Here is a 57,671-nt window from a genome sequence, read left to right on the forward strand (position 1 = left end):
TGCTCAAAACCTTTGAAAAAGTTCTAAATGAAGAACTTTCCCGGAAAATATATCGTAATGTTGGATGGCTGTTATTGGTAGTTGCTTTATTTGTGTCTGTAACAGCATTCAGCCAGACAGCAGGGCGTAAAGGACGTCCGGTGCAGACTATCCGGGGGATTGTTATAGATGGAGACTCGAAGTATCCGATACCGTATGCAACAGTAAGGCTGTCTGAAAAAGAGGGGGCGGGGACGATAACAGACAGTCTTGGGCGTTTTAGTATACCACAGGTTCCTGTCGGTCGGCATACCGTAGAAGCTGCGTTTATGGGATATGAACCGGGCATTTTCAGAGAAATACTGGTGACCTCCGCCAAGGAAATATATCTGGAAATACCTTTGAAAGAAAGCGTGAACGAATTAAACGAAGTGATTATTCGTGCGCGGACCAACAAAGAAGAAGCAATGAATAAGATGGCTACCACTGGAGCACGTATGTTGAGCGTAGAAGAAGCGAGCCGTTATGCAGGTGGGTTTGATGATCCCGCACGTTTGGTTTCCGCTTTTGCCGGGGTGGCTCCCAGCGTTTCTTCCAACGGTATTTCCATTCATGGCAATGCTCCTCATCTGTTGCAATGGAGACTGGAGGATGTCGAAATTCCTAATCCGAATCACTTTGCGGACATCGCTACATTGGGTGGAGGAATCCTTTCCTCTCTAAGTTCACAGGTGCTTGGGAACTCTGATTTTTTCACTGGAGCATTTCCAGCTGAATATGGAAATGCCGTATCCGGAGTATTTGACATGAAATTGCGTAACGGCAACAACCAAAAGAACGAAAATACTATTCAAGTGGGAATTATGGGGATCGACGTCGCTTCCGAAGGTCCTTTGAGCAAGAAACATAAAGCATCGTATATTTTCAATTACCGTTATTCCACGACCGGACTTCTGAATCTTGAAGGAGGGAAGATGGACTATCAGGACCTGAACTTCAAACTCAATTTTCCAACACAGAAAGCCGGAACTTTCTCTGTTTGGGGAACAAGTCTGATTGATAAGTTCACCAGTGATTTTGAAAAGAACACAGAGAAGTGGGATTATTGGGGCGACCGTAGTGAATCAAGAGACAAGCAATATATGGCAGCCGGAGGTGTCAGCCATCGTTATTTCTTTAACAATGACGCGTCATTGAAAACCACGATTGCGGCTACCTATTCACAACTCGACGGAGGAGCAACCTTGTTCAACCATTCGATGGAGTCTACTCCATATATGGATCTTGGTTCAAAATATACCAACCTGATATTTTCCACTACCTTTAATCGTAAATTCAGTAACCGTTTTACCAATAAGACAGGAGTCACCTATACCAATATGTTCTACAAAATGGATCTTTCCATTGCTCCTTATGAAGCCGAACCACTGGAAATCGTATCTCAAGGAAAAGGTAATACAAGTCTGATTTCAGCCTACAATAGTTCATCAGTGGGATTAACCGACCGTTGGACCCTTAATGCCGGAATCTATGGACAACTTCTGACGCTGAACAATAAATGGTCTGTAGAACCACGGGTTGGCCTGAAGTGGCAAGCTACTCCAAAAACAACCTTTGCGTTGGCTTATGGAATGTACAGTCGCATGGAAAAGATGGATGTATACTTTGTTAAAACGAAAAGTACGGGCAATGAATCCGTCAATAAAGACCTTGATTTTACAAAAGCACAGCACATCATGTTATCGTTCGGTTATAAGATTTCCGATCGCATGAATTTGAAGATAGAACCTTATATCCAGTTCCTGCATGATGTTCCTGTCATGGCGGATAGTTCTTATTCTGTGCTTAATCGTTCTGATTTTTATGTGGAAGATGCGTTGATCAATAAAGGAAGAGGACGCAATGTGGGAATAGACATTACCCTCGAACGTTTTTTGGAGAAAGGACTTTATTATATGATTTCGGGTTCTTGGTTTGATTCCCGTTACCGGGGTGGGGATGGTGTGTGGTATAATGCGAAGTTTAACCGTAATTATGTGATAAACGGACTCATCGGTAAAGAATGGATGTTGGGAAGAAATAAACAGAATATACTTAGCATCAACCTGAAATTAACCTTGCAAGGCGGTGATCGATATTCTCCGATTGACTTGGAGGCAACGATGAGTCATCCGGATAAAGAAGTGCAATATGACGAAACGAAAGCTTTCTCAAAACAATATTCTCCTATGCTGATCGGTAACTATACTGTCAGTTATCGTATCAACAAGCGAAAAGTATCACATGAATTTGCTGTGAAAGGACTTAACTTTACGGCTGCTAAAGAACATTACGGGCATGAATATAATGTGAAAACAGGAAAAATAGATGTCAGCGACAATTCTACGGTATTGACGAATGTGAGTTATAAACTTGAATTTTAGAGATACGGTATAGAGTCTAACCGGAAAAATGTTTTATCTTCGTCCCCAATAAAGCGTATGACAACTGAAACACTTGCAACAGGTAGTGAATCTACCTTTTTATATAGATTTCTCGTTAGTCCGGACCTGCGATGGATGCGGTATTTGGTACTTATCCTGGTGCTGGGGACGATCTCTTTCAATCAGGTCTTTATAATCTTTTTGGATTATAGGGATATATTGGGCGGATGGATTTACACATTTACCTTTCTTTACCTGCTCACTTATATAGCGGTTATTTACCTGAATCTTTTCCAACTCTTTCCAAAATATTTGCTGAAGAGACATTATCTGACCTATTTGTCATTACTTTCTGCTGCGATGATCGTAGCTCTGTTGATACAGATGTCAATAGAATACATGGCATATTCCTATTGGCCGGAACTCCATGCGCGAGGTTCTTATTTGTCGATGCATATGGTAGTGGACTATATTTCTTCTTTTATGTTATCTACGCTGTGTATGATAGGAGGCACGATGACAGTTCTTCTGAAGGAATGGATGATTAACAACCGGCGTGTTTCACAAATGGAGAAAGCTCATGTCGTTTCTGAAGTGGAGCGGTTAAAAGAACAGATCAGCCCTGAACTTCTTTTTAAAACATTGCACCAATCGGGAGAATTAACATTGAGTGAGCCGGGAAAAGCTTCAAAAATGTTAATGAAGTTAAGCCAACTTCTCCGCTATCAGTTGTATGACTGCAATAGGGCCAAAGTTTTGCTTAGTAGCGAAATTACATTTCTTACTAATTACCTGACATTGGAACAGACCTCCCGATCACAATTTAACTATGAATTTACTTCCGAAGGCGGAGTGAACAGAATCTTGGTGCCGCCTTTGCTTTTCATTCCTTTTGTGCAATACATAGTCAAAGCAATAGACGAGCAACAGATACAGCCCCCTGTTTCATTGAAAACTCATTTGAAAGCGGAAAAGGGTACAATTACATTCACCTGCGCTTGTTCTGAAGTAAATCTCTTGTCGTCCGATAAAGGGCTGGAAAGAATCAGACAAAGGTTGGATATTCTGTATGGAAGCCGTTACAGGTTGTCATTGGCTGTCGGCAGTATATGGCTGGAACTGAAAGGAGGTGAGTCGTGAGTATGAATACGAATCATGGTAATGACTTTTATAAAAATACCAATGACAACAGAAACATGAATGATAAAAGTGTCACTGCATTTCTATTGAGTCCCCGTTATCGGATATACAGGCATTTGCTGCTGCAATTGGTTGTTGTTTTGATAACAATCAATGTCCTTTGGTATGAGCCTTTACAAACGGTCTCCTTTGGGAGACGATTGAGCGGATGTCTGGCATATTTTGCCTCTATGAATATGGTGATATATATAAACCTGTATGTATTGGTTCCTTATTTCCTGTTGAAGAATCGTTGGGGTAGTTATGTGTTGATGGCAATCATTACAAATATAGCAGTCGTTACTTTTCTTTCAGTTACCCAAGGTTTGCTTTTTGAAGTGATTCTGCCCGGAAAAGATCCCAATGGCTTTGCCACTTTCATCAATGCTTTTTCAGGCATACTGACCATCGGCTTTGTCATGGCAGGCTCTGCGGCTATCTCATTGTTCACGCATTGGCTACGTTACAATCTACGTATTGACGAACTGGAATCCACTACTTTACAGTCGGAATTGAAGTTTCTTAAAAATCAGATTAATCCGCATTTTCTTTTTAATATGCTGAATAATGCCAATGTCCTGATAAAGAGAAATCCGGAAGAAGCATCCAAAGTGCTTTTCAAATTAGAAGATTTACTGCGCTATCAGATAAATGACAGCTCGCGAGAAAGAGTCTCGTTAGCATCGGATATCCGTTTCTTAAATGATTATCTGAATCTGGAAAAGATTCGTCGTGATAATTTTCAGTTTACGATGGAGGAACAAGAAGAGACAGATTCCATTTGGATTCAGCCATTATTGTTTATTCCTTTTGTGGAGAATGCGGTAAAGCATAGTTTTGACAGCGAGCATCCTTCGTATGTGCACGTTTTTTTTAAGGTTGATAATGATAGATTAGAGTTTCGATGCGAGAATTCCACGCCGGAAGTTGCCGTTAGTAAAGGGAAGGTCGGAGGAATAGGACTTGTGAATATTCAACGCAGATTGGGATTGTTGTATCCTGACAGGTATGAACTGAAACAGATAGAGAATGAAAATAAGTATACTGTAATTTTAGGTATAACATTATGAATTGTATTATTGTAGACGATGAACCATTGGCACGTGAAGCCATGAAGCTATTGATAGAAGAATCGAATAACCTCCAATTAATCGGGAGTTTTAATAGTGCGTCCACAGCTTCCGATTTCATGGAGCAACATGTGACTGATTTGGTCTTTCTTGACATTCAGATGCCAGGGATTACAGGAATTGAGTTTGCACGTACGATTTCAAAGAAAACGCTGGTTATTTTCACTACAGCCTACACTGAATATGCACTGGACAGTTATGAAGTAGATGCGATAGATTATTTGATTAAGCCTGTTGAAGCGGAACGTTTTCAGAAGGCTGTGGATAAAGCTTTGTCTTATCATTCCCTGTTATTGAAAGAAGAGAAGGAAGCCATCGAAACGGTGGTTACTGCCGACTATTTTTTTGTGAAAGCAGAACGCCGGTATTTCAAAGTCAACTTCTCCGATATTCTCTTCATTGAAGGATTGAAAGATTACGTCATTCTTCAACTTAGCGATCAGCGTATTATCACCCGTATGAGTTTGAAAGCCATATTCGATTTATTACCTAAATCTACTTTCTTGCGGGTGAATAAATCATATATTGTCAATACCGGTCACATCGAATCGTTCGACAATAATGATATATTCATAAAATCGTATGAAATAGCTATCGGTAATAGTTACCGCGACGACTTCTTTGAGGGGTTTGTGATGAAACAAAGAGTGTGAGATCGTGATGTAGTATTATTCAATGTTTCTGCATTTTTTCAATTTGAAATATACCAATTCCAGCAATAAGAAGATAAAGTGAAGTGCGAATATATGCAAATATGTTTGTTCTTATCATTTGGCATATATAAACAGCCCTCTATCCATCTTCAAAAGACGAATAGAGGGCAGTTCCCATGACGAGAAAAAAGTCGAAGTCTATTGCTTTGCTTCGTTATTTTGTTTCAGAAGAAATTCATCAATTGCTTTTTTAAGCTGGTCTTTAGGCATAGCTCCCTGCATGATTCTCGGTTCCTCTTTCATCGGAATCATCAATAGGGTAGGGATGCTGCGGATACCGAATGCCGCTGCCAGCTCTTGTTCTTTGTCCACATCGATCTGGTAGATATTTACTTTGCCGCTATATTCTTTGCTAAGTTCTTCCAGAATCGGGTGCATCACTTTGCAGGGACCGCACCAGGTAGCATAGAAATCTACGATGGCAGGACGGCTGCCTTCAAATTTCCAATCGTTCGGATTGGCTTCATAGTTATATACCTTCTTTAAAAAATCTGCTTTATTTAATGCTACTACTTCCATTTTATTGTCCTCCTTTGTTGGTTCATTGCTTTTTTTATTTTCTCCGCTGTTTCCCGCGCAAGCCGTGGCTGCCAGTGTCAAGATGAAGACACTTAATAAGCTTTTTATCCGTTTCATATATTATCTTTCTTTTTGTTTTTATCTGATGCAAAGATAGGCGATATAAGAGGACCATAAAATAGCAATTTGACAGAAACTCTTGGCAAAACTTCCCTCGGATAGTTATTGAACACTAAAATTTGTCTATTAATCTTTGGAAGATATAAAAATAAGCACTACTTTTGCCGCGATAAAATGAGTATTCACCCTTTAAAATTGATGGAAAGGGTATTAATTATGTTGGAGTTATAATATTTTCAAATTAGGACTAAGTTGTCTCGTCGGGAGGATGAGGCTTTGCAACTTATTATTTTTTATATTGAACTGATGGTTCTTACATTGACCGCAATTCTACTGACAAGCGGCAATGGTTGATTAGTCCTGCAATCACATTATTATTTTTTAAATTAATCACTTCAATGCAGTGGGAGGGTGTTTTATATCCATATCCTAAGCATTGGTATCACGTGTATTGCATCGTCGTCTGCCGGTGAGGCTGACAGGGAATGCTGTATGCGAATGAAAAAAGAGTATGGGAATACGATTAAAAGATTTAAGTAAACTGGGATACCGGGATAATGTTGCCCGTAGTCTGGTAGTGGACATTGTGAGCAAACATTGCAAATATAACACAAAAGAACAGATTGAAATGACATTGAGCGATATACTCGAGCATCCCGAATCTTACAAAAACAATGAAATATGGAATAAGCTGGCCGAACGCCTTTCGCCGACTATAATAGCGAAAGAGTTTATAGCTTATGATTTACTGGATGAGCCATTGATGTATAAAACCTATGGAGGTAAATTTATCGAGACGCTTGCCAAACAACAGATGAACCTGGCTATGCGCTTGCCTGTAACAGTGGCCGGAGCATTGATGCCTGATGCTCATGCCGGATACGGGTTGCCTATCGGTGGAGTGCTTGCTACGGATAATGCGGTGATACCGTATGCTGTAGGAGTTGATATCGGCTGCCGGATGAGTCTGACAGTATTCGATGCCGGAGCAGATTTTCTGAAACGGTATGCCTATCAGATGAAAGAAGCTTTGAAAGACTTCACCCATTTCGGTATGGATGGCGGATTGGGTTTTGAGCAGGAACATGAAGTGTTGGATAGGGAGGAATTCCGTCTGACGTCTTTATTGAGGGATTTGCATGGAAAGGCCGTCCGTCAACTGGGGAGTTCCGGTGGTGGCAATCATTTTGTAGAGTTCGGCGAGATCACTCTGCAAGAAAAAAACGTGCTGAATCTTCCGGAAGGAAGTTACTTGGCGTTGCTGTCACATTCCGGTTCACGAGGGTTGGGGGCTGCCATTGCAAAACATTACAGTCTGCTGGCACGTGAAGTGTGCAGGCTTCCCCGTGAAGCACAACATTTTGCCTGGTTGGATTTGAACACGGAAGAGGGGCAGGAGTATTGGATGAGTATGAATCTGGCAGGTGATTATGCCCGTGCCTGTCATGAACGGATTCATTTGAATTTGGCGAAAGCCTTAGGGTTGAAGCCTCTCGCTAATGTCAATAACCATCATAACTTTGCTTGGAAAGAGGAAATAATACCGGGGCGTATGGCAATCGTCCATCGTAAAGGGGCTACTCCGGCACAAAAGGGACAAGCGGGATTGATTCCCGGAAGTATGGCTACCCCGGGTTATCTGGTTTGTGGCAAAGGGGTGGAAGAAGCGTTGAATTCGGCCTCTCATGGAGCCGGCAGGGCAATGTCCCGCCAACAGGCAAAAGATAGTTTTACGCAATCGGCTTTGAAGAAGTTACTGTCGCAAGCAGGAGTAACTTTGATTGGTGGGAGCGTGGAAGAAATGCCGCTGGCATACAAGGACATTGACAGAGTGATGTATACGCAGGAGACACTGGTGGAAGTCCAAGGCAAATTTATGCCTCGCATTGTACGAATGAATAAGGAGTAATGCGATGAAAGAAAAAGTCTATTTACAAATTACTTCCGGCAGAGGACCTGCGGAATGTTGCCGGGTAGTGGCTTTAGTGCTCGAAAGAATCGTGAAACAAGCACAAGCGAGAGGCTTGAAAGTGGAAATGATAGAGCGGGAGGTAGGACCGGTGAACCGTACTTTGCTTTCGGCTGTCATTTCCCTTCAAGGGGCAGCCTGTGATGAAGTGGTGGATGAATGGGAAGGAACAGTGCAATGGATAGCTCAAAGTCCGTATCGCATTTATCATAAGCGGAAAAACTGGTTTGTTGGTGTTCATTCGTTTGTTTTGTCCGAGAGTCAGGAGGTTACGGAACATGATTTCCGTTATGAAACCTTGCGTGCTTCCGGACCTGGCGGACAACACGTCAACAAGACAGAATCGGCAGTTCGTGCGGTGCATATTCCTACGGGAATGAGTGTGGTAGCTTCCGACCAACGCTCGCAATGGCAGAACAAGAAATTGGCAACAGAACGTTTGTTAGTGAAACTTTCGTCCTGGACGATGGAACAAGCCATGATTCAGGCACAGGAAAACTGGGTCAGTCACAATCATCTTCAGCGGGGGAATCCGGTGAAGGTGATTCAGGAATCACTCGTTTAGTTGTGCAAAAAAGAATGAGTATTTAATTAAAAAAAAGAAGAAGATGATATCAGAGAAATATGGTCGTACCTATCACTATCCGTTCTCTCCCGGAACGACTAGTGATGACCGGATTAATCATACGTATTGGGAAGATATCCAACGGATTAAGACATTAGTGCATACTGAGAAGTTGGATGGAGAAAATAATTGTTTAAGTCAGTGGGGTGTCTTTGCCCGTTCGCATGCGGCTCCCACCACTTCACCCTGGACGAGGCAACTGCGCGAACGTTGGGAATTGATAAAGAATGATTTGGGCGATATAGAAATCTTCGGAGAAAATCTATATGCCATACATTCTATTGAATATCAGCGATTAGAAACGCATTTTTATATCTTTGCGGTTCGTTGCATGGATCAATGGTTGTCATGGGAGGAAGTGAAGTTTTATGCAGCTTTATTTGACTTGCCTACTGTTCCGGAGTTGAAGATAGAACCTGTTTCCGGTTTAACGCCGGAGCTTTTAAAACAGGAAATCATCGATATGTCACAAGACCCGTCTGTTTTCGGGTCATGTGATCCGTGGACGAAAGAGACTTGTACTCGTGAAGGAGTAGTCAGCCGCAATATCGAGGAATATCCGGTAAGCGAATTTGCGCATCATGTGTTTAAATATGTGCGAAAAGGACACGTCAAAACAGACGAGCATTGGACGCGTAATTGGAAACGTGCCCCGCTTGTCTGGGAATTAAGTAATGAAAAGGAGAATAATGATGAATTGGAAATTGATAGAAGATAAATCATGGTGCTCACTCGAACGACAGTTCGAGTGGGTACGGGAAATGAATGTCGTCCCGCAGGATACTCGTTATCATGCGGAGGGAAGTGTGGCCGAGCATACCCGTATGGTGTTGGAAGCATTGCAGCAGTCTTCTGCTTATCATACTCTCTCCACCTTGGAGAAAGAAATTATTTGGACATCTGCATTGTTGCATGATGTTGAAAAGCGTTCGACTTCCGTGGATGAAGGAGAGGGACGGGTATCTGCTAAAGGTCATGCCAGAAAAGGAGAGTACACTGCCCGTACTATTTTATACCGGGATTGTCCAGCTCCGTTCCATATCCGGGAACAGATTGCGTCTTTAGTCCGGTATCATGGATTGCCTGTTTGGCTGATGGAGAAGCCGGATTCTGTAAAGAAACTCTGTGAAGCTTCTTTACGGGTAGATACTTCATTGTTGAAGATGTTGGCTGACGCTGATGTCAGAGGGCGTATTTGTGAAGATAAGAATGAACTGTTGGAAGCTGTGGAACTGTTTGAGATTTTCTGCCGCGAACAAGATTGTTGGAGTAAACCGAGAGAGTTTGCCACAGATTGTGCACGCTTTCATTACTTCCATGCAGAAGACAGCTATATTGATTATATTCCTCACGAACAGTTTAAATGTGAAGTGACGATTTTGTCAGGACTTCCGGGAATGGGGAAAGACTATTATATCCAATCTGCTGGTATGGATATGCCGGTGGTGAGTTTGGACGCCATTCGTCGAAAGTACAAATTGAGTCCCACAGATAAGTCGGCGAATGGACGGGTAGTGCAAATGGCGAAGGAAGAAGCCAGGACGTATCTTCGTAAAGGACAGGATTTTGTTTGGAATGCTACTAACATAACTCGTCAGATGCGTGCCCAACTGATTGATTTGTTTGTTGATTATGGTGCGAAAGTGAAGATAGTCTATCTGGAACAGCCATATCACACTTGGCGTCAACAAAATAAAAGCAGGGAATATGCACTTCCTGAATCTGTATTGGATAAGATGTTGGATAAGCTGGAGGTTCCTCTACTGACGGAAGCACATGAAGTGATCTATCATGTGGTATAAGCAAAGGTTTCTATACTACGGCTTTTCAAGTCAATCGCTAACTAACTGTAATCCGCCTGTCCCATTGTTCTTCACCATCCACAACAGGCAGTAGGTGCATTAACATCCTACATGGGGGTACGAAACCGCCATATAGAAAAATGGGACAAGCATAAAGAAAGTTCAGTTCTCCTCCTTCACATCCTTCACGGATGGTAATCATCTGTTTGATAGGTGTTTTCTGTGAACAAATAAAGAAAAGTCTTTTCTTCACGCCCTTCACGCCTTCACAATCCCCACAGTTTGCACTTTCACAGCCCGTAACCTTCGCATCGGCATTGTCAATCTTAGCAAATTGAACAGCTTGCATCTAAGAAGCCGACTAGAGTTGTCCACCTGGTCGACTATTGTTGTCTAATCAGCCGACTATAGCCAGCCAGGCAGACAACTATAGTCGGCGATTAATAAATAGAAATAAAGTATACGATAAGACGGTAGTTTATCAGTAATAAGAAGGCTGATTCTTAATATTGGTAATGAATAAAATATATTCATAACTGTGCCAAAACGAACTAAATGTTTTAACATCTAATGGTTAAGCGGAAGCATTATCACGCTTTGTTAACAGTATTATTATCTTCTTCTATTTTCGGGTAATTAACTGAAAATATAAACAATAATTCCGGTAATCGCCACATATACCAACGCATACGGAATAGCCGCTTTCAGTATTTCCCCTTCTTTTCCCTGTTGGTTTCCCGCAGAAGTGGCGATAGCAATACTTTGCGGGGAGATAATCTTACCCCCTGTAGCACCTACTGTATTTGCAGCAGACAGCCAATCCGGACTAACATGAATTTGCCCTGCAACACTTGCTTGCAACTTTCCGAAAAGGATGTTGGAAGAGGTGTCGCTTCCGGTGATAAACGTTCCTAGGCAACCGATGACCGGAGCAAACAGCGGGTACAAACTTCCTGTAGCCGTAGCCAGTGCCGTGGCAATCACGGCAATCATTCCGGCACTATCCATGATTGTGGATAATCCCACAAGGCAGATCACTGTGATGAATGTTTTCTTTAATTGCTTCACTGTATTCCAAAGAACGATGAACAAGTCTTTTACTTTAGCCCCTTGAATCAATCCACCGATAAAAGTTCCGATGAAAAGCAATACTCCGGCATGAGTCAGCCAGGAAATGGTATAATTGACGGTGGAAGCATTGATGGGCAAACTGATTCGGGTTATCCAGTTATTCTCTAATGTATGACGCAATCCCGGGAAGAGGGGACTGGTTAGAATAATTAAAAATAGAATCAGTAAATAGATGCTCCATGCATTCAGTATATCTTTTGTTTTCAGATGGCTTTTTCGTGCTTTCTCTTCTTTAGAGGCAGTCAGTTTTCCATAAAGAACAATCACGATAATCGAAAGAATACTGCCGATAATGGCCGGAGACTCAGCACCCATATACTTGGCAGCCAGATATTGGCTGACTAAAGAGACTCCGCCTACTAATAAGGCAAGAAATATATTTTTGGGAAGCGATTTAAGTTTGGAGTCAGTAAGGAAAAGCAAAACCAGCGGAATCAGGAACATCAAAACGGATAACTGCAATACGACATTCGTGCTAAGATGCAATACATCCAGATTCGTTTCTTTGGCCAGCACCAATACCGGAGTCCCGATCGCTCCGAAAGCTGTGGCTACACTGTTGGCAATCAAACTTACGGTTGCCGAAAAGATAGGCTTAAATCCCAGACTGATAAGAATGGCTGCCGGAATAGCAACTGCTGTCCCGAAGCCGGCCATCGCTTCCAGTAGTCCCCCGAATCCCCAAGTCAGTAATAACACCTGAATACTTTTATCGGTAGAAATAGAAGCGAATTGCTGTTTGATAATCTCCATCTTTTCTGTTTTCAACAATACGTTATAACTGAAAATAGCCATCAGAATAATGATTAAGATAGGAGAGACGGCTTTTAACGCCCCATATAAAAAGGAGTAAAACAGATTGTCTACTGAAAAAGCGAAGCCGAAAATAGCAATTAGCATCGTCACGATCAGAGAAATGATACTACTTCTGTCACCCGGCATTTTAAAGAATGCCATTAGTATAATCAACAGTAACACCGGAATAATGGCAAGGATCAAGGTCATAATTATCAGATTTAAAAAGTGGAACGTCGTTTATTATTGATATAACAAACAAACGTCCCACTTTGGTCGGTTGGATAAAAAGATTTTTCTGTTTATTTCATCTTCACGCTAAGAATTTGTTGTAATTGTTTTAAGTTGGCCAGCGCAGCTTCGTTACCTAGCTTTGCTGCCTGCTCGAATGCAGCCATGGCACGGTTAATGTCCCCGTTAAGGAAATTGTAGACTCCGGTATTGTTGATGAATTCAGCAGTGCTGTGGTCGGCTTTTTCCATAAACTTTACTGCTGCATTCAAGTCTTTTTGTGATAATGCGACAGCTCCTGCATTCAGATTGGCTACAGCATCAGTCGGATACATACGTACGGCAATATCGAATACATTAACGAAATCCTTGCTGCCTTTCGGATAGCTGTTGGCTACCTGATACATTTCGTTCAGACTAAGGTATTTCGGATTTTCCCGGATAATGATGCGTCCTTGTTCAACATCGAAGTTGACAACGGTATAGTCGATTTTGCAATTCACTTTACGCAGTCCCGGATAAATCTCCTTCAGCATGGTACGGTAAGGAGTTCCGCCACCTACACGCATAATTTCCTGTTTACGTTTGGCGTCGTCAGTCGTATTCTTGATAATGTTCAGGAACGTTTCCTTATCCTTCATTGAAGAAGACTGAAGCGCTTTTACCAATCCATCCCAGTTCTCACCACCAAAAGTCACTTTATATAGTTTGGAAGATACTTTTTCATTCTTGACCAGATAATCTTTCAAAGCTTCCGCACGTTTTTTAGAAAGTTGCTCATTGAAGGCAAGGGGGCCTTCCGGTGAGGCGAAGCCTTCGATACTGATACCTTTTACGGTCAGGTTCCGGTCATTCTGTATTTTGTCAAACATGGCATGGATATTTACCAATTCGGCATGATTGTTCATGAAATCGGTAAGAATCACCGATTTGTTGACCGGGAAATCCAGATGAGCCTCATATTGTTCGCTGCGGTTTTTAACCACTTCTACGGTTGGCTGGATATAGGCAATGATAGGCGACATGGCACTTAAACGTTTGGCTTCGGTAGATACATCATTGGTAATCAGTTCCTGTGCGTTCATTTCCTGATAATTGCCGCATCCGCATAGATTCTCTACCAGCTGCAAGCTGGCATTAGCCATCCAGGATTTATAAGGAATTACCTGTGTATAATTGAAAGTTTCCCTTTTATTATAAGGAACGATGATAGCGGTTGGTTCTTGTTTGGTGATTGCCAATCCGCGGATATATGCTTTTTCGCGTCTTTTGCCATTGATGATGATTTCCTGAAGAGGAACGTTATGTTGCCCGTCTGTCAGCAGTGGGGTCAGACTTAAACTTCGTGCGGAACCTATCGTCAGGTTCTTCATATCGAAAGTCATGCCAACATAGAGAGAGTTACCTTGTTGCCATAAAGATACGTTTGAGAGAGTGAGCGCGTCATTCAGGAATTTTTGTGCATGAGCCGGTAGGATGGCGGCTGCGAAAGCTATAAATAGATAAATAAGTTTTCTTTTCATCATTGTAAGTTTTAGAGAGTTCGATTATTTGATGACATAAATGAAGCTAAGGCCGATTTTAGTCGGACCGAAATAATTGCGGGTGTTATGTCCCAGCTTTTCACATTTACAATCACGGGCATATTTATCATATTCCAGACGGGCATATCCCACTCCGATGGTTGCTTCCATGCTCCAGCGTCTGCTTATGATCCATTGGTATCCGTAGGAAATACCAGCTCCGTACAGATTGCCATCGTAACGGTCGTGCCCCATTCCGAATATATTCAGATTGCTGACATTCATTTCTCCGTAATGTCCGTGCAAACCGAAGAAACTTCCATTGAAACGCTCGCAGAGCCAGTAGCGCAATTCCGGCTGGACGAGCCAGTGTTTGATTTGACGGTCATCACCGAACTTCCATGGATTGTAGTTACCGGATATGTCGAGCGTCAGTTTCTTTGCCAGTCCAACTTCGATTCCTAAGTTGGGAGTGGAAGTTGCCCAATAGAGAGCATTGGTCTTGATGGCAAATTTGGGTAGATAGGTTTCATTCCGTTGTACCTGTGCATGGATGCTTGTACCGAACACGAGCAGGAAACCGGCTGCTAATAAGATTTTAATTGTTCTCATTTTGTTAGGGTATAGGTTTTATTAAAAATGATAAGCGATAAACAGAAAAGCGGGGAAGTTTGTTGTCGCAACTTGCAAAAAAAGCTTCATCAATGAATGGATAAAGATGTTTTAAGGCATAAATGCTAACAATTTCCGCACATGATGCGTTCATTATATAAAAGTACTCTTGTGTAATCAATATGACAATGATTTCATATATTACTGTTTATTTTTACACACACATACAACTTTAATAACTACAGCCTATGAAAGAGCTTATTAACAACCTGGAAGAACTGAACAGGAAAGCAGAAAAAGGCGGCGGAGACGCTCGCATTGAAAAACAACATTCTGTGGGCAAACTGACTGCCCGTGAACGCATCGATTTATTATTGGAGAAAGGTTCGTTTATCGAACTGGATAAGTTGGTAACCCACCGGTGTACCGATTTCGGTATGGAAAAGCAGAAATTTGCCGGAGACGGGGTAGTGACGGGATACGGTATGATTGGCAAGCGCCTGGTTTATGTCTTTGCACAGGATTTCACCGTATTTGGTGGAGCCCTTTCGGAAACGCACGCTAAGAAAATTTGTAAAGTGATGGACATGGCTATGCAGATGGGAGCGCCTATCATCGGACTGAATGACTCGGGCGGTGCACGAATTCAGGAAGGGGTACGTTCTTTGGCCGGATATGCCGAGATATTCCTGCGCAACTCTATGGCATCCGGAGTGATTCCGCAGATTAGCGCAATCATGGGACCTTGTGCCGGAGGTGCGGTTTATTCTCCTGCATTGACTGATTTTATCCTGATGGTGAAAAATTCCGGTTATATGTTTATTACAGGACCGGATGTGGTGAGAAGTGTAACACAGGAGGAAGTCACTAAAGAGGAGCTCGGCGGAGTAGGCGTGCACATGACAAAGTCCGGGGTAGCCCATCTTTCTGCGGAGAATGATATTGAGTGTATCAATTATATTCGTGAATTGATTTCCTATCTGCCGGGAAATAATATGGAAGAGCCTCCGTTTGTAGCTACAAACGATTCGCCGACCCGTCTGACTCCGGAACTGGCTAATTTGATTCCAACCAATCCGAATCAGCCGTATAATATAAAAGAAATGATTGAAGCCGTGGCTGATGATAATAGTTTCTTCGAACTTCAGGCAGAATATGCAGCGAATATTGTGACCGGCTATATCCGGCTGAATGGAAAAACAGTGGGGGTGGTGGCCAATCAGCCATTGGTACTTGCAGGTACACTGGATATTAACGCATCTGTCAAAGCTGCCCGTTTTGTCCGCTTCTGCGATGCTTTCAATATCCCCTTGTTGACATTGGTAGATGTGCCGGGATTCCTTCCGGGAATCGATCAGGAATATGGTGGAATTATCCGTAACGGGGCGAAATTACTTTATGCTTATTGTGAGGCCACAGTGCCGAAAGTTACGGTTATTACCCGCAAAGCATACGGTGGCGCTTATGATGTGATGAGCTCCAAGCATATCCGTGGAGATGTCAATCTTGCTTTCCCTACTGCCGAAATAGCGGTGATGGGGCCGGATGGAGCTGTAAATATCCTTTTCCATAAGGAAATAGATAAAGCCGGGAAACCTGACGAGAAACGGAAAGAACTTCAGGATGATTATCGCGGGAAGTTTGCCAATCCTTACCGGGCAGCGGAATTGGGATATGTGGATGAAGTGATTGATCCGACGGTAACTCGTTTGCGGTTGATTCGGAGTTTCGAGATGCTTGCCAACAAACGGCAATCGAATCCTCCTAAGAAACATTCTAATTTACCGTTGTAAGCCTGTTTGTGGATTGAATTCAGGCACGGATTTCACGGTTGCTATGGTAACCTTTATTCTAAAAACCGTGTAATCCGCGTAGTCCGTGCCTGATATTATTAAATTGCTCTTTTCAGTTTTTACTTCTAAAAAGAAAAAGATTATGATAAAGAAAATATTAGTAGCCAACCGCGGTGAAATAGCGATGCGAATCTTTCGTACTTGTCGGGTGATGAATATCGCAACGGTTGCTGTGTATACCCATGTAGACCGCGGAGCTTTGCATGTACGTTATGCGGAAGAAGCCTATTGCATCTCCGAATCGCCCGAAGATACTTCCTACCTGAAGCCGGAATTGATATTGTCCATTGCCAAAAAGACCGGAGCGGCTATTCATCCGGGATATGGTTTCCTGTCGGAGAATGCGGATTTTGCCCGCCGTTGTGAAGAAGAAGGAGTGATTTTTATCGGACCGAGTGCGGACATTATTTCCAAAATGGGAATCAAGACAGAAGCTCGTAAGATTATGCGTGAAGCAGGGTTACCCATTGTTCCCGGAACCGAGACACCCGTGCAGGGGATTGATGAAGTGAAGAAGGTGGCCAATGAAGTGGGTTATCCCATTATGCTGAAAGCACTTGCCGGAGGCGGAGGAAAAGGAATGCGCTTGGTACGTACGGAGGAGGAAGTGGAAACGGCTCTTCGTTTGTCGCAATCCGAAGCGGGGACCTCTTTTGGCAATGATGCGGTATATATTGAGAAATACATCGAGAACCCGCATCATATTGAAGTTCAGATCATGGGAGATAAATATGGAAATGTGGTCCATCTTTACGAACGTGAATGTTCTATTCAGCGTCGTAACCAAAAAGTGATTGAGGAAAGTCCTTCCCCTTTTGTGAAAGAAGAGACGAGAAAGAAAATGTTGAAGGTTGCTGTGGAAGCCTGTAAGAAAATAGGTTATTACAGTGCCGGGACATTGGAGTTTATGATGGATAAAGACCAAAATTTCTATTTCCTCGAGATGAATACTCGCTTGCAGGTAGAACATCCTGTGACGGAGGAGTGTACGGGAGTTGACCTGGTTCGGGATATGATAACAGTTGCCGCCGGAAATCCGTTACCTTATAAACAGGATGATATTCAGTTTAGCGGAGCTGCTATCGAATGTCGTATTTATGCGGAAGATCCGGAGAATAACTTTATGCCTTCTCCCGGGGTGATTACTGTTCGTGAAGCTCCCGAAGGGCGTAACCTGCGTCTTGACAGTGCCGCCTATGCCGGATTCGAAGTCTCTCTGCATTATGACCCGATGATTGCGAAACTCTGTTGTTGGGGACGTACCCGTACTTCTGCCATTTCCAATATGGCACGTGCTTTGCGCGAGTATAAGATTTTGGGAATTAAAACAACGATTCCTTTCCATCAACGTGTATTGAAGAATGCAGCTTTCCTGAAAGGCGAATATGATACAACGTTTATTGATACGCGCTTTGATAAGGAAGATCTGAAACGCCGTCAGAATACCGATCCGACAGTGGCTGTCATTGCTGCCGCAGTGAGACACTACGAACGGGAGAAGGAAGCGGCTTCCCGTGCTACAACACTTCCGGTGGTGGGCGAATCGCTCTGGAAGTATTATGGTAAATTGCAGATGACTGCTAATAATTATTGAATTGAAAATTAAAAAATAACGAAACAGGTTATGGGTACAACATTAGCTACATATTACGCCAAGCTTCAGGACATGCCGGACAGTGAATATAAGGTGGAAATACTGGAGGACGGACCAATCAAGAAGATTGCAGTCAATGGCAAAATATATGAGGTCGATTATAACATGGGTGGCGACTCTATCCATTCGATCATCATCGATCATCACTCGCATGGAGTGCAAATTTCTCCTTCTTCCAATAATTCATATACGATTATGAATAAAGGAGAACTTTATCAGATTGAATTGCAGGGAGAAATGGAGAAGATACATAATGCCCGCACAGCAGCTGAATCCGTAGGGCGTCAGGTGGTACAGGCACCGATGCCGGGAGTAATACTGAAGACGTATGTGAAGAAAGGAGACAGTGTGAAACGTGGCGATCCGCTTTGTGTATTGGTGGCAATGAAGATGGAGAATGAGATACGTTCGGTGACGGATGGAGTAGTCAAAGAAGTATTTGTGGAAGATGGCATGAAGGTGGGATTGAACGACCGGATCATGGTAATTGAATGATTCTCAAAAAAAAACTGGTTTTTGCGTATTTATCTTCAAAAAAATATTTACTTTTGGCAGATAAGTACGCATTTACTTTGATATATCATGAACAACGAACAAACCCAAGAAGTATTATTAGAACAGCTGGAAACGCTAAAGAAGGAAAATGAGCAGCTCAAAAAGGAGCTTTCTATTCTTAGGAATGAGAATTATACCAATCATCCCGTTAGTTTCAAAGAAAAATATGCTGTCAGGATTCTGGACTCTCTGCCGGATATGCTGACTGTCTTCAATCAGAAGGAAGTAGGCATTGAAGTTGTTTCCAGTGAAGAAACCAATCATGTTGGCATATCAAACAAAGATTTTAAGGGAATGTATATGCAGGAGATGGTGCCACCGGAAGCATATCAGAATATTCACTCCAATATGCGTCAAGCTGTCAGCACCGGAACTGTTTCAACCGCACATCATGAATTGGATTTTAATGGTGAACGTCATTATTACGAAAACCGTATTTTTCCGTTGGATGAGGAATATGTACTGATCATGTGCCGTGATATAACGGAGAAAGTAGCTACACAAAGGCAGTTGGAAGTTTTCAAGAGTGTACTCGATAAAGTGAGTGACAGTATTCTTGCTGTATCAGAAGATGGGACATTGGTTTATGCGAATAAGCAATTTATAGAAGAATACGGAGTTACCCAGCAAATGGGGACACAAAAAATATATGATTTGCCCGTCTCTATGACAACAGAAGAGGCTTGGGAAAAACGTCTTCAGGAAATACGTGATAATGATGGCAGTTTTGCTTATCGTGCTGCCTATGTGCGGAAAGGTGAAGACAAGGAGCGGGTGCATCAGGTGTCTACTTTCTTAATTCGTGAGAATGATCAGGAACTGACTTGGTTCTTTACGCAGGATATCACTGATGTTATAAAGAAACGAGATGAACTTCGAGAACTGAACCTGTTGTTGGATGGTATTTTAAATAATATTCCGGTCTATTTGTTTGTGAAAGACCCGGAAAATGATTTTAGGTATTTGTATTGGAACAAAGCATTTGCCGACCATTCGGGTATTCCGGCATCTAAAGCTATCGGGCATACGGATTATGAGATATTTCCGATGCATGGAGACGCGGAGAAATTCCGTAAAGATGATTTGGAATTACTTCAGACTCATAAGCGTATTGATATGCAGGAAACCTATTTTTCCGCAAACGGGGAAGCGCGTATCGTACAGACATTAAAGGCACTTGTTCCGATGGAAGGACGCAAACCATTGCTGATTGGTATCTCTTGGGATATTACTAATCTCCAGAATATTGAGCAGGAACTGATAAAGGCAAGGATTAAGGCGGAGCAATCCGACCAATTGAAAAGTGCTTTCCTTGCTAATATGAGCCATGAGATCCGGACACCACTGAATGCTATTGTAGGATTCTCTCAATTATTGCCTGTTGCTGAAACTGCTGAAGAGAAGAAACTTTATTCGGGTATTATCAATCAAAATTCGGATATTTTATTGCAACTGATCAATGATATTCTGGATTTATCGAAGATAGAAGCAGGGACATTGGAATATATCAAGCGTCCTATGAATCTGGGAGAAGTTTGCCGGACGATTTATGCTGTTCATAAAGAACGTGTGAAAGAAGGGGTAACTCTTGTTTTTGATAATGAGAAGGAAGATCTGCTCATGGAGGGAGATCAGAACCGTATCATGCAGGTGATAACGAATTTTCTGACTAATGCGAGTAAGTTTACCTATGAAGGAGAGATTCGTTTGGGTTTTGAGCGGACGGACAAAAATATTCGTGTGTATGTGGAGGATACGGGCATAGGAATAGAGCCGGAAAAGGTAGATCATATCTTTGAGCGTTTTGTCAAACTGAACTCTTTCGCTCAAGGCACAGGATTAGGGTTATCTATCTGTCAGATGATTATCGAAAAGATCGGTGGAGAAATAGGGGTGACTTCTGAACTGGGTAAAGGCTCTACATTCTATTTCACGATTCCTTATGAAGAAGCCGGAGAACTCGGCAAAATCTTTAAAATGTCAAAGACAGAATCTAAAGGAAATACTGTAAATCGTGTGCAACAAATCAAGAAGATTTTAGTGGCGGAAGATGTGGAAAGTAATTTTATCCTGCTGAAGAATCTGATCGGCAGGGAATATACACTGCTTTGGGCTAAGGATGGAGTGGAAGCCATCGAAATGTATAAGCAGTATCAGCCGGACTTAATTCTGATGGATATAAAAATGCCACGCATGGATGGATTGGAAGCAACGCATATCATTCGTTCTTATTCCAAAGAGATTCCTATTATTGCTTTGACGGCTTATGCTTTTGAAACGGATAAAGATTTGGCTTTGGAGATGGGATGCAATGATTTTGTGACTAAACCCATTGCGGAAAGAGCATTGAGAAAGGCTTTGGATAAATATTCGACTATCGTTTAATGAATAGATGCGACGACAGAAGAGAAAACGTAAGATCATAAAAACGATATAAAAAAGAAGTATGTGCAGAAGCCTCCTCGTAAGGGAACTTTTTGGTCGGACACTTTTTTATTTCCGGTTCTCTGAATATTCAATTATCTCAGAAGAAAAGCCCATAAAATTGGTGAATAATTGTGGAATGCTCTACCATTAGAAGCCTGCGGATTTATAATAGAAGCTAGCGGATTTATAGAGGGTGCCAGCGGATTTTTTAACTTTTTAACCAGCGGATTTTTAATCCGCTGGTCTTGCGTATTAGGATTTTTAATCCGCTTATCGTGTCCGATCGTTTAAAATCCTTTGTCTCTTTCGATTTAAATCGTACATTTATCTCCTCTAATCAAATTAGTATATCAATGGATACTGCGAATCGAGTTTTAGATGAATTATATTTTGTTACTTCTACCGTTGTCGATTGGATAGATATCTTTACCCGTCCTAAATACAAGCATATAATTCTGGAATCACTAGCCTATTGTCAGGAGAAAAAAGGCCTAAGAATTTATGCCTGGGTATTAATGAGTAACCATTTGCATATGATTGTCAGTTCCGGAACAGAAGCAACAGTTTCGGATATTCTTCGGGATTTTAAAAAGTTCACTAGCAAACGTATTATGGCAGAACTCGAAACAGATCCTCAAGAAAGTCGTCGCGAATGGATGTTGGATCGTTTTCGCTTTGCCGGAGCTAATGACAAAAAAATATCTAAATATCGTTTTTGGCAAGAAGGGAATCATCCCGAGTTAATTTATTTGCATGACTTCTTTCTGCAAAAATTGAATTATATTCATAATAATCCGGTGAAGCAGGAAATTGTTGCACGGCAGGAAGATTATTTATATAGTTCGGCGGTGAGTTATGCGGGTGATAAAGGACTGTTGGAGGTGATTGTAGTTTAGGAAGATAAGAGGTTAAGGCGGAGCGGATTATAAATCCTGATACGCAATCAATCGGATTACAAATCCGATTGAACAAATCCGATTGAACGATGATGAACGATTGAATGGCGTAAACTTTTTAAAGTAGGGGTAAATTTTAGTGCGGAAACCTGTAATATGGAGAAATGGATTGTAGAAACAAAAAACTAGCCCGGCAAATAGTGAGGCTAGTCTTTTGAAGTCATAAGTCTTTTATTCTGTTATTCTTTTATTTCTGGAACCAATATAAACTTCGTATTCGGGAAATACTTCTTCAGCCAGTTTTGAATGAAGTTCATCGTATCATTCTGAATCGTTTTATCTTTTACGGTAGGATACATATTATAAAGTACTGTATCCAATACAATATTGCGCTTTTGTATGGCTTCAAGGCTAAGTAAGGTATGATTGATGCTTCCCAATTTGCCGGAAGTAACAAAAATGAGCGGATAATTCTCTTGGGCAATGTAGTCTATTGTCAGAAGCTCTGCCGTTAATGGAACCATTAAACCGCCTGCGCCTTCGAGCAGAACAAAATCATAGCGTTCACTTAACTCTTCCGTAGCACGTTTGATTTTGTCGAAGTCGATGGGACGGTTATCCAGTTGGGAAGCGAGATGTGGAGAGGCAGGATAAGAGAAAATTTCCGGCATAGTCAGTCCTTTCTTGTCTTCTTCTGTAAAGGGGATTCTCATAATACGACGATGTAGATCAATATCCTCGGAATGACCGACGTTTCCTGTTTGGATAAATTTTTGAGTGATGGTACACTGTCCGTTCTTGTTCCATTCACGAGCTAGAAACCCGGTGGCGTAGCTCTTGCCGGCATCGGTGTCGATACCGCTTACGAAATATACATTCTGTTTCATACTTTTTTCTTTTTTGCGATGATATAAATAGGGTGATAGGTCAGGGACACTGAAGTGCCTTGGGTGAATTTTTGTGTGTAACGTTCACTGAATAACTGCAAGTCACGACGTGTCCGCAGTTGTTGGGAAGAGGTGCCGGATATTCCGGTTACTCCTGTCTGCTTCAAATGATAAAGTACTTTTAGTGGGTTATCAAACGAAAGAGGAATAAGTTCTTCTTCCGAATATAGTATGTCAAAGTGAGATGACAAGGCTGTTACAAGCTCTTCGCGTGAACGATAAGGGAGTCCGTTTCCTGTTAACTCTCGTATCTCTTTCATATTCTCTTGCCCGAAAGTACTGAAAGCGAAATAGCCTTGGTTATTCAGCAGGGCATTGCACCTTTTGAAAAAGTTTTCAGGAGATTCGAACCATTGCAGAGCCGAGCAGGAAGTAATTAATGTGTTTTCAGCGGGGAAAGAAACAGTTTCTGCATCTCCCGGAAGAAAGGAAACCTGTTCTTTTCTTAATATATCTTCACAACAGTACTTCATTTCCGGACAAAGGTCGTTTAGCAATAATTCTTCCGGCCGAAGAGCCTGAAGTAGCATACGGGAATAAATGCCTGTGCCGCATCCGAACTCAATCACTTTTGAACAGGGAAAAGAGACGTGTTCTGTAAGCAGGTGAATCATTTTATCTGCTATCTGCCGTTGTACGTTTGCTTCCTGAGGATAAGTAGCAATGGCTTTAGAAAAACGTTCGGCGATTAGTTGTTTATCCATAAATCGATAATTAGTTGATTTGCATGATTACATTATCAAAAAGGTCTTGTTGATAATGAGCGGCTTCTGCATATTCAAGGGAATCCGCTTTGTTTCTCCATGCCAGCCATTGGCTATCCGGCAGAAAGATACGGTCGTTCTTTCCTATAATGGCTCTTTGCCATGCAAAATCCGACGGTGGTAATGACAAGTATTGCTTTTGTATGGCAGCAAGCTCTTCTTTGAGCTCTTCAACGGGACGTTGGGGAGCTACTGTCTGAAAAGCCTTGTAATCGGCTGCTGAACCACACATTCTTCTTTGAAACTTTTGCAGGGATTGTTCATTCAGTCCTTGCAGGGTTCCTTCGAAAATGGTAGGAGTAATCCCTTTCGTCTCATGTATGGGATAAAGAGTGCCATTGATAGCAATACTTTGGGAGAAGGGCAGGGGGGGATATTGTTGCATTATCTGTGAGGCTGCCCATACTCCCATTGACCAGGCAATGAGGGTGATTTCGGAATATTCTTGCAAAATGCCGGCATCGAACTCTAATGAACGATAATCATAGCAAATCATCCAGTCCTTATCGGTTGGGTGAATTTGCAGGAAGGGAGTTTCATCCATTCCCCAGCCTGCGAAGAAAAGCAATAGATGTTTTTGATTATTCTTTATGATAAAATGCTGTTTCATTCGTTTATCAGTTTAATGAGTTGGTCGATTTCATGTTCAGTGATGTCAGCTGTCAGTGAGAAGCGGATGCGTGAAGTCCCTTCGGGAACCGTAGGCGGACGTACCGGCAATGAGTAGAATCCTTTGCGTTGAATTTCTTCTGCTTTCAATATGGTATCTTCACTTGCTCCGACAATCATAGGGACAATATGGCTTACCGAGGGGCAATTGTATCCTTTGTCGGCAAGCGCAGTCTTTAGTTTGTTACTGATTTGCAGTAAATGAGCTCTCTTCTGTTGGAGGGCGGGCAGGTGTTTTAATATCCACGAAGTCCATTGAATATTAATGGGAGGAAGAGCGGTTGTGAATATAAATGTGCGCATTTTGTTGATTAGATATTCACGGATAACTTGTCGGCAGACAATGTAAGCACCTGCTGAGGCTATCGCTTTCCCGAATGTTCCAACCAAAAGGTCTATATCGTTGATGCAGTCTTGTTCTTCAGCGCATCCCAATCCGTTGTCTCCCCGTACGCCGAAAGCATGGGCTTCGTCCACATAAAGAAGAATATTGGAATAGCTTTTTTTTAATTGGACAAGAGCACGAAGGTCGGCTTCATCGCCGTCCATGCTGAATATACTTTCGGTGACAATAATGATCTGCTCGTAAGCGTTATGATTTTCAGCAATCAGTCGTTGCAACTGAGAAATATCATTGTGGCGATACCGGATACATTTAGCCGATGATAATTTAATTCCGTCTATCAGGCTTGCATGTATCAGCTTGTCAGCAAGAATCAGTGTGTGAGTATTGCCAATGGCAGGAAGTATTCCTGTATTGGCATGATAGCCACTATTGAATATGAGTGCACTTTCCGTTCCGAACATTGTGGCTAGCTGCTGTTCCAGCTTCTGATAGTCACTAAAATTACCGGTCAATAACCGGGAAGAAGAGGAGGTAGGCAGGAATGTTTCGGGAGTGAGCGTCTTTAAGAATTCCTCTCTCAATGAAATGTCATTGGCCAGTCCGAGATAATCATTAGAAGATAGGTTCAACATTCGTTGTCCGTTCAGCAGAACATCTCGTCCTTCGTGAATTAGCGGCGGGAGAGAACGGTAATTCTTTCTCTCTTTCAAGGTTTGGAGTTCTTGGTTTATATACTCTAATGTCATGAATTATTGTTTTAAGTAATCAGTATTCGATATATGAATGGTTGAAAGCGTAATTGCTTGTCTATAAGATGCTTATTGTATGAATAACTATCCGGAAGTTTCTCACCGACCAAGGCATCCTTCCTCGGTGAGGAAAGTTCCGTTCCTCACCGAGGAACACCCTTTTGCTCACCGAGGAACAGATCCTTGTCTGAAAATCCGGTAATATTCTTCTTGTCTGTCATCTTTTTTGAATAACTCTGAGCAACCCGGAGGTCAGTTTACTCAATTGTTCCGGGGTGATGATGAAAGGTGGCATCAGATATACCAGTTTGCCAAAAGGACGTACCCAAATTCCTTCTTCTACAAATCGTTGTTGCATAGTTGCCATATTGACCGGATGTTTCATTTCTATCACTCCAATGGCCCCTAGTACTCTTACATCTGCCACTTGTGGAAGTTCTCGTGCAGATGACAATTCTTCATTTAATTGAGCTTCGATTCGCTTTACATTTTCTTGCCAACCGGATTCGAGTAACAATCGGACAGATGCATAAGCTACTGCACATGCGAGCGGATTACCCATAAACGTGGGGCCGTGCATGAAAGCTCCCGGTGCGTGATTGGAAATTGTATCGGCTATCTGGTTACTGGTCAGTACGGCGGAGAGGGTCATATATCCTCCGGTCAATGCCTTGCCGATACACATAATATCCGGTTCTACTCCGGCATGTTCCCAAGCAAAAAGTTTGCCTGTTCGTCCGAATCCCGTTGCTATTTCATCGAAAATAAGAAGAATATTATGTTTCCGGCAGAGCTTTTCTGCTTCGCGCAAGTACTGTGGATGATAAAACCACATACCACCTGCTCCCTGTACTATAGGTTCCAGAATAAGTGCAGCCAAGTCTTCCGAATGTTTTTCGATCACCTTTTGTAAAGGCAGTATATCTTCCGGATTCCACTCTCCATGAAACTGGGAAGCTGGAGACGGTACAAAATAACGAACGGGCAGTGCCGAACCGAACAAACTGTGCATTCCTGTTACCGGATCGCATACGGACATAGCATTCCATGTATCACCGTGATAGCCGGAGCGGATAGTGACAAAGTTGTTTTTCTCCGGTTTTCCTGCTGCATACCAATATTGTACAGCCATTTTCAGTGCTACTTCTACAGCTACCGAACCGGAATCTGCATAGAATATTTTCTGCATAGATGGAGGAACCAACGGTAGCAGTAATTTTCCCAATTCAATAGCGGGATCGTGTGTTAGTCCGCCGAACATGACATGAGACATTTTATCTAATTGTTCTTTTGCTGCCTGATTGAGTATTGGGTGATTGTATCCGTGTACAGCACACCACCAGGAGGACATTCCTTCTATGAGTGTCTGTCCGTTTTCGAGGGTAATGGTTGCACCGTCTGCCCGTTTCACTTTATAAACAGGAAGTGGGTGGGTGGTGGAAGTATACGGATGCCAAATGTGTTCGCGGTCAAACTGGGAATCTGCAAAATGATAACCTTCTTCCTGAATCATCTTTTTGTCTTCCGATACTTTGGAACCGAGAGTTGTCAGCAGATCACCCACGATAGCTGAATTAATTCCGATAGATAGTGCTTTGTGCATGGCTTCGGAAGATAGTTGTGAACGTCCTCCGGCAAATCTTAGAAAAGCTGTCGGATTAATAAATCGGAATATAGCAATGGTCTTAAGAATCTCTTCTTCGCTTAAAGGCTTTTCATTTTCTAAAGGTGTTCCGGGTATCGGACTTAATAGATTGATTGGTATGGACTGGACATTCAGTTCTTTTAAAGTGAATGCGAATTCAATCCGTTGCTCCATTGTTTCTCCCATACCGATGATACCTCCGCAGCAGATATCCATACCTACACGACGGGCTGCATCAAGAGTAGCTAGTTTTTGTTCTTGTGTATGCGTAGAGCAGAGTTTAGAAAAATAAGACGGAGCCGTTTCCAGGTTACAGTGGTAACGGGTGATTCCGGCTTCGTACAGGGAACGTAGCTCTTCCTCGTTAAGTAACCCCAGAGAAGCACAAAGTTGAATGGACGAGTGACGTCGAATTTGGCGAACGGTATCGTAAAGTTGGGTGATCTGTTTGGGAGATGGTTTTCGTCCGCTGGTAACGAGAGAGAAACGGTTGACGTCTTGGGCTTCATTGTATTTCGCCTGTCGAAGACATTCTTCAGCGGGAAGGAGATCGTAAATCTCGGCTTTAGTCTTGTAGTGAGAGGATTGTGCACACCATTTACAGTTTTCCGGGCATCGGCCGGACTTGGCGTTGATGATGGAACACATGTCGAATTCGTGCGAGGCACGTGCGACGGTAATCTCATGCGCGGCGGCATATAGCGCCTCACTGTCAGCCATGTTGGCTAGCCAAGCGGCTTGGTCGGGCGAAATATCAATGCCTGCCAACACTTGGTCTTTTATTTCCTGAAGTGTCATAAATGTATGATAAGGGATAGTAATTTTAGCATTCTGCTTACGAAGGGCAACGTCCACAACATTGATGTGCAGATGACCGATTTGGAATTCACGTCCCATACTCGCAAAAGCGGCATAGTTCTTTCTGCCCCAATAACGGAAGCGGGAAAGAAGGGTACGTGTGGTCTGTATGTGGCGTTGTTGCTTCATTGATTTTTTACTTTTGTTCGTTAGAACGTGGCAAATGTACAAAGATTCTTTGGATAAGCAAGCAAGTTTACGATTTCTGATATCCGTACTTTTATTTCTTTTTCCTGTATTCTTTACGCAAATTGAAATTGAATCCGGCATATATCTGAAGAGTGCCGAAGCCGTTATCTACAGAGAAATTATTTCTGTGGTAATTATAGTTTTTTCCAACGAAAGAAGTACCTACGAAGTATTTTCCGTTATTGTAAACAATCCCTGCACGCAATAGAAAATCCAGGTTAAATTTGCCGTACCATGCTTTTCCTTCGTGAGTTTCCGCATCTACATCAGAGGCTTTATAGGCAATGGCAGGGGTGAGAGACAGACATGCCAGGCAGTTGCGGGCAAAGACCCAGTTGTAGGCATATCCGAAACTGATATTGGCATTGGTATATTTTATATCTTTGACTTTCATACCGGGATTCATTGTCTGCTGTAGAAAATCAGGAAGTTCTGTATAGTCGAAGTCAAGATGATGCTTTGAAATAGAAAAACCTGCAATAAATGTACCCGCATTGCGTCGTTGGTTGGTGGACTGGCTGAAGGCAGCCGGGTAAGAGAATTTTCTATTATTGAAGATATAATATAAGTTCAGCCCTTTTATATCCACCTTTATTCCACTGAAATCCTCGGAATAGTTGGAGGGAATATCTTCAGAAAATCCTCTGATCTTATGTATCTTGTAATTGTTTCCGGTACGGCGGTAGAATATATCTACACCAAGTTTGGAACTATATAGACTAAGGTCAAACTCTGTGCCTCTATTCTTCCGGTTAGTTTTCCGATAGATATCATCCACATCTACAGACCATCCCAGGAAAATCCATCGCCAGCCGAAATACAGTCCTATTTTATTATGCGGGTTGGGAGAAAAACTAAGTTTTTGTGGTTGAGGCTGTTCGCTGGTGACAGAATAATATTCGAAGTTGCTGAAATGAGTAGCCATCAACGCATAATTATAACGGTTCGGGCTGATATAGAGCGTATCAAAATCACTGAAATTCAGAAATCTCTTGATCGCTCTTTTAAAGGGGCTGGGTTGGGTGACCGTTGCGGAATCTATTCTTGTGCTGTCATTTATAGAAAGGGTTTTCTCTCCACTTTGTGCCTGCAAGGACAGTGAAATTAACAGAAAAAGATATAGAATAACCTGTTTCCCCATGTGGTTCTTTGTTGTTTTAGATATTTTTCGTTTCACGAATGTACTACCTTTCGTTGATTTATGCTAGCAATCTTCTAAAAAATGTTTCGTTTCCTAAACAAAAAAGTTCAATATACTGTTAGTTACAACAAGCAAATAAATCTTAAGCCACAAAATTATGAGAATCTATTTACGTTTATTAGTCGTGTCTCTTCTGCTTTTTGCTGGAAATATAGTATATGCGGAAGCACAGCAGGAGAAACGCGTGACGGGTACGGTGACTTCTGAAGGGGAGCCCTTGCCTGGTGTCTCCGTACAATTGAAAGGAGCATCCTCCGGCACCATCACCGATATTGATGGAAATTATTCAATTGAAGTTCCTGCTACCGGCACTTTAGTGTTCCGTTTTGTAGGAATGAGATCGGTAGAACAACCAGTGAATAATCGAAGTGTGATTAATGTCACGTTGGAATCGGAAAGTAAAGAACTGGAAGAAGTAATGGTAGTAGCTTATGCTACTGCTAAGAAGTATAGCTTTACCGGAGCAGCTTCGACGATGAAAGCGGGTGAGATTGAAAAGCTACAGACTTCGAGCGTATCGCGTGTATTAGAAGGGACGGTGTCCGGAGTACAGGCTAGTGCGGCAAGCGGGCAGCCGGGTACGGATGCGGAAATCCGTATTCGTGGTATCGGATCTATCAATGCATCCAGTGCTCCGCTTTATGTGGTGGACGGTGTTCCATTCGACGGTAGTGTGAACTCTATCAATCCTGATGATATATCTTCGATGACAGTATTGAAAGATGCGGCTTCTGCTGCTTTATACGGGTCACGTGGCGCAAATGGGGTGATTATTATCACAACCAAGCAAGGTGAGCAAAATACCAAAGCAACTGTAAAGGTAAAAGCCTCTTTAGGAGGTTCCAATCGTGCCGTGCGTGATTATGATCGTGTCAGTACCGATCAATACTTTGAATTGTATTGGGAAGCACTTCGCAATCAGTATGCTAGGAGTGCGGATTATACTCCGGCAACTGCTGCGGCGCAAGCTTCCAAAGACCTGGTTACCAAATTGATGGGAGGTGGCCCGAATCCTTATGGCCCCCAATATACGCAACCGGTCGGTACAGATGGAAAATTGGTGGCAGGTGCCCGTCCATTATGGAATTCTGACTGGAGTGATGCCATGGAACAACAAGCACTTCGCACAGAGTTGAATCTAAGTGTTTCCGGAGGCGGAAAAGCAAATCAGTATTTCTTCTCAGCCGGATACCTGAATGATAAAGGTATTGCGCTTGAATCCGGTTATCAGCGTTTCAATCTTCGTTCCAATATCACCAGCGAAATGACTTCCTGGTTGAAGGGAGGAGTCAATTTGAGTTTTGCACATTCCATGCAGAACTATCCGGTTTCTTCCGACTCCAAAACCAGTAATGTGATTACCGCAGGACGTACCATGCCCGGATTTTATCCGATTTATGAAATGAATACTGACGGTGGTTACAAATTGGATGAGAATGGAGACCGTATTTATGACTTCGGTTCCTATCGTCCTTCCGGTTCGATGGCAAACTGGAATCTGCCGGCTACTTTACCTTTGGATAAATCAGAACGAATGAAAGATGAAGTCTCCGGTCGTACTTTTCTGGAAGCTACGATTATTGAAGGATTGAAATTCAAGACAAGTTTCAACTTTGACTTGATTAATTATAATACGTTGGATTATACGAATCCGAAATTGGGGCCGGCTAAAGAAAACGGTGGCGGCGTCAGCCGGATGAATACTCGCACTTTCTCTTGGACATGGAATAATATTGCTACGTATGACAAGACAATTGGTGAACATCATTTTAATGTCCTTGCCGGTGTGGAGGCCTATTCTTACCGCTACGATGAACTGACGGCATCACGTTCCAAAATGGCGCAGCCTGATATGCCGGAGTTGGTAGTCGGTTCACAGTTGACCGGAGGTTCAGGGTATCGCATTGATTATGCTTTGGTGGGTTATCTGACCCAAGCATTATACGATTATCAGAATAAATATTTCTTCTCGGCATCCTATCGTCGCGACGGTTCTTCACGTTTTGCGCCTGAGACTCGCTGGGGAAATTTCTGGTCGCTGGGTACTTCCTGGCGTATCGACCGGGAAGAGTTTATGGCAAGTACTTCCGACTGGTTGTCTGCCTTGACTCTGAAAATGAGCTATGGTGCGCAGGGAAATGATAACTTGGGCACTTATTATGCGAGTAAAGGACTTTATACCATTGTTTCCAATTTGGGCGAAAATGCGTTAGTGTCCGACCGTATGGCAACTCCGAATCTGAAATGGGAAACGAATCTTAATTTTAATGTAGGCATCGACTTCTCCCTGTTCAATAACCGTTTTTCCGGTTCATTTGATTTCTTTACACGTCGTTCGAAAGATCTGCTTTATTCACGTCCGATAGCTCCTTCCCTGGGATATGGCTCTATTGACGAAAATGTAGGAGCGTTAAAAAATACGGGTATTGAAATGGTTCTTAACGGAACGATTATCAATCAGAATGGTTGGATATGGAAACTGGGAATGAACCTGACGCATTATAAGAATAAGGTAACAGACCTTCCATTGAAAGATATGCCGCGAAGTGGTGTGAACAAGTTGCAGGTAGGCCGTTCGGTGTATGATTTCTATATGATAGAGTGGGCGGGGGTAGATCCGGAAAATGGAGATCCGCTGTGGTATATGGATGAGAAAGATGCAAATAAGAATCCGACCGGAAGACGTGTCACAACAAATAACTATGGTTCGGCTGATTATTATTACGTCAATAAATCATCTCTTCCGAAGGTGTATGGCGGATTTAATACGTCTCTTTCTTGGAAAGGATTCGATCTTTCGGCCATCTTTGCTTATAGTATCGGTGGATATATCTACAATCGTGATATTACAATGATTCTGCACAATGGAAGTTTGGAAGGACGTGACTGGTCGACGGAGATTCTAAGAAGATGGACTCCCGACAATCGCTATACAGATGTCCCTGCTTTGAGCACTACCTCTAATAACTGGAACTCGGCTTCCACTCGTTTCTTGCAGAATAATTCGTATATGCGATTGAAAAACCTGACACTTTCCTATAACTTACCCAAACAATGGATTAGTAAGTTATCATTGAGCAGTGTGCAGGTATATGTACAAGGAGATAATCTGTTTACTATTCACCGGAATCAGGGACTAGACCCAGAACAGGGAATTACCGGTATCACTTATTACCGTTATCCGGCTATGCGAACCATTTCCGGAGGTATCAACGTTTCTTTCTAAATTCAGACTAAATTATGAGAAAAATAAAGATTCAATCTATTCTTGCGGCAGTTGCCTGCCTTTTTCTGGCAACGAGCTGTAGCAGCAGTTTTCTGGATACGGACCCTACAGATGCGGTAAGTTCGGATAAGGTAGCTGTACCCGAAAATGCGGAGGCACTTGTGAATGGTGCTTGGTATAATCTGTTTGATTATTCAAGTACCTATGCTAATATCGGTTATCGGGCACTTCAGTGTTTGGATGATATGATGGCAAGTGATATTGTTTCCCGTCCGAAATATGGTTTCAACTCTTCGTATCAGTTTAATGATATAGCACTTTCTTCGAACGGTAGAACAGAGTTTGCCTGGTATCTGATATATAAAACGATAGATAATTGTAATACTGCCATTTCAATCAAGGGGGATTCGGAAGAACTCCGACAGGTACAGGGACAAGCATTGGCATTGCGTGCTTTCTGTTATTTGCATCTGGTACAGCATTATCAATTTACCTATTTGAAGGATAAGGATGCACCTTGTGTTCCTATTTATACCGAACCGAGTAATAGTGCGACAGTACCGAAAGGAAAATCAACAGTGGCACAGGTTTACCAGCGTATTTTTGATGATTTGAACTTGGCGCAGGATTATTTGAAAAACTATGTTCGCAGTGGTGATAACCAGAAGTTCAAACCGAATGTAGCAGTAGTTGACGGTCTTTTAGCTCGTGCTTACTTGTTGACCGGACAGTGGGAAGAAGCTGCAAAAGCTGCTGAAGCCGCCCGTGCAGGATATACATTGATGACAACTACAGCCGAGTACGAAGGTTTTAATAATATTTCCAATAAAGAATGGATATGGGGATTTCCTCAAATTCCTTCCCAATCGGACGCCAGCTACAACTTCTATTTTCTGGATGTAACATACATAGGAATGTACAGTAGCTTTATGGCCGATCCTCATCTAAAGGATACATTTATCGACGGTGACATTCGTTTGCCTTTGTTTCAGTGGATGCGTGAAGGGTATTTGGGATATAAGAAATTTCACATGCGTGCAGATGATACAGCTGATCTGGTCTTGATGCGTGCTGCTGAAATGTATTTGATAGAAGCTGAAGCAAAAGTACGCGATGGCGTAGCGTTGGCACAGGCTGTAGCTCCATTGAATACATTGCGTAATGCCCGTGGAGTAGGGGATTACGAGGTGACAGGAAAGTCACAGGAAGATGTAATCAATGAGATACTGATGGAGCGTCGTCGTGAACTTTGGGGAGAAGGATTTGGTATTACCGATATACTTCGTACGCAAAAGGCAGTAGAACGTACTGCTTTATCGGATGAGATGCAAAAGACAGAAGTGGACTGTTGGCAGGAAGATGGCTCCTTTGCTAAACGGAATCCTTTGGGACATTGGTTCCTTAACTTTCCGGACGGGAAGCCATTTACAGTGAATAGTACTTATTATTTATATGCTATCCCGCAGAAAGAAATTAACGCTAACCCTAACATATAAATAGCTCTCTTAATTTTTTGACTTTGACCTTAACTTGTAGACCGGTATACGTCGTGACGATGCATACCGGTTGTTTTCATTCTTCTATTTTATTCGATTTTCTGTTTTTTCAAATTGGGTAAAAAGAACGTGACTAATCCTAGTAACGGCATATAAGCACATATATTATAGACATACTCAATACTGGTTTTATCTGCCAAATTGCCAAGTACTGCCGATGCAACACCGGCAACTCCGAACGCAAATCCAAAGAACAGTCCTGATATCAATCCAAGTTTAGTAGGAAGTAATTCCTGTGCATAAAGTAATATGGCGGGGAAAGCCGAAGAAAGCATTAACCCTACACAGAAACTAAGTACAATCGTCCAAGCTAGATTGGCATGTGGCATTAATAAACTGAATGGAGCTGCTCCTAAAATAGAAGCCCAAATCACATACTTCCGACCAACGCGGTCGCCTACAGGACCTCCGATTAATGTTCCGATGGCGGTAGCAACAAGGAAGATAAATAAATATAGCTGCGATTCTTGTACGCTTACATTGAATTTATGGATTAAATAGAAGGTATAATAACTGGTAAGACTTGCCATATAAATGTACTTGGAGAAAATCAAGATCAGTAATATCCCGATTGAAAGGGCTGTCTTATCCATAGGCAAAGGAAGATGAACAGGCCTCTTGATACTGACGGTCTGTTCTTTCATCCGGTTTAGATATGCCTTATACCATTTGCAAATCGGATACATCACCCCGATAGCTGCTAAAGCCACAAATGCGAATATGAGGAGATGCTCTCTGCCATAAGGAGCCACCAGTAAAGCTACCAGCAAAGGACCTAATGAACCTCCGAAGTTACCACCTACTTGAAAAAGCGATTGTGCCAGCCCACGTTTTCCTCCTGAAGCAAGGAATGTGATACGAGAAGCTTCCGGATGCAGTACGGATGAACCGATCCCGATTAAGAATACGGATAATAATATCCAATATAGATTATCGGAGAATGCCAAGTTTATCAGACCAATCATTGTAAAGCTCATTCCGATAGGCAGTGACCATGCGACGGGATGCTTATCAAAGAAAACTCCGGTAATCGGCTGAAAGACCGAAGCGGAAAGTTGATAAACTAACGTTATAAGTCCGATTTGGGCGAAACTAAGTCCCAAATCATCTTTGAATAGAGGATAAGACGCTGATAGCACCGACTGTAAAAGATCGTTGAGGCAGTGTGAAAGACTCAATGCAATCAAGATGGAAAATGTGATTTTTCCTACGGGTTGTTCCTGATTCTGTACCATAATACCTATTTACTTTTGAAGTGTTCCTGAAAATTGGCTGCAAAGGTACGTAAACTTCCCGTTTCTCAATATATTTGCTATGATTAATTCAATATGATATGAAGAAAGTTGTGGTAGCGATGGATTCTTTTATCGAAAGGTCCTTTAGAATAAAACTTTAAGACTAAGGATTGTAAATTGTCGTTAATTCACTTTTGACTAACTGAACTATTCTCCGTACCTGCTGTTGTTAAATAAAAAAGGAGGATAATATGGGCTTTATTTGGTATATCATCATTGGTATTGTGGCTGGATTCCTCGCAGGTAAAGTAATGCGCGGCGGAGGTTTTGGTCTTATCATAAATTTATTACTTGGTATTCTTGGAGGTGTATTGGGCGGTTGGGTATTTGCCCTTTTCGGACTGGCAGCTTCAGGACTGATCGGAAGTTTGATAACTTCCACTGTAGGGGCTATCCTTGTATTATGGATTGCTTCCTTATTCTCGAAATCTAAATAGATATTTATATAATTTATTTTTAATCCTAAAAACAGAACTTAATTATGGAATGTAGACATGGAAATTTCTGGATTGGACTCGGAATTGGGTCAATCCTCGGCGCAGTTGCTTATCGTCTTTCACGCACAGCAAAAGCAAAGCAGTTGGAAAGTGAAATTTATAATGCTATCCATCGCATAGGTCGCGATGCTGAAATAGCAGCTGCTCATGCTGAAAGAAAAGCGATGGATCTTGGACTTAAAGCTGTAGAAACGGGCGCGGAAATTGCAAATAAAGTAGCAGCCGAAGCCGACAAAGTGGCCGGAAAAGCAAAAGATAAGTGGGAAAAATAAGAATCCCAAAATGGGTAATCGATTTTAATAGAATCGGTTACCTGTTTTATTATATTGTATATTAATCTTTTTATCTCTAATCTTATTCGGTTATCATTTGGATGTGTGTACGGGCACATTTGGATGAATATTCTTTGTTATTTGCACTTCCTTTAAGAATCAGGGGAGACTTTCTCTTTAACTTTTCATCTGAAAAGAGTCTTTTTCTCTACACTATCTTTACTTTTTCTTATGTTTAACAACATGTATGTTTGTCGTGTTGTTGGTTTAATCGTTTGATTATTAATTGTATATGATTGTTTGTTTGCAATGTGTGTGCGCACACACTATTGCTTAATTCAATAATTCATTTTACTTTTGCCGATGAAAAACAAGATACTTATCAATATATGGATAAAGAGTTTTCAAATATTCGGATTGTAGACATTGCCAAGATGGCAGGTGTCTCTGTTGGCACGGTAGATCGTGTAATCCATAATCGTGGAAGAGTATCTGAAGAAAACAGGAAAAAAGTACAGGCTATTCTGGAAATGGTACATTATCAACCAAATCTGATGGCACGTTCATTAGCAGCCTCCAAAAAACAATATCATATCCTTGCAATAACTCCTTCTTTTGTGCAGGGAGAGTATTGGGAAGCTATTTCGGAAGGTATAGATAAAGCTGCGGCGGAAATGGAATCATATAATATCACCATTACCAAACTCTTTTTCGATCAATATAATAACAAGACTTTTGATGATATCATCCGAAATCTGCTGAATGAGAAAGTGGATGGAGTATTGATTGCGACTTTGTTTACAGATTCTGTTATCCGGCTTTCGCAGGAGCTTGACAGGAATGAAATACCTTATGTGTATGTTGACTCCAACATTGGAGGGCAGCATCAACTGGCTTATTTTGGAACGGAATCTTATGATGCCGGAGTGATTGCTGCCAGATTATTAATGGACAGGCTTCCTTCTTCTTCCGATATATTAATGGCACGGATTATTCATAGTGGGAAGAACGATTCTAACCAGGGAAAGAACAGGCGCGAAGGTTTTTGCCATTATCTTATGGAAACAGAGTTTAATGGAAGCCTGCATGAAGTAGAACTGAAAATAAATGATTCAGTGTATAATTTCATGAAGCTGGATGAGATCTTTGAAGCTAATCCGAATATTAAGGGGGCTGTTATCTTTAATTCAACTTGCTATATCTTAGGTAATTACCTAAAGGCAAGAGGAATGCAGGCTGTCAAACTGGTTGGTTATGACCTTATCGGTAGAAATACGCAATTACTTTCCGAAGGTGTGATAACTGCATTGATTGCGCAGCGTCCTGAGCGTCAGGGATATGATGGTATTAAATCATTGTGTAATCATTTGCTGTTCAAACAGAACAGTGAGAAAGTGAATTTGATGCCTATCGATATTCTCCTTAAAGAGAATCTGAAATATTATCTGAACAATAAATTATAAACATATAAATTTGTAAGAACCATGAATGAATTATTTAACGTAAAAGGTAAAGTAGTTGTTATCACCGGCGGAGCTGGGATTTTAGGTAAAGGTATTGCTGCGTATCTCGCAAAGGAAGGTGCAAAAGTGGTTGTGCTTGACAGAAGTGAAGAAGCAGGAAAAGCATTGGTAGACAGTATCAAAGCAGAAGGAAATGAAGCTATGTTCCTTTACACTGATGTGATGGATAAGGAAGTGCTCGAAGGCAACAAAGTGGAAATCATGAAAGCTTATGGCCGTATTGATGTTTTGTTGAACGCTGCCGGAGGTAACATGGCAGGTGCAACTATTGCTCCGGATAAAACGTTCTTCGATTTACAGATTGACGCATTTAAGAAAGTAGTAGATTTGAACCTTTTCGGTACAGTGTTGCCTACAATGGTATTTGCTGAAATTATGGTAGAACAGAAGAAAGGTTCTATTGTAAACTTCTGCTCTGAATCAGCTCTTCGTCCATTGACTCGTGTCGTTGGTTATGGTGCAGCTAAAGCAGCTATTGCTAACTTTACTAAATACATGGCTGGCGAACTGGCATTGAAATTCGGTAATGGCTTGCGCGTAAATGCAATTGCTCCAGGCTTCTTCTTGACCGAACAAAACCGTACATTATTGACTAATCCGGATGGCTCTCTGACTGACCGTTCAAAAACAATTCTCGCTCATACTCCATTCAACCGTTTCGGTGAGCCGGAAGATCTTTATGGAACAATCCATTATTTGATTAGCGATGCTTCTAACTTCGTAACAGGTACAGTAGCTGTAATCGATGGTGGATTTGATGCATTCTCAATCTAATATTGGGAAGATATCATTCTGTCTTTAATCATAATTAGTAACTTGTAATTAGTAAGAACAATATGTATTTATGTGAACAAACTTGGCGCTGGTATGGTCCTAACGACCCTGTTAGCTTGTGGGATATTAAGCAGGCAGGCGCTACCGGTATAGTAAATGCTCTTCATCACATTCCGAATGGTGAAGTGTGGACAGTAGAAGAGATCATGAAACGTAAGCAAATGATTGAAGAAGTAGGTCTGACATGGTCTGTGGTAGAAAGTGTACCTGTACACGAACATATCAAGACACAGACTGGTGATTTCATGAAATACATTGAGAACTATAAGGAAAGTATCCGCAATCTGGCGAAGTGTGGTGTAATGGTGGTTACTTATAACTTCATGCCTGTATTGGACTGGACACGTACTGACCTTGCTTATACAATGCCTGATGGTTCTAAAGCCCTTCGTTTTGAAAAGGCGGCTTTTGTAGCTTTCGACCTTTTCATCCTGAAACGTCCGAATGCAGAAAAAGATTACACTCCTGAAGAAATAGCTAAGGCAAAAGCTCGTTTCGAACAAATGAGTGAAGATGATAAGAAACTGTTGGTTCGCAATATGATTGCCGGACTTCCAGGCTCGGAAGAAAGTTTCACAGTAGAACAGTTCCAGCAGGCATTAGACCGTTATAACGATATCGATGCTGAAAGGCTACGTTCCAACTTGATTTTCTTCTTAAAAGAAATAGCTCCTGTCGCTGATGAAGTAGGCGTGAAGCTGGTGATTCACCCGGACGATCCTCCTTACAGCATTTTAGGTTTACCACGTATTTTGAGTACGGAAGAAGATTTCAGAAAACTGATTGAAGCCGTGCCTAACGAATCCAATGGACTTTGCTTATGTACAGGTTCTTTCGGAGTACGTGCCGACAATGACCTTGCGGGCATGATGGAACGTTTCGGCGATCGTGTAAATTTTGTTCACCTGCGCAGCACACAACGTGACGAAGAAGGAAACTTCTATGAAGCGAATCATCTGGAAGGAAATGTAGATATGTACAATGTGATGAAGAGCCTGATTCTTCTGCAACAACGTCGTAAATGTTCTATCGCTATGCGTCCTGACCATGGTCATCAGATGATTGATGATTTGAAGAAGAAGACAAATCCGGGATATTCTTGTCTGGGGCGTCTTCGCGGATTAGCGGAACTTCGTGGCTTGGAGATGGGTATTGCCAAATCTATTCTTTAGTAGAAGTTATAATTAGCATTTTATTATAAAAACACTATGGCTATTATTGATCGTGATAATAGTTGTAGTGTTTTTATTTGTTCTTTTTCGCCGCTTGGGGGATAAATGAAGCGAATAAGTCTCCAACATGCGTATCTTTATCGGCTTTTTTTGCTTTCTTCAGTTTTTTCGGTTCGGGGATAATAAGTAAAGCTATTTGTGCACAAGCTTCTGCGTCAGCAAGTGCGTGGTGGTGATTCTCTAAATTATATCCACACCGTTCTGCTACCGTATGTAACTGATGATTGGGCAGATCTTTTCCGAAAACTTTTCTGGAAGTACGGCAGGTACAATAAAATTTGTAATTAGGATAAGTCATATCATACAATTCGTGAACCGCCCGAAGACAACCTTCATCAAAAGGACTATTGTGGGCAACAAGTGGCAATCCATCTATCAACGGTTTGATTTCAGCCCATACATCGGGAAAATCTTCAGCTTCCATCGTATCGTCATAAGTTAATCCGTGAATAGCCGTTGTCCATTGCGTATAATAATTAGGCGCAGGACGAATCAGACGATAGATTTTATTCACGATCTGACCGTCTTTTACAATGACAACACCTACACTACAAACACTTGTACGTTTACCATTGGCCGTTTCAAAGTCGATGGCTGCAAAGTTCTTCATTTATTTCATTGTTTTGAGATACAAAGATAGCATAAAAAAAGGTCAGGTAAAATATAGAAATAGGATTGATAACCAGGAAATTTATTGATTTTAATTAAAATGGATGTTTTTAATGGATGTTTTTAGTGAAATACCTTTCATGCTGTGATATTTATACTATTTTTGCCAAACATAAACAAAAAAGCATGAACAAAACCTACTTCAAATATAAATACGTTTTAATATTCATCCTTTCATTGCTTGTTTTTATAGGTGGACTAAATTACAAACACTGGTATGTTACTGACAGTTTGATGGTAAAGCACATTTCCCTAATTTATTCCATATCTAAAAATGACATTGGCAACAAAAATATAGAAAAGTTGTTGTATCAGGAGTTTCAGAAACAAGGAATAGAGGTAGCATTTGATAAGTTTTATCTTGATTGTAGCAAATTTGATGAGGAAGAGGAGATAGAACATGTAAGGGAATATCTTGAATTTCTTGAAAGTAAATCGACTGACCTTATTCTGACCATTGGTGACCAGGCAACTAATTCTTTATTATCTACTCGTCACAGGCTGTTATCTTCTATTCCGGTAGTAGCTTGTAATGTGCATTTTCCCAATGAAGAACTGATAGAAGAATACGATTTGCAGAAAGTTTATGTATTGCGTGATAGTCCTGATATGAAACGTAATATTGACTTTATAAAAATATTGTATCCCCATAACGATATGGAGATTATTTATAATATAGACCTGACTATTCTTGGACATAAATCTTTCGATAGACTTTCCCGGGTGGTTGACAGGAAGAATGTGAGAGTTTTGAGTTATCAAAAAGCATTTGTACAAGAATGTGATTATAAGCATTTAACGGAGATGATTGAATATTTTAATCTGACTCCCGGCTTGATAAATGATAGTACTAAAAGGAATGGCCTGACAATAAGTCTCTGTCCCTTTCGCTATATAAAAGGATCTTCTTTGCTGGTAATGTTGAAACAATCAAAGAGAAGACAACAAAATCAAGCGTTCTTACTGGATAAATTAGATATGCTGGCAATTCCGATAGTAACAGCCTTAAATATTCCTTCCTTTAGTTGTATTCGTGAAGGTTTTGGTGAAAATGCTAAGATTGTCGGTGGTTATATGGCTACAGAAGGTATTACCACAAAGGCTGCCTCTAGTCTTGCTGCACGCTTATTAAAGAAAGAAAAAATAGGAATGCCTAAAATAAGAGATTTGGAAAAAGAGTATGTACTAGACTGGACGTATTTTTCTGAATATGCGGGTGATATTAGTAATGTTCCGCAAGATGTTCGCATTATCAACTATCCGTTTTACGATCGTTATCGAAAAGAACTTTATTTGTTGGGTGGGCTATTTGTTTTCTCTTTTGTTTTGGTTACCATTAGTCTGTTACGTACGCATCGTCGTTCGTTGATGGAGCGTAAGAATCTTCAAATGTTGGAAGAAGCGCACAAACGGTTGACTCTTTCTATGAACGGCGGGAAAATTTCACTTTGGAATATTCAGGAAGGTGTTTTTGAATTTGATGATAATTATGTACGGTTGGTTGGCATGGAGCAACGGAGGTTTACAAAAGAGGATATAATGAGATATACCCATCCTGATGATGTACAATTGCTTAGTTCGTTCTACGAAACATTATATCAATCTCCCAGTATGCAAATACAACGAATACGTTTTTGCTTTGGAGGACAAGGGGCCGATTTTCAATGGTATGAGCTTCGGTGCAGTACCTTAAAAGATGCTCAGGGAGAGATTATGTTGGCAGGTATTATGCAGAATATTCAGAACTTGGTAGAGCATGAACAACAGTTGATTCTAGCGAAACAGATAGCAGAAAAAGCAGAGTTGAAACAGTCATTTCTGAATAACATGAGTCATGAAATCCGTACACCGCTCAATGCTATTGTAGGTTTCACAAATTTATTGATAGGTGAGGGGGCTGATGAAATAGAACCGGAGGAAAAAGCTGCCATGATTGAAATAGTCAATAATAATAATGAATTGCTTTTAAAACTGGTGAATGATGTATTAGAAATATCTCGTTTAGATTCAGGCAACTTATCCTTTGATATAAAGGAACATAACGTTACGAAAATAATAAAGGAGATTTATGTCACTTACCAAGCACTGATTCAGCCTTCATTATGTTTTATCCTTGAACTTGATGAAACAGTTTCCTTGCCGGTTAATATCGACTGCTTCCGTTTTATTCAAGTCATTTCTAATTTCCTGAATAATGCAAATAAGTTTACCAAAGAAGGAACTATTACTTTGGGGTGCAAAATATATAAAGAACATCAGGAAGTTTGCGTTTACGTAAAAGATACTGGCAAAGGGATTGACGATAAGGAACTTATGATGATTTTTGATCGCTTTTACAAGGCTGATGAATTTGAGCAGGGGAGTGGTTTGGGACTTTCCATTTGTAAAGTGATTATTGAACGACTGGCTGGACGTATAGAAGTGCATTCAGAAGTAGGAAAAGGAAGTTGTTTCTCCGTTATTTTGTCTTTGGCAAATATAATTTAGTACAATAAACAGAAGGTATTTTAAAAGAAAAAAAGCAAATAATGAAAGATAAGCTCAAACCCTGGCAGAGATGGGTACTATTCGCTCTTGCAATGGCTGTTATTTTTGCATCGGGAGTAATCATTTCATTCCTGATGGAACACAGAACAGAGGTTGTAAATGTGGCCTATGAGAAAAAGAGAAAGATAAACGGAATAGAAGCACGTAGCTTTATTTTTGCAGAAAACTATCCACGTGAATATAAGACGTGGGTGGATACGACATCGACCGATTTACACGGCAGCTTAAATGGAAGAACCTCTATTGATGTTTTAGCGCAACGTCCGGAAATGGTCATATTATGGGCTGGCTATGCTTTTTCTAAAGATTATTCAACACCGCGCGGGCATATGTACGCTTTACAGGATATTGTTCATTCACTTCGTACTGGTGCGCCTATGGATGCTGCTGACGGTCCTCAATTTGCAAGTTGCTGGATGTGTAAAAGTTCTGATGTTCCCCGTATGATAGAAGTTATTGGGGTAGATTCCTTTTATAATAATAAGTGGGCTGCCTGGGGAGCCGAAATTGTAAACCCTATAGGATGTGCCGATTGCCATGAACCTAAAAATATGGATTTACATATCAGCCGTCCGTCGCTCACTGAAGCTTTTAGTCGTCAAGGTAGAGATATCACTCATGCCACTCCACAGGAAATGCGTTCATTGGTCTGTGCGCAGTGTCATTCGGAGTATTATTTCAAGGGGAACATAAAATATCCTACTTTTCCTTGGGATAAGGGTTTCACTGTTGAAGATTTAGAAAAGTATTATGATGAAATCGGATTTACTGATTATATTCATCAATTGAGTCGTGCTCCTATACTAAAGGCTCAACATCCTGATTATGAAATTTTTCAGATGGGCATACACGCCCAGCGTGGTGTGTCGTGCGCTGACTGTCATATGCCTTACAATGATGAAGGAGGGATAAAATATAGCGATCACCATATTCAGAATCCGTTAGCAGTGACTGAACGTACTTGTCAGACTTGCCATCGTGATAATAAAGAGACACTCTGTAAGAATGTATACGAACGTCAGCAAAAGGCAAATGAGTTGCGTACACTTTTAGAAAAAGAGTTGGCAAAAGCACATATTGAAGCGAAGTTTACTTGGGATATAGGAGCTACAGAAAATGAAATGCAAGAGGCCTTGATGTTGATTCGTCAGGCACAATGGAGGTGGGATTTCGGCGTATCTTCTCATGGTGGTTCTTTTCATGCCCCGCAGGAAACAATGCGTATTTTGGGGCATGGCTTAAATAAAGTATTTCAAGCTCGTATGCTTATCGGTAAAGTACTTGTAGCGCATGGATATACAGATAATGTACCGCTTCCGGATATTACAACGAAAGAAAAAGCACAGCAATATATCGGTTTGGATATGGCTGTTGAAAAGGCGGACAAAGATAAATTTCTCAAAGAAATTGTCCCTGAATGGCTTCAAAAGGCTAAGGCAAACGGGCGTATTGTGAATTAGATTTTATTTTCACTATATTTGTCCGCAATATAAATCCAATAAGATTATGTCAACAAAAACAATGAAAGAGAAAGCAACCGAGTTGTTGCAGAGATGTGAAGTGGTAGTGCTTGCTTCTGTAAATAAAGAGGGGTATCCCCGTCCTGTGCCGATGAGCAAGATTGCAACAGAGGGGATTTCTACTATTTGGATGTCTACCGGAGCGGATTCATTAAAGACCATTGACTTTCTGTCGAATCCGAAAGCCGGATTATGCTTTCAGGATAAGGGAGACAGTGTAGCATTGACGGGAACGGTGGAAGTGGTAACCGACGAGAAGATGAAACGGGAACTTTGGCAGGACTGGTTTATCGAACATTTCCCTGGAGGTCCTACCGATCCGGGCTATGTGCTGCTGAAATTTGAATCGAATCACGCAACTTATTGGATTGAAGGGACATTTATTCATAAGAAGCTGGACTAATCACTTCATACGGTCATATTCTCGTGAGATCTGGAAATAAAAAGAGAGAGACATTCTTTTCTTTCGAAGAAGAATGTCTCTCTCTCTTTTTTGATGATAGTTGGATAGATAGTATATCTATTCTCCGTGTTTCATTTAGAATTCGAACTTCTCCAGTTTCATTTCGGCTAATTCTTGAATGATACCTACGTACTTGCTGAAATGAGAAGATTTCTCATGAGCAGCCAATACTTCAGCATTCTGCCATGTTTCACAAATCATGAAAACGTCGTGACGGGTACTGCTTTCGAAAGTATCATAAGCAATGCATCCTTCTTCCTTCAAGGAACAAGCAGTCAGTTCTTTAGCTGCCTCAATCGCTTTCTCGCGGTTTGTCTCGCTTACGCGGACGAAAACATTTAATCTAATCATAGTCTTTATTATTAAATGATTAAAAATAGCTTTATCACATCTTTGTGAATAAATCGCAGGCAAAGATACTATTTTTGTGCTTTTTCGGATACCTTGTTCCTTAAATTTCACCAAAGCGTCATATAATCATAAAAAACGATTATATTTGCCCTTCGAAAAAGCTAGATTGATATTTGGGGATAAGATCGATTTTACAGTTTTTTTTAATAGCTTTGTGATATAATCATTCGGATGCTGTAAATGAGGTTGTACTATAAAATCAAAGATATGAAAAAGGTATTTTTATTAGCTTTTGTTTTGTTTGCATGGAGTATGGTTGTCAATGCTCAAGAAAGTGATGGGAAATATATTGAAGTGACCGGTTCTTCGGAGATTGAAGTCGTTCCGGATGAAATACATTTTCTGATTCAGATTAAGGAGTATTGGCAGGAAGAGTATACAGGTAAATCCAATAAAGAAGAAGATTTTCGGACGAAAGTGCCATTGGCTATGATTGAAAAGGATTTGCGTCGGAGTTTGCGCAAAATCGGAATAGCGGATGATGCTATCCGTACACAGGAAATAGGGGATTATTGGCGCCAAAGAGGAAAGGAATTTCTGATAGGTAAGCAATTGGATATCCGGTTGACCGATTTTGAGCAGATCAATTCTATTATTCGTTCTGTTAATACATGGGGAATTGAGTCCATGCGCATCGGAGAATTGAAGCATCAGGATTTGCCAATGTATCGGAAGCAAGGTAAGATTGAAGCGTTGAAAGCTGCCCGTGAAAAAGCATCCTACTTGGTGGAAGCGATGGGGCAGGAATTGGGTGAAGTCATTCGTATCATCGAACCTGCCGATAACAACATAAGCCGTTATCTTCCTTTTCAGGCACAGAGCAATGTTAGTATGGGCACAGCTGCTACCGAACAGTATCGTGTCATCAAGTTGAGATATGAAATGACTGCCCGTTTTGCCATTAAATAGAATATGCCTATCTTTACGGCATGACTAAAAATAATAAATCGGATTTAGTTTGATAAACAATCTGTGTTTCTGACACAGGTTGTTTTTTCGTTTGCTCTCGGATGATTCCATTCGAGGGTGTTTTCTATGTTTTTATAAATTATATCTATAATAGGCTTTGCCTAAATCCCTTTGATGGCTGTGCTACCTATATGACTAATGCGTTCGACATAGGGAAGTTTCTCTTTCTTCACAAAACAAGTCCTGTTCATTCATTTTTTACTGTTTTTTTCTTCAAAAGAGCAAAAAAGTTTGAGCTACGCAAAAAGGCTGCGTATTGCTGCTTCTATCTTTGTCGAGGAAACAAGGAAACAGGTCAAGTACGGGTTACTTCAACACACTCTTTTAGGTAGAACATTACCAGTACGATTATCCGTTTTCCTGTTTCGCAAAGGGGCAGTAGCTCAGTGGGTAGAGCATCATCTTTAATCTTGAGATCATCTTGATAAAAAGGTCAATTAAGATTTACTTCTATCCCGTGACGGTCGTCGGTTCGACTCCGGCCTGCTCCACAAAAAACAAATATAGAGGTAGGACGGTAGCTTCGGGATTATCTGAAATGAGGTCAACCGGGGCTTACTTCTTAATGGTGGATATTGCTGGTTCGAATCCGGCCTGTTCTACCTCTTTTTTATAAACTAAGGTCAAGGAAGACTTACTTCAACACTGCAGGAATGCACCATTGATTCACAGTCTTCCGATTACCTTACTTAAAAAACACAACGTATGAAAAAAGATTTGTTGAAAGTATCTATCAGGCAACATGCAATTTATTTGCCAGTGATAGAAGGAACAGAAAAGCGTGAGGCATTGACTTCAACTACTGTAACATTGGTTGCTCAACTTCGAAAAGTGGGATATAGCTTATCCGAAGAGTTGTTGCATGCTGTCAATCAGTTGTATCCGGCAAAACAGGTGGAGATTCTCCAGGTGATGAAAGAAGTATTGGGTGTGTCACTCAACTGGGCTCCATTGGTGAAAGGTTGGGATACACCTACCGGAGAAACACGTTTGGATCATTGGATTACATGGCTTGCTAACATGTTCAATAGTAAGAAAGGTGTGAAACTATCTTGCGGACACGTGATTCCTGATAATACATTCCCCTTGGAACGATACAACGGTTGTCCGTTCTGCGGAACTCCGTTTGAAACGGCATCTACAGAATATTTCGGACAAGCCAGTAAATTGAAAGTGTTGGAACTTTGGCAGGAAAAAGAGCTGAATGTTTTCTTTGGTGACTTGCTGGAATCACGTACGGCTCTTGATGCAACACAAGCGGACAGCTTGAAAATCTTGCTGGCTGAACTTCCGTTGCCGGCAGTCGGAATCAAGATGAAAGAAACTCTGATGCTGGTGATCGACACACTGGTAGAGCAGGATAGGGCACAGGAAGCGCAGATTTATTTCTCTGCTCCGAATGATATATTGCGTTATTTGTGGTATAAGAAAACCGGATTCTTGCAAATCATAGAGCCTAAGACCCTCATTCGTAAAGCGGGTAGAAACAATGCACATCTGTGCAATGCTTTGGATAAAAGCCGTTCGGCTGCCCAGGCAAAGCGGGAAGAATTAAAATTGAAATATACCCGTTGCGAGTGTAAAATGGTGGCTCTTTGGTTGAACAATTTGGCGATGACACCGGAGAAGTCTTGTGAAATGATGCATCCGAAAAGGGAAATGTGGGTACGTATGATACGTGCATTGCGTTTGGCGGAATATGCTCGTAAACCGGGATTCGAAAATTTGAAAGAGTTGATGGACGTATTCTACTGTCAGGCATATACAGTTTGGCAGGGAGAAGTGGAACGTAGCCGTTTGAAAGCAGACGCGGCACAGACATTCGCTTTGTTGAAGCAACGCCCGGGTATGTTTGCACGTTCCCTGTTTGCCAATATGCTTTGGTTCGGTCCGGAAGAAACGTTGGCGGCATTTAAAGAAGTCGTTCATTTGTTGCCGGCTCGTTTGGTGGTCACTTTGGGTATGTATGCGGAGAGTTACTTTGAGCAAGGACATAAGAGAATGGTGAAACCTTTAGGTGGTAATGCGCTTTTGATAGAGCCTCACTATTTGGTGAGTCTTTATATGGAAGACCAGCTTAAAGAGATGGTGAAAGAGGTACAGGATTTGTGTAAAGAGGTTGTTGCTGCCCGTTTTGCTAATGCGGGTGCCGGGAGTGGAAGCGCAAGTATGTATATTGATCCTATGTTGTTTCATATTCCATTGTCTATCGGCGACCGTAGCGAAACGGTTCAGGATACTTCCTGTGCATTGCAGGGTACACGTTTCCCGGTGGAAGGAGATAAGGTTCGATTGTTTATGCAATGGGGAAAAGGACTTCCGGCACAGCATTTGGATATGGACTTGAGCTGTCATATCACTATGCCCTCAACGACAGAAGTATGTTCCTACTTCAATTTGAAAGCTATTGGTGCTAAACATAGCGGAGATATCCGAAGCATCCCCGACAAGAAAGGTACTGCCGAGTATATCGAATTGGATTTGAATGAGTTGAACCGTGTAGGTGCGCAATATGTTGCTTTCACCTGCAATGCGTATAGCAATGGGGCTATCTCTCCTAATCTGGTGGTAGGTTGGATGAACTCCGCTTACCCGATGAAAATATCGGAGAGAAACGGAGTGGCTTATGACCCTTCTTGTGTTCAGCATCAGGTACGAGTTTCTCAAAGTGTGCAGAAAGGACTTGTTTTCGGAGTCCTGAAAGTGAAGGAACGGGAAGTTGTATGGTTGGAAATACCTTTCGGCGGACAGACCATTCTTTCTTTGGATACACAGACTATTGAAAAGTATCTGGATAAACTGGAAGCCAAAACCACTGTGGGCGAACTGTTGGCAATCAAAGCACAAGCACAGGGTTTGAAGTTGGCTGATACACCGGAAGCCGATGAAGTATATACCCGTGAATGGGCTTTGAATACTGCTGCTGTGACTAAGTTGCTGTTGGGTGATTAATTTCTAGCGGTTAGCTAAATCTTTTCTTCCTAATATTTATAAGTTGTATTGCGATAAAGTATATCTTTGCATGCAATAAACTAATCGTCTGACTATAGTTGCTTTTTCGTCTAACTATAGTCAGACGAAAGAGTAACTATAGTCAGATGTAAGTTACACTATAGTCAGACGAATAAATATGTGCTAGCCAAGAACTAATGATTGGTATAAGAGAGATTAAATATCAGGCAAGAAAACAGTAAATGATAACTCAATAAAATATAGCTGCTTATGAGTGCGTATTATGATTTGTATGAGACACCGGACGTTCAGAATACCGGCGAGAAGCAACCCCTTCATGCACGGATAGTTCCGAGCGGGACTTATTCCCAAAAAGAGTTTATAGAACGTGTGTCACGTTATCAACATTTTCCCCAGAATATGGTTGACGGGGTGTTGGGGGCTGTAATAGATGAACTTGGTAGTCTCTTGGCGCGTGGCTATATTGTGGAGCTTGGAGAGCTGGGACATCTTAGTGTCTCTTTGAAATGCACTCAGAAGGTAATGACTAAAAAAGAAATCCGTTCCGAATCTATCTGTTTTGACAATGTACACCTGCGTACTTCCAAAAATTTTAAATTGAAGGTAAGACGGGAAATGAGACTTGAACGTGTGCCCAAATCGGGACGGACTGTCAGTAAAGCGGAGATACCTGTCGAACAACGTCTTCAAATGTTACAGGAGTTTCTGAAGAAGAACGGAGGAATCACCCGCATAGAATACAGCAGACTGACAGGAGTAGCCCGGCTGAAAGCTGTTGATGATTTGAATACTTTTATTCAGGAGGGAAAACTGCGTAAGAGAGGGGCGGGAAGGAATGTGTTTTATGTATGGAAACAGGAAGAATAATATTATAATAAGTAATTGTCCTTCTTTTTGCTAACAATTTTGTACCTTTGTTTGTCTATAGAGAAAATAGTATGATTATGGCAAGAATAACTATTCCTTATGCAGTAGCGGATTTCATAGATTTGCGTGAACGTGGTTTTTATTATGTTGATAAGACTGATTATATTCCTAAATTAGAGGATTATAATGCTCCTGTATTTCTCCGTCCCCGCCGTTTTGGAAAAAGTTTGTTGGTTTCTACTTTGGCTTGCTATTATGACCGTACAAAAGCGCATCGGTTTGAAGAACTGTTTGGGGGAACCTGGATAGGTAACCATCCGACAAAAGAGCATAACAGTTATATGATTATTCGCTACGATTTTTCGAAAATGGTAATGGCGGATACTATTGAAGGATTGGCTCAAAACTTTAATGATTTGAACTGTGGCCCGGTAGATGTGATGGTAGAGCATAACAGAGATTTGTTCGGTGATTTTCAGTTTACTACTCGGGGAGACGCTTCCAAAATGTTGGAAGAAGTTCTTAATTATGCTCGTTCTCATGAATTTCCAAAAGTTTATCTATTGATTGATGAATATGATAACTTCACTAATCAGTTGCTTACAGCATACAACGATCCGCTTTATGAGGAAGTGACGACGAATGACAGTTTTTTGCGTACTTTCTTTAAAGTGATAAAAGCCGGAATAGGTGAGGGGAGTATCCGTACCTGTTTCTGTACAGGTGTATTACCTGTTACGATGGATGATTTGACCAGTGGATATAATATAGCAGAGATATTGACTCTTGAACCTAATTTTCTGAATATGCTCGGGTTTACATACGAAGAGACAGAAACATATCTGCGTTATGTACTTGATAAATACTCCACAGGACAAGAACGTTTCGATGAAATTTGGCAACTAATCGTAAGCAACTATGATGGTTATCGTTTCCGTCCCAATGGTGATCGGTTGTTCAATGCTACTATCCTGACTTATTTCTTCAAGAAGTTTGCGGCCAATGCTGGTAGTATTCCCGACGAACTGGTAGATGAAAATCTACGTACCGATATTAATTGGATTCGTCGACTTACCCTTTCACTGGATAATGCGAAAGCGATGTTGGATGCATTGATTATTGATGATGAGTTGCCTTATAATGTAGCCGATCTTGCCAGTAAATTTAATAAGAAAAAGTTCTTTGATAAAGAGTTTTATCCCATTAGCTTGTTCTATTTGGGAATGACGACATTGAAAGATAAATTTGTAACAACATTACCTAATATGACGATGCGTAGTGTGTACATGGACTACTATAATCAGTTGAACAAGATAGAAGGTAATGCGCAGCGTTATGTGCCGGTGTATCGGTATTATGATTCCAACCGAAGTCTGGAACCTCTGGTACAAAACTATTTTGAGCAATATTTGGGACAATTCCCTGCACAGGTATTTGATAAAATCAATGAGAACTTCATCCGATGTTCATTCTATGAGCTTGTTTCGCGTTACCTAAGTAGCTGTTATACATTTGCTATTGAACAGAACAACTCCGTAGGACGTTCGGATTTTGAAATGACAGGTATTCCCGGTACGGATTATTATACAGATGACCGTGTCGTAGAATTCAAATATTATCGTGCAAAAGAAGCAGAAAAGATGCTTGCACTTACCGAACCCCTTCCCGAACATGTGGAGCAGGTGAAAAGATATGGTGAAGATACGAAGAGAAAGTTTCCATATTATAATGTACGTACGTATGTAGTATACATTTGCGCCAATAAAGGATGGAAATGTTGGGAAGTGTAAGATGGTAAAGTTTGTGATATTACACTAACTGTTTATGAAAAATGAGAGTCATATTATCTCTCGAATGATTTCCGGAGATATAAATGCTTTTAAACTCCTCTTTGATTGTTACTATCCTCAAGTGCGTTTTTTCACATTGGGGATAGTGAAGGATTCTTTTTAATGATGAATTCTTAGAAATGGAACCAAACAGTCCTATGGTCGAGTTAAAGCCGGGAGAGGCTTATGAATATGAGGAGATTTGGACGTTAAAGGAGTTGAATCCCATTGTTGATAACACATATTAAGCCTGATAATTTGTCCGTTCACTTTCATACACTTATATTTGCTTCCGCTATCCTATTATAATCAATTAGGTGAGAATGTATCATAAGAGAAAAGCAAGAGTATACATAGCGTGGATGTTATTCATGACATTCATTCCTTTCTTTGCGGTGAAGACCTTTCACTATCATGGAAGCGGGGATGAAACGTCATGTTCTCATGCCGAACATTCCCGGAATCATGCAGATGATTGTGCGATATGTAAGTACTCCCTTTCCCTTTTTACTGAACCTCAACCTATAGAATTTCATAGTATACTGACGCTCATTCCTTATGAGCTGATTGTTACCCAGGATAAGGTCGTTTGCAAACGGACTTATTCGCATCAACTGCGTGCACCCCCTGTCGCATAATTACATACTCAAATTTACAAAGAAGACAGATTCACTGTAACCTGTCCTCACACTCATTTTACACATTAAATAAAGATTGTAATTGATGCGTATCGGAATTATTTCGGGCGTAATAGGGTTATTTGTAACCTTATCCGTCCATGCACAGAAATCCGATTCAATCAAGAGTATGCTTTTACCTGATGTTGTGGTGACCGAAACGTACCAGCAACGTCAAGTTAAAAAGTCTGCCCTTACGGTTGATGTCGCAGATCAGGATTTTCTGCGCAAACATTTTACAGGAAACTTCATGCAAGCGATGGAGAATATTCCCGGAGTACAAGCGATGGATATCGGTTCGGGATTCTCCAAGCCGATGATTCGCGGAATGGGATTCAACCGGATTGTTGTATTGGAAAACGGAATCAAGCAGGAAGGACAACAATGGGGAGCCGATCACGGACTGGAACTGGATGCTTTCAATATAGGAGCGGTCAATGTCTTGAAAGGCCCCTCCTCATTACTTTATGGCAGCGATGCGATGGGAGGAGTGATAGATGTCGTTCCACCGGCCGTACCTATGGATAATCGGGTGTTTGGAGATGTCACACTGCTTGGTAAATCGGTCAATGGAACAATGGGAGGATCACTGATGCTGGGAATCAGGAAAAATGCCTGGTACTCTCACGTCCGTTATTCGGAACAGCACTTCGGCGACTATCATATTCCTACGGATTCTATTGTCTACCTGACACAGAGAATCCCCATATATGGGCGTAAACTGAAGAATACAGCAGGCATTGAACGTAATATCGGACTCTTTACCCAATATCAGCGAAGGGCATATAGAGCGAATTTCTCCGTGAGTAATGTCTATCAAAAGACAGGCTTCTTCCCCGGAGCGCATGGCATACCCGATGCGTCCCGTGTGGAAGATGATGGAGACAGCCGTAATATTGAATTGCCTTATAGCAAAGTGAATCACCTGAAGGTGACCACACATCAGCAATATGCGTGGGAGAAACTGATCCTGTCAGGTGATTTGGGCTTTCAGAACAATCACCGTGAAGAGTGGAGTGCTTTCCATACTCACTATGGCTCGCAACCCGCACCGGAGAAAGACCCCGACAAAGAACTCGCATTTAATCTGAACACCTTCAGCGCTTCTGTGAAAGCTCGTTTTATCGGATCTTCTTCATGGGAACATACATTGGGATGGGATGGACAGCATCAACGGAATGACATTGCCGGCTATTCGTTTTTACTGCCCGAATATCACCGTTCCACCACCGGTATGCTCTGGCTTACAACGTACAGACCTAACAATGTGCTCTCCGTCAGCGGAGGAGCTCGGTATGACTACGGATACATAAATATTTCTTCGCATGAAGATGTTTACCTTGCCGACTATCTCCATAAACAGGGATATACCCAGGAACAGATAGACCTTTATAAGTGGAACAGCCACCAAGTGAAAAAGCACTATGGTGATTATTCTCTTTCCCTGGGACTGGTGTGGACTCCCTCTGACAGACATTTGGTAAAGGTAAATGTGGGGCGAAGCTTCCGTCTGCCCGGTGCGAATGAACTGGCTGCCAACGGAGTACATCACGGCACTTTCCGCCATGAACAGGGAGATGCCAATTTAGAATCGGAGCAGGGCTGGCAACTGGATGCCTCTTATCACTTGAAGTATCGGGGAATTTCTTTCTCCGTTTCTCCCTTTGTCAGTTGGTTCAGCAATTACATCTTTCTGCGTCCTACCGGAGAGTGGTCTGTGTTACCTCATGCCGGACAAATTTATCGCTATACCGGAGCGGAAGCACTATTCGCAGGAACTGAAGCCACCGTAGATGTTCATTTTCTGCGCAACTTCAATTATCGGATTTCCGCCGAATACGTTTACACTTATAATTGTGACGAGCATATTCCATTGAGCTTCTCGCCGCCACCTGTCATGCGGAATACATTGACCTGGCAAAAGAAGCGATATATGTTGTATGCAGAGTGGCAGAGTATGGGCCGGCAAAATCGTGTAGACCGTAACGAAGACCGCACACCCGGAGCCAACTTATTCCATCTGGGCGGATCCTTAAATATTCCGATAGGTGGAAATAATGAAATTGAAATTACCCTGACCGCCCGGAATATTTTCAATACCCGATATTACAATCATCTTAGTTTTTACCGGAAAGTTGAGATCCCCGAACCGGGACGTAACTTCCAGCTATTAATCAAAGTTCCATTTAAAAAATTACTGAAATGAAAAATAAATTTTATCTCCCAATGATCGGCCTTTTGGCAACAGTGACTTTCGTATTTTTCTCTTGTGATAATGATGATTCCAGTGATACTACCAAGCCTCTGATTGAACTTCACGAACCGGAAGAAGGTCAGGCATTGGAGATTGGAAACGAACATGGAGTTCATTTTGAGATGGATTTGTCGGATGACGTCATGCTGAAATCTTATAAAATAGAAATTCATAGCAATTTCGACCATCATTCACATGGCGGTAATAGTAGAGCTGCACAGGAAACTGTAGATTTTAGTTTTAACAGATCGTATGATGTGTCGGGACAGAAAACAGCACATATTCATCATCACGATATTGTAATACCAGCCAATGCGACTGCAGGGGATTATCATTTGATGGTTTATTGCACGGATGCCGCAGGCAACGAATCTTATATCGCGCGCAATATTAAATTGAGCAATGAGGTGGAAGATGAAGACCATCATCATGACGAATAAACAGCTGTGCGTATTTTTTCTTTTGAAAGGTGTAATATCTATTACACCTTTTTTGTTTCCAATCCTTTACTTTTGTGAAAAATACTTTTTCATATGATGAAGTTTCCAATAATAAATCGACTCTTTCCTTCTTTTAAATGGAAGGTAGCGGCTGTCATCATTGGCGGTGTTATTGTGGGTGGAGGAGCATTGTTTCTGTACATGCTCCGGGCGCATACCTATCTTGGAGATGACCCGGCTGCATGTGTGAATTGTCACATTATGACTCCTTACTATGCGACTTGGTTTCATAGCTCACATGCCCGGAATGCCACCTGCAATGATTGTCATGTGCCGCATGAAAATGCTGTGAAAAAATGGACCTTTAAAGGGGTGGACGGTATGAAACACGTGGCTGCATTTCTTACCAAAAGCGAGCCGCAGGTGATTCAGGCTCATGAAGCCAGTTCCGAAGTGATAATGAATAATTGTATTCGCTGTCATACACAACCCAATACGGAATTTGTGAAGACGGGGAAGATTGATTATATGATGTCACAGGTAGGAGAGGGCAAGGCTTGCTGGGATTGCCATCGTGATGTTCCTCATGGTGGAAAAAACTCTCTGTCCGGCACTCCGGGGGCTATTGTTCCTCTTCCGGAATCGCCCGTTCCCGAATGGCTTCGGAAGATGGTGAATCATAAAGATAAATAGGAAATGAAATACGTAATAAAATAATAAAACCGATATACAATGGAAAAGAAATTAAAATCATGGCAAGGATGGCTGTTGTTCGGAGGCTCAATGGTCGTTGTTTTTGTTTTGGGATTATGCGTTTCTGCGTTGATGGAACGGAGGGCGGAAGTTGCCAGCATTTTCAACAACCGTAAAAACGTCATCAAGGGAATTGAAGCGCGAAATGAACTATTCAAGGATGATTTCCCCCGTGAATATCAAACTTGGACGGAAACTGCAAAGACTGACTTTGAAAGCGAATTTAATGGGAATATTGCGGTGGACGCCTTGGAAAAACGTCCTGAAATGGTGATTCTATGGGCAGGTTACGCTTTCTCTAAAGATTATTCTACTCCACGGGGGCACATGCATGCCATTGAAGATATTACGGCATCATTACGTACCGGTGCACCTGTGAACCCGACAGATGGTCCTCAACCGTCTACCTGCTGGACTTGTAAAAGTCCGGATGTCCCCCGTATGATGGAAGCATTGGGTGTTGATTCTTTCTATAATAATAAATGGGGAGCTATGGGTGCCGAAATCGTAAATCCGATTGGCTGCTCTGATTGCCACGACCCGGAAACAATGAATCTTCATATCAGCCGTCCGGCTTTGATTGAAGCTTTCCAGCGCCAGGGTAAAGACATCACCAAAGCTACTCCGCAAGAAATGCGTTCATTGGTCTGTGCACAATGTCACGTTGAATATTTCTTCAAAGGTGATGGCAAATACCTGACTTTCCCTTGGGATAAAGGTTTCACGGTAGAAGATATGGAGGCTTATTATGATGAGGCCGGGTTCTATGATTATATTCACAAATTGAGTCGTACTCCGATTCTGAAAGCACAGCATCCTGATTATGAGATTGCTCAAATGGGGATTCATGGGCAGAGAGGTGTTTCTTGTGCCGATTGTCACATGCCGTATAAGAGTGAAGGTGGGGTGAAATTCAGCGATCATCACATTCAGAGTCCATTGGCTATGATTGACCGTACCTGTCAGGTTTGTCATCGTGAGAGCGAAGAGACTTTGCGTAATAACGTGTACGAACGCCAACGCAAAGCGAATGAGATCCGTAACCGTCTGGAACAGGAATTGGCAAAGGCGCATATCGAAGCTAAATTTGCCTGGGATAAGGGTGCTACGGAAGCACAGATGAAAGATGTGCTCGCACTGATTCGTCAGGCACAATGGCGTTGGGACTTTGGAGTGGCTTCACACGGAGGTTCTTTCCATGCACCGCAGGAAATTCAGAGAATTCTTTCTCATGGGCTGGACCGTGCAATGCAGGCTCGTCTGGCTGTGTCTAAGGTATTGGCGAAGAACGGATATACGGAAGATGTTCCGATGCCGGACATTTCAACGAAAGCGAAAGCACAAGAGTATATCGGTCTGG

Annotated in this window: 46 protein-coding genes and 1 tRNA gene (2 of these 47 running past the window's edge); 33 read left to right on the plus strand and 14 right to left on the minus strand. The window is 41.6% G+C overall.

All coding sequences use genetic code 11. The features are described from left to right. The 4 genes in view from I2I04_RS12680 to I2I04_RS12695 are tightly spaced (at most 57 nt apart) and all read left to right on the plus strand, a layout consistent with a single transcriptional unit that may run on beyond the window. Positions 1-2,402 carry the 3' portion of a TonB-dependent receptor gene (locus I2I04_RS12680; protein WP_195655170.1) on the plus strand. It extends 76 nt beyond the left edge of the window, so 2,402 of the gene's 2,478 nt are visible here — the last part of the coding sequence; its start codon lies beyond the left edge, outside the window; its stop codon occupies positions 2,400-2,402. A gap of 57 nt (positions 2,403-2,459) precedes the next feature. Further along, positions 2,460-3,542, plus strand: a complete 1,083-nt coding sequence (locus tag I2I04_RS12685) for a sensor histidine kinase (RefSeq protein ID WP_195655171.1) — start codon at positions 2,460-2,462, stop codon at positions 3,540-3,542. Beyond that, entirely contained in the window at positions 3,539-4,651 is a 1,113-nt protein-coding gene (locus I2I04_RS12690) for a sensor histidine kinase (protein WP_195473106.1), read from the plus strand. The genes I2I04_RS12685 and I2I04_RS12690 overlap by 4 nt, the downstream gene beginning before the upstream one ends. Beyond that, entirely contained in the window at positions 4,648-5,364 is a 717-nt protein-coding gene (locus I2I04_RS12695) for a LytR/AlgR family response regulator transcription factor (RefSeq protein WP_195655172.1), read from the plus strand. Before I2I04_RS12690 ends, I2I04_RS12695 begins: the two co-directional genes overlap by 4 nt. Before the next feature lie 198 nt (positions 5,365-5,562). Here the strand turns inward: I2I04_RS12695 and trxA are convergent, their stop codons facing one another. Then, positions 5,563-6,060: a thioredoxin gene (trxA, locus tag I2I04_RS12700; protein WP_143259557.1), complete on the minus strand. Its 498-nt coding sequence runs from the start codon at positions 6,058-6,060 to the stop codon at positions 5,563-5,565. Between the two features lie 514 nt (positions 6,061-6,574). Here trxA and I2I04_RS12705 point away from each other — a divergent pair. Genes I2I04_RS12705 through I2I04_RS12720 form a run of 4 tightly spaced genes read left to right on the plus strand, consistent with a single transcriptional unit; the run spans position 6,575 to position 10,459 of the window. After that, complete coding sequence (locus I2I04_RS12705) at positions 6,575-7,972, plus strand: RtcB family protein (RefSeq protein WP_143259558.1); 1,398 nt, start codon at positions 6,575-6,577, stop codon at positions 7,970-7,972. A 4-nt stretch (positions 7,973-7,976) separates the two neighbouring features. Beyond that, positions 7,977-8,597 (plus strand): peptide chain release factor H, encoded by a 621-nt coding sequence (prfH, locus tag I2I04_RS12710; protein ID WP_118219459.1) that lies wholly within the window; start codon positions 7,977-7,979, stop codon positions 8,595-8,597. A gap of 43 nt (positions 8,598-8,640) precedes the next feature. Continuing rightward, entirely contained in the window at positions 8,641-9,375 is a 735-nt protein-coding gene (locus I2I04_RS12715; RefSeq protein ID WP_195655173.1) for an RNA ligase family protein, read from the plus strand. Beyond that, on the plus strand, positions 9,350-10,459 hold the full coding sequence (locus I2I04_RS12720; protein ID WP_195655216.1) for an AAA family ATPase: 1,110 nt from the start codon (positions 9,350-9,352) through the stop codon (positions 10,457-10,459). The genes I2I04_RS12715 and I2I04_RS12720 overlap by 26 nt, the downstream gene beginning before the upstream one ends. A gap of 37 nt (positions 10,460-10,496) precedes the next feature. On the opposite strand, the gene I2I04_RS12725 is transcribed toward I2I04_RS12720, so the two are convergent. The 4 genes from I2I04_RS12725 to I2I04_RS12740 form a co-directional block, all read right to left on the minus strand. Continuing rightward, the gene (locus I2I04_RS12725; RefSeq protein WP_143259560.1) at positions 10,497-10,808 is read right to left on the minus strand and encodes a hypothetical protein; all 312 of its coding nucleotides are present in this window, start codon (positions 10,806-10,808) and stop codon (positions 10,497-10,499) included. Between the two features lie 287 nt (positions 10,809-11,095). Further along, positions 11,096-12,595 carry an L-lactate permease gene (locus I2I04_RS12730; protein ID WP_143259561.1) on the minus strand — a complete coding sequence of 500 codons (1,500 nt, stop codon included), beginning with the start codon at positions 12,593-12,595 and terminating at the stop codon, positions 11,096-11,098. 92 nt (positions 12,596-12,687) lie between these two features. Beyond that, positions 12,688-14,139, minus strand: a complete 1,452-nt coding sequence (locus I2I04_RS12735; RefSeq protein WP_195655217.1) for a DUF3868 domain-containing protein — start codon at positions 14,137-14,139, stop codon at positions 12,688-12,690. Positions 14,140-14,163: 24 nt separating this feature from the next. After that, a complete protein-coding gene (locus tag I2I04_RS12740) occupies positions 14,164-14,751 on the minus strand; it encodes a DUF3575 domain-containing protein (protein WP_143259562.1) in 588 nt (195 codons plus the stop codon). A 248-nt stretch (positions 14,752-14,999) separates the two neighbouring features. On the opposite strand from I2I04_RS12740, the gene I2I04_RS12745 reads away from it, so the two are divergent. The 5 genes from I2I04_RS12745 to I2I04_RS12765 all read left to right on the plus strand — a co-directional run bounded on the left by I2I04_RS12745 (position 15,000) and on the right by I2I04_RS12765 (position 22,136). Then, positions 15,000-16,544, plus strand: coding sequence for an acyl-CoA carboxylase subunit beta (locus I2I04_RS12745; RefSeq protein ID WP_195473102.1), 1,545 nt, complete (start codon positions 15,000-15,002; stop codon positions 16,542-16,544). Between the two features lie 142 nt (positions 16,545-16,686). Continuing rightward, the gene (accC, locus tag I2I04_RS12750; RefSeq protein ID WP_143259564.1) at positions 16,687-18,198 is read left to right on the plus strand and encodes an acetyl-CoA carboxylase biotin carboxylase subunit; all 1,512 of its coding nucleotides are present in this window, start codon (positions 16,687-16,689) and stop codon (positions 18,196-18,198) included. 30 nt (positions 18,199-18,228) lie between these two features. Then, on the plus strand, positions 18,229-18,753 hold the full coding sequence (locus tag I2I04_RS12755; protein WP_004314803.1) for a biotin/lipoyl-containing protein: 525 nt from the start codon (positions 18,229-18,231) through the stop codon (positions 18,751-18,753). A gap of 87 nt (positions 18,754-18,840) precedes the next feature. Then, the gene (locus tag I2I04_RS12760) at positions 18,841-21,198 is read left to right on the plus strand and encodes a PAS domain-containing protein (RefSeq protein WP_195473100.1); all 2,358 of its coding nucleotides are present in this window, start codon (positions 18,841-18,843) and stop codon (positions 21,196-21,198) included. A gap of 395 nt (positions 21,199-21,593) precedes the next feature. Next, positions 21,594-22,136, plus strand: a complete 543-nt coding sequence (locus tag I2I04_RS12765) for an REP-associated tyrosine transposase (RefSeq protein ID WP_015532943.1) — start codon at positions 21,594-21,596, stop codon at positions 22,134-22,136. 239 nt (positions 22,137-22,375) lie between these two features. Here the strand turns inward: I2I04_RS12765 and bioD are convergent, their stop codons facing one another. The 6 genes from bioD to I2I04_RS12795 form a co-directional block, all read right to left on the minus strand. Continuing rightward, positions 22,376-23,023 (minus strand): dethiobiotin synthase, encoded by a 648-nt coding sequence (gene bioD, locus I2I04_RS12770; protein ID WP_195655174.1) that lies wholly within the window; start codon positions 23,021-23,023, stop codon positions 22,376-22,378. Beyond that, positions 23,020-23,787: a malonyl-ACP O-methyltransferase BioC gene (gene bioC, locus I2I04_RS12775; protein ID WP_195655175.1), complete on the minus strand. Its 768-nt coding sequence runs from the start codon at positions 23,785-23,787 to the stop codon at positions 23,020-23,022. The genes bioD and bioC overlap by 4 nt, the downstream gene beginning before the upstream one ends. Positions 23,788-23,797: 10 nt before the next feature. Then, complete coding sequence (locus I2I04_RS12780) at positions 23,798-24,457, minus strand: DUF452 family protein (protein ID WP_195655176.1); 660 nt, start codon at positions 24,455-24,457, stop codon at positions 23,798-23,800. Beyond that, positions 24,454-25,608, minus strand: a complete 1,155-nt coding sequence (locus I2I04_RS12785) for an 8-amino-7-oxononanoate synthase (RefSeq protein ID WP_143259575.1) — start codon at positions 25,606-25,608, stop codon at positions 24,454-24,456. The genes I2I04_RS12780 and I2I04_RS12785 overlap by 4 nt, the downstream gene beginning before the upstream one ends. A gap of 220 nt (positions 25,609-25,828) precedes the next feature. Next, positions 25,829-28,243: an adenosylmethionine--8-amino-7-oxononanoate transaminase gene (gene bioA, locus I2I04_RS12790; protein ID WP_195655177.1), complete on the minus strand. Its 2,415-nt coding sequence runs from the start codon at positions 28,241-28,243 to the stop codon at positions 25,829-25,831. Between the two features lie 91 nt (positions 28,244-28,334). Further along, the gene (locus tag I2I04_RS12795) at positions 28,335-29,444 is read right to left on the minus strand and encodes a DUF4421 domain-containing protein (protein WP_195655218.1); all 1,110 of its coding nucleotides are present in this window, start codon (positions 29,442-29,444) and stop codon (positions 28,335-28,337) included. 157 nt (positions 29,445-29,601) lie between these two features. Between I2I04_RS12795 and I2I04_RS12800 the strand changes: the two genes are divergently transcribed. Together I2I04_RS12800 and I2I04_RS12805 are read left to right on the plus strand one after the other, a co-directional pair. Beyond that, on the plus strand, positions 29,602-32,730 hold the full coding sequence (locus I2I04_RS12800; RefSeq protein ID WP_195473093.1) for a SusC/RagA family TonB-linked outer membrane protein: 3,129 nt from the start codon (positions 29,602-29,604) through the stop codon (positions 32,728-32,730). A 14-nt stretch (positions 32,731-32,744) separates the two neighbouring features. Beyond that, positions 32,745-34,226, plus strand: a complete 1,482-nt coding sequence (locus I2I04_RS12805; RefSeq protein ID WP_195473091.1) for a RagB/SusD family nutrient uptake outer membrane protein — start codon at positions 32,745-32,747, stop codon at positions 34,224-34,226. Between the two features lie 89 nt (positions 34,227-34,315). Here I2I04_RS12805 and I2I04_RS12810 read toward each other — a convergent pair whose 3' ends face one another. Further along, positions 34,316-35,521 (minus strand): MFS transporter, encoded by a 1,206-nt coding sequence (locus I2I04_RS12810; RefSeq protein ID WP_143259581.1) that lies wholly within the window; start codon positions 35,519-35,521, stop codon positions 34,316-34,318. 251 nt (positions 35,522-35,772) lie between these two features. Between I2I04_RS12810 and I2I04_RS12815 the strand changes: the two genes are divergently transcribed. From I2I04_RS12815 to uxuA, 5 genes are all read left to right on the plus strand, one after another. Continuing rightward, positions 35,773-36,018: a GlsB/YeaQ/YmgE family stress response membrane protein gene (locus I2I04_RS12815; RefSeq protein ID WP_143259582.1), complete on the plus strand. Its 246-nt coding sequence runs from the start codon at positions 35,773-35,775 to the stop codon at positions 36,016-36,018. 44 nt (positions 36,019-36,062) lie between these two features. Further along, positions 36,063-36,350 carry a YtxH domain-containing protein gene (locus I2I04_RS12820; RefSeq protein ID WP_143259583.1) on the plus strand — a complete coding sequence of 96 codons (288 nt, stop codon included), beginning with the start codon at positions 36,063-36,065 and terminating at the stop codon, positions 36,348-36,350. Positions 36,351-36,739: 389 nt separating this feature from the next. Continuing rightward, the gene (locus I2I04_RS12825; RefSeq protein ID WP_143259584.1) at positions 36,740-37,813 is read left to right on the plus strand and encodes a substrate-binding domain-containing protein; all 1,074 of its coding nucleotides are present in this window, start codon (positions 36,740-36,742) and stop codon (positions 37,811-37,813) included. A gap of 21 nt (positions 37,814-37,834) precedes the next feature. Further along, on the plus strand, positions 37,835-38,647 hold the full coding sequence (locus I2I04_RS12830; RefSeq protein WP_008025615.1) for an SDR family oxidoreductase: 813 nt from the start codon (positions 37,835-37,837) through the stop codon (positions 38,645-38,647). Positions 38,648-38,709: 62 nt separating this feature from the next. Further along, complete coding sequence (uxuA, locus tag I2I04_RS12835) at positions 38,710-39,879, plus strand: mannonate dehydratase (protein WP_143259585.1); 1,170 nt, start codon at positions 38,710-38,712, stop codon at positions 39,877-39,879. Positions 39,880-39,952: 73 nt separating this feature from the next. On the opposite strand, the gene I2I04_RS12840 is transcribed toward uxuA, so the two are convergent. Further along, positions 39,953-40,549, minus strand: a complete 597-nt coding sequence (locus tag I2I04_RS12840; protein ID WP_143259587.1) for a 3'-5' exonuclease — start codon at positions 40,547-40,549, stop codon at positions 39,953-39,955. A gap of 116 nt (positions 40,550-40,665) precedes the next feature. On the opposite strand from I2I04_RS12840, the gene I2I04_RS12845 reads away from it, so the two are divergent. The 3 genes from I2I04_RS12845 to I2I04_RS12855 are packed head-to-tail and all read left to right on the plus strand — an operon-like array spanning position 40,666 to position 45,078. Further along, positions 40,666-43,095: a sensor histidine kinase gene (locus tag I2I04_RS12845; RefSeq protein WP_195655178.1), complete on the plus strand. Its 2,430-nt coding sequence runs from the start codon at positions 40,666-40,668 to the stop codon at positions 43,093-43,095. A gap of 41 nt (positions 43,096-43,136) precedes the next feature. Beyond that, positions 43,137-44,615 carry an ammonia-forming cytochrome c nitrite reductase gene (gene nrfA / locus I2I04_RS12850; RefSeq protein WP_195655179.1) on the plus strand — a complete coding sequence of 493 codons (1,479 nt, stop codon included), beginning with the start codon at positions 43,137-43,139 and terminating at the stop codon, positions 44,613-44,615. A 46-nt stretch (positions 44,616-44,661) separates the two neighbouring features. Further along, on the plus strand, positions 44,662-45,078 hold the full coding sequence (locus tag I2I04_RS12855; protein ID WP_195655180.1) for a pyridoxamine 5'-phosphate oxidase family protein: 417 nt from the start codon (positions 44,662-44,664) through the stop codon (positions 45,076-45,078). A gap of 135 nt (positions 45,079-45,213) precedes the next feature. Here the strand turns inward: I2I04_RS12855 and I2I04_RS12860 are convergent, their stop codons facing one another. Continuing rightward, the gene (locus I2I04_RS12860; protein ID WP_004313343.1) at positions 45,214-45,489 is read right to left on the minus strand and encodes a putative quinol monooxygenase; all 276 of its coding nucleotides are present in this window, start codon (positions 45,487-45,489) and stop codon (positions 45,214-45,216) included. A 267-nt stretch (positions 45,490-45,756) separates the two neighbouring features. Here I2I04_RS12860 and I2I04_RS12865 point away from each other — a divergent pair, with 267 nt between their 5' ends. The 10 genes from I2I04_RS12865 to nrfA (I2I04_RS12905) all read left to right on the plus strand — a co-directional run. After that, on the plus strand, positions 45,757-46,458 hold the full coding sequence (locus I2I04_RS12865) for an SIMPL domain-containing protein (protein WP_195655181.1): 702 nt from the start codon (positions 45,757-45,759) through the stop codon (positions 46,456-46,458). 432 nt (positions 46,459-46,890) lie between these two features. After that, positions 46,891-47,009: transfer RNA gene (locus tag I2I04_RS12870), tRNA-OTHER, on the plus strand. 214 nt (positions 47,010-47,223) lie between these two features. Continuing rightward, the gene (locus I2I04_RS12875) at positions 47,224-49,470 is read left to right on the plus strand and encodes a hypothetical protein (RefSeq protein WP_195655182.1); all 2,247 of its coding nucleotides are present in this window, start codon (positions 47,224-47,226) and stop codon (positions 49,468-49,470) included. Between the two features lie 270 nt (positions 49,471-49,740). Further along, positions 49,741-50,358, plus strand: coding sequence for a DNA-binding protein (locus I2I04_RS12880; RefSeq protein ID WP_143259598.1), 618 nt, complete (start codon positions 49,741-49,743; stop codon positions 50,356-50,358). A 77-nt stretch (positions 50,359-50,435) separates the two neighbouring features. Further along, positions 50,436-52,148 (plus strand): ATP-binding protein, encoded by a 1,713-nt coding sequence (locus I2I04_RS12885; protein WP_004313315.1) that lies wholly within the window; start codon positions 50,436-50,438, stop codon positions 52,146-52,148. A 362-nt stretch (positions 52,149-52,510) separates the two neighbouring features. Beyond that, positions 52,511-52,825 carry a hypothetical protein gene (locus I2I04_RS23525; protein ID WP_143259614.1) on the plus strand — a complete coding sequence of 105 codons (315 nt, stop codon included), beginning with the start codon at positions 52,511-52,513 and terminating at the stop codon, positions 52,823-52,825. 85 nt (positions 52,826-52,910) lie between these two features. After that, positions 52,911-55,070, plus strand: a complete 2,160-nt coding sequence (locus I2I04_RS12890; protein ID WP_195655183.1) for a TonB-dependent receptor — start codon at positions 52,911-52,913, stop codon at positions 55,068-55,070. Next, positions 55,067-55,558: a DUF4625 domain-containing protein gene (locus I2I04_RS12895; RefSeq protein WP_195655184.1), complete on the plus strand. Its 492-nt coding sequence runs from the start codon at positions 55,067-55,069 to the stop codon at positions 55,556-55,558. Before I2I04_RS12890 ends, I2I04_RS12895 begins: the two co-directional genes overlap by 4 nt. A gap of 93 nt (positions 55,559-55,651) precedes the next feature. Continuing rightward, positions 55,652-56,251: a cytochrome c nitrite reductase small subunit gene (nrfH, locus tag I2I04_RS12900; protein WP_195655185.1), complete on the plus strand. Its 600-nt coding sequence runs from the start codon at positions 55,652-55,654 to the stop codon at positions 56,249-56,251. Positions 56,252-56,290: 39 nt separating this feature from the next. Next, positions 56,291-57,671, plus strand: partial view of an ammonia-forming cytochrome c nitrite reductase gene (nrfA, locus tag I2I04_RS12905; protein ID WP_087318255.1) — the 5' portion only. Its footprint extends 101 nt past the window's final position; 1,381 of the gene's 1,482 nt are visible here — the first part of the coding sequence; the start codon lies at positions 56,291-56,293; its stop codon lies off the right edge, out of view.

Source organism: Bacteroides sp. 1001136B_160425_E2, assembly GCF_015559655.1.
Taxonomy (GTDB): Bacteria; Bacteroidota; Bacteroidia; order Bacteroidales; family Bacteroidaceae; genus Bacteroides; species Bacteroides luhongzhouii.

Excerpts from the sequence above, each read along its gene's own strand:
- I2I04_RS12740 (WP_143259562.1), bottom strand. The coding sequence starts at position 14,751 with ATGAGAACAATTAAAATCTTATTAGCAGCCGGTTTCCTGCTCGTGTTC.
- bioD (WP_195655174.1), bottom strand. The coding sequence starts at position 23,023 with ATGAAACAGAATGTATATTTCGTAAGCGGTATCGACACCGATGCCGGC.
- I2I04_RS12845 (WP_195655178.1), top strand. The coding sequence starts at position 40,666 with ATGTTTTTAGTGAAATACCTTTCATGCTGTGATATTTATACTATTTTT.
- I2I04_RS12730 (WP_143259561.1), bottom strand. The coding sequence starts at position 12,595 with ATGACCTTGATCCTTGCCATTATTCCGGTGTTACTGTTGATTATACTA.
- I2I04_RS12695 (WP_195655172.1), top strand. The coding sequence starts at position 4,648 with ATGAATTGTATTATTGTAGACGATGAACCATTGGCACGTGAAGCCATG.
- prfH (WP_118219459.1), top strand. The coding sequence starts at position 7,977 with ATGAAAGAAAAAGTCTATTTACAAATTACTTCCGGCAGAGGACCTGCG.
- I2I04_RS12875 (WP_195655182.1), top strand. The coding sequence starts at position 47,224 with ATGAAAAAAGATTTGTTGAAAGTATCTATCAGGCAACATGCAATTTAT.
- I2I04_RS12705 (WP_143259558.1), top strand. The coding sequence starts at position 6,575 with ATGGGAATACGATTAAAAGATTTAAGTAAACTGGGATACCGGGATAAT.
- I2I04_RS12865 (WP_195655181.1), top strand. The coding sequence starts at position 45,757 with ATGAAAAAGGTATTTTTATTAGCTTTTGTTTTGTTTGCATGGAGTATG.
- I2I04_RS12720 (WP_195655216.1), top strand. The coding sequence starts at position 9,350 with ATGAATTGGAAATTGATAGAAGATAAATCATGGTGCTCACTCGAACGA.
- bioC (WP_195655175.1), bottom strand. The coding sequence starts at position 23,787 with ATGGATAAACAACTAATCGCCGAACGTTTTTCTAAAGCCATTGCTACT.
- I2I04_RS12805 (WP_195473091.1), top strand. The coding sequence starts at position 32,745 with ATGAGAAAAATAAAGATTCAATCTATTCTTGCGGCAGTTGCCTGCCTT.
- I2I04_RS12755 (WP_004314803.1), top strand. The coding sequence starts at position 18,229 with ATGGGTACAACATTAGCTACATATTACGCCAAGCTTCAGGACATGCCG.
- I2I04_RS12780 (WP_195655176.1), bottom strand. The coding sequence starts at position 24,457 with ATGAAACAGCATTTTATCATAAAGAATAATCAAAAACATCTATTGCTT.
- uxuA (WP_143259585.1), top strand. The coding sequence starts at position 38,710 with ATGTATTTATGTGAACAAACTTGGCGCTGGTATGGTCCTAACGACCCT.
- nrfH (WP_195655185.1), top strand. The coding sequence starts at position 55,652 with ATGATGAAGTTTCCAATAATAAATCGACTCTTTCCTTCTTTTAAATGG.
- I2I04_RS12810 (WP_143259581.1), bottom strand. The coding sequence starts at position 35,521 with ATGGTACAGAATCAGGAACAACCCGTAGGAAAAATCACATTTTCCATC.
- I2I04_RS12800 (WP_195473093.1), top strand. The coding sequence starts at position 29,602 with ATGAGAATCTATTTACGTTTATTAGTCGTGTCTCTTCTGCTTTTTGCT.
- I2I04_RS12880 (WP_143259598.1), top strand. The coding sequence starts at position 49,741 with ATGAGTGCGTATTATGATTTGTATGAGACACCGGACGTTCAGAATACC.
- I2I04_RS12715 (WP_195655173.1), top strand. The coding sequence starts at position 8,641 with ATGATATCAGAGAAATATGGTCGTACCTATCACTATCCGTTCTCTCCC.
- I2I04_RS12795 (WP_195655218.1), bottom strand. The coding sequence starts at position 29,444 with ATGGGGAAACAGGTTATTCTATATCTTTTTCTGTTAATTTCACTGTCC.
- I2I04_RS12860 (WP_004313343.1), bottom strand. The coding sequence starts at position 45,489 with ATGATTAGATTAAATGTTTTCGTCCGCGTAAGCGAGACAAACCGCGAG.
- I2I04_RS12760 (WP_195473100.1), top strand. The coding sequence starts at position 18,841 with ATGAACAACGAACAAACCCAAGAAGTATTATTAGAACAGCTGGAAACG.
- trxA (WP_143259557.1), bottom strand. The coding sequence starts at position 6,060 with ATGAAACGGATAAAAAGCTTATTAAGTGTCTTCATCTTGACACTGGCA.
- I2I04_RS12895 (WP_195655184.1), top strand. The coding sequence starts at position 55,067 with ATGAAAAATAAATTTTATCTCCCAATGATCGGCCTTTTGGCAACAGTG.
- accC (WP_143259564.1), top strand. The coding sequence starts at position 16,687 with ATGATAAAGAAAATATTAGTAGCCAACCGCGGTGAAATAGCGATGCGA.
- I2I04_RS12815 (WP_143259582.1), top strand. The coding sequence starts at position 35,773 with ATGGGCTTTATTTGGTATATCATCATTGGTATTGTGGCTGGATTCCTC.
- I2I04_RS12820 (WP_143259583.1), top strand. The coding sequence starts at position 36,063 with ATGGAATGTAGACATGGAAATTTCTGGATTGGACTCGGAATTGGGTCA.
- I2I04_RS12830 (WP_008025615.1), top strand. The coding sequence starts at position 37,835 with ATGAATGAATTATTTAACGTAAAAGGTAAAGTAGTTGTTATCACCGGC.
- I2I04_RS12765 (WP_015532943.1), top strand. The coding sequence starts at position 21,594 with ATGGATACTGCGAATCGAGTTTTAGATGAATTATATTTTGTTACTTCT.
- bioA (WP_195655177.1), bottom strand. The coding sequence starts at position 28,243 with ATGAAGCAACAACGCCACATACAGACCACACGTACCCTTCTTTCCCGC.
- nrfA (WP_195655179.1), top strand. The coding sequence starts at position 43,137 with ATGAAAGATAAGCTCAAACCCTGGCAGAGATGGGTACTATTCGCTCTT.
- I2I04_RS12855 (WP_195655180.1), top strand. The coding sequence starts at position 44,662 with ATGTCAACAAAAACAATGAAAGAGAAAGCAACCGAGTTGTTGCAGAGA.
- I2I04_RS12890 (WP_195655183.1), top strand. The coding sequence starts at position 52,911 with ATGCGTATCGGAATTATTTCGGGCGTAATAGGGTTATTTGTAACCTTA.
- I2I04_RS12685 (WP_195655171.1), top strand. The coding sequence starts at position 2,460 with ATGACAACTGAAACACTTGCAACAGGTAGTGAATCTACCTTTTTATAT.
- I2I04_RS12840 (WP_143259587.1), bottom strand. The coding sequence starts at position 40,549 with ATGAAGAACTTTGCAGCCATCGACTTTGAAACGGCCAATGGTAAACGT.
- I2I04_RS12825 (WP_143259584.1), top strand. The coding sequence starts at position 36,740 with ATGGATAAAGAGTTTTCAAATATTCGGATTGTAGACATTGCCAAGATG.
- I2I04_RS23525 (WP_143259614.1), top strand. The coding sequence starts at position 52,511 with ATGTATCATAAGAGAAAAGCAAGAGTATACATAGCGTGGATGTTATTC.
- I2I04_RS12785 (WP_143259575.1), bottom strand. The coding sequence starts at position 25,608 with ATGACATTAGAGTATATAAACCAAGAACTCCAAACCTTGAAAGAGAGA.
- I2I04_RS12885 (WP_004313315.1), top strand. The coding sequence starts at position 50,436 with ATGGCAAGAATAACTATTCCTTATGCAGTAGCGGATTTCATAGATTTG.
- I2I04_RS12735 (WP_195655217.1), bottom strand. The coding sequence starts at position 14,139 with ATGAAAAGAAAACTTATTTATCTATTTATAGCTTTCGCAGCCGCCATC.
- I2I04_RS12725 (WP_143259560.1), bottom strand. The coding sequence starts at position 10,808 with ATGCAAGCTGTTCAATTTGCTAAGATTGACAATGCCGATGCGAAGGTT.
- I2I04_RS12745 (WP_195473102.1), top strand. The coding sequence starts at position 15,000 with ATGAAAGAGCTTATTAACAACCTGGAAGAACTGAACAGGAAAGCAGAA.